The following is a 54,526-nucleotide window of genomic DNA, read 5'->3' on the forward strand; positions in this document are numbered from 1 at the left end:
CTCCCGCGGGTATTCGCTTTGCTTCCGCGGATATTCACCTCGCTTCCGCGGGTATTCACCTTGCTTCCGCGGGTATTCGCTTTGCTCCCGCGGATATTCACTGCTCCCGCGGATATTCACTGCTCCCGCGGGTATTCACCTTGCTTCCGCGGGTATTCACCTTGCTTCCGCGGGTATTCGCTTTGCTTCCGCGGGTATTCGCCTTGCTCCCGCGGGTATTCGCCTTGCTCCCGCGGGTATTCACTGCTCCCGCGGGTATTCGCTTTGCTTCCGCGGATATTCACCTCGCTTCCGCGGGTATTCACCTTGCTTCCGCGGGTATTCGCTTTGCTCCCGCGGATATTCACTGCTCCCGCGGGTATTCACCTTGCTTCCGCGGGTATTCACTGCTTCCGCGGGTATTCATCTCGCTCCCGCAGGTATTCACCTTTATTTATCCCTACGATGTTGGAAATTTACCTCTTTATCTACAACTGTTTCCTCTATTTTATATTTATCTCGATTAATCACGACTTCTTGATTTAGTTTATCTCCTCCATCGCTGATACTCGATAATTTGCGTTTCTCCCAATTAAATAAATTTTCTCTTGAAACGTCCTCATTCTGCGTTTCGGGAAAATCTAATTGAGCCAATTCCTGTGATGGATAAATGGTAACCGGCTGTTTATCGCCGTACAGTGCAATAACGATCATTGCCTTCGCAACTTGGGAAGCTTCTATAGCTCTTGAACGCTTCAATGGTCCCACTAATAGTGGTTTTGCTAACTTTAAAACCTTCTCTCCCGCCTTTTCACCTAAGCGAAACTCTTCTCTCTCTCCAACCAATAAAGATGGGCGGATAATAGAAAGTCTTTGTAAGCCTAGCTCCATAAGATCGTGTTCAAGCTTTCCTTTTACTCGATTATAGTAAAATGGAGATTTTTCATTTGCCCCCATTGCTGTAATAACTAGCATATGTGGGATTCCTCGTTTTTTGGCTAACGAGGCAATCGTTAGTGGATATTCAAAATCAACTTTCTCAAATTGCTCACGAGATCCTGCCTTTTTTTTTGTTGTTCCTAAACAACAATAAAGCTCATGTGCAAATTCGAGATCTTTTTCCTCTAAAGTATCTAAATTACGAATTTTCACTTCTAGCTTTGGATGCGTAAATGCCGGCGCTCTTCGTGCAATTACCATAACTGAAACATATTCATCATTTTCACATAATTGTTCTACAAGAGAGGTACCTGTTAATCCAGTAGCCCCTACAACAATTGCTGCGCGCATTCCCATTAGTTGTACCCCCTTCTAAGCTCAGTTGCTCCAGAAACCATATTGCCGGAACAAAGCTTCTATTTTTGCTAAAAAACTAAAACAATCCTATATGTATTTTCCCGCAAACTCTACTTTCTTTATCGGTCAAAAAAGGAGCTCTTACTCATTTAATTTGTAGAAGTTTGAAAAACTATTTAGAGCTATAATTTATCTAATCCTAATTTTTTACACATACTTGCCCATCATTCACCATAATTTAAATAGACGGATGAAAGGATGGGATACATTTGCAAAACGAAACTCAACCAATGGAACTAAAAAAGACGATTGTCTTCATTATTGAAAGCTGTATTGATAAAGGGCTGTATCCTTTTGAACGGGTTGCAACGCTGACAAAGCTACTTGCAAATGAACAAGTTTTCATATTTGTAAAGACCCCTTCAAATGATGGGATTCAGATTTTAATGAATGACAATCTCTCGCCTATCTTATTTGAACATTTTGATGAGCTACCCAAGCAAATGAAAGGTATTCAGCCTGATTTAATTGTAAGAGATGGCCGTAACTCTGAAAGCTGGCAAGTACAAAATTTACGACCGTTCTGCAAATCAATCATCCATTTTGATGATTTAGGTGAGGGTGGTCAAGCCTGTGACTGTGTATTGCTAGCACTCTATCAAGAAGTTAAAGATTATTTACCCTCTCATTATATTGGTGGAAGCTTCAATTTTGTATTACCAGAAGCTTATCAAAATTTTGAGGATCGACCAGACAATAAAATACCCGAAAATCCACCTCATATCGTTGTTGCTTTTGAGGATGGGGACGAGCATAACTTAACCTACCGTACTCTTCGACACTTAACGCAGCTACAAATCCCACTACAAATTACAGTGATGATAGATGATAGCTATCGACATGCAACAGATGATTTGCAAATGATGGTACTTAGTCGTCGTAACACTGCCATTCTTCGTGATAAAAACGCACTCCTAAAACTATTACCAAAAGCAGATGTTATTATTTGTAATGCTAACTATACACCTTATAAGATCGCCTCTTATGGAGTACCTTGTATTACACTTGCACAAACTGAGGCTGAATTATTACATGCCTTCCCTCGCGAACATAATGGCTTTATTCACCTTGGACTTGGTCGCAAAATGAAACAATCACAAATTCAAAACGCTGTCATGGAATTTTTATTACATGAGGCTCGAAGTGAACGGGCTGTTAAAAAACAACGACAGCTCAATCTTGCAAGTAACAATGAAGCACTACAGTCCTTACTTTTAGATTTCGCTTACGATCGACATAATATCGCTTCTACTTAGTGATTCTTTGAAGGTGGATATGATACAATATAGAAGAATTTTTCACTTTCGTTTTTCTTTCATTACAAGAAGTGGATTCAAGCATCATAAGTACCCGATTGATAGTAACTAATAAGCGGTGGGGGATAAAAAAACCTCCATCGCTTTAACTTCTTTCAGCGGGTGTTTGGACACCCAAGAAGTTAAAGCCTCCGGCGGATGTCACGGAATCGAAAAGGAGTTCTTAGGGGATGTTAGCCTAAAACCATCGCATCCATGCGATAACGGCTAACTGACCTGCATCGTGCAGGCCTAAGCATAAAGCCGATTCCGGACGCAATTATGCCGAGGCATAATTGATACGCATTCTCTATACAAAATATACACAAAAAGGAGCAATCATCATGCCATCAAAAAGTGATATTGAATATCAAATTAGAGAGCTAAAAATGGATTATATGAGTTTACAAGGTGACATTGAGAAGCTTGAATCTACAGGTCATAATGATCAAGTAGCAAAAGCAGAGCAACGCCTTGCAAATATGGAAGCAACACTTGCAGAGTTAAATAAACAATTAGCAGCACTTTAATATCTAGCGGTCATGAGCCGCTACCCTCGGAGGAACATATATGGCTATATTAACAGTTGAAAATTTAGGTCATTCATTCGGTGACCGCACGCTTTTTAAAGATGTCTCTTTTCGTCTAGTTGAAGGAGATCATATTGGTCTAGTAGGTGCAAACGGTGTTGGTAAGTCAACATTAATGGGCATCATTACGGGTCAAGCAATCCACGATACTGGTAAAGTTGAATGGCTTCCAGGAACACATTACGGCTATTTAGATCAGCACACTGTATTGACAGCTGGCCGCACTATGCGTGATGCATTACGTGACGCTTTCCTTCCTTTATACAAAAAAGAAGAAGAGCTTAATGAAATTACAGGGAAAATGGCTGAAGCAACACCTGAAGAATTGGAAGAATTACTAGAGCAAATGGCTGAGGTGCAAGATGCTCTGGATGCAGGTGATTTCTATTCTCTTGATATGAAGATTGATGAGGTTGCGCGTGGTCTTGGTCTTGACGCAATCGGCTTGGACCGTGATGTCGCTGCTCTTTCCGGTGGTCAACGTACAAAAGTTTTACTAGCTAAGCTGTTACTTGAAAAACCAAAAGTATTATTACTAGATGAGCCGACGAACTATCTTGATGAAGAGCATATTACATGGTTGAAAAACTATTTAAAGAACTATCCACACGCTTTCTTATTAATTTCGCATGATACAGAGTTTATGAATGAAACGGTGGATGTTATCTTCCAACTAGAATTTTCAAAATTAACTCGCTATACTGCGACTTATGAAAAGTTTTTAGAGCTTGCTGAAATCAATAAACGTCAGCATATCGATGCTTATGAAAAACAACAGGAATTCATTAAAAAACAAGAAGATTTTATTGCGAAAAACAAAGCTCGCTACTCAACTACTGGTCGTGCAAAATCTCGCTCCAAGCAGCTTGACCGCTTGGAGCGCATAGACCGTCCTGAAACAGCTGTAAAGCCTGAATTTGGTTTTAAAGAGGCACGTTCTTCTGGTCGTTATGTAGTAGAGGCTGAAAACTTAGTCATTGGATACGACAAGGACAAGCCGTTACTTCCTCCACTTACATTCGCTATTGAACGTGGGGAAAAAATCGCTCTAGTCGGTATGAATGGTGTCGGTAAATCAACATTATTAAAAACGATGTTAGGCAAAATAAATCCGCTCGATGGAAAAGTGTTTCGCGGTGACTATCTTTACCCATCTTACTTCGAACAAGAAGTAAAAGCTGAAAAAATTACACCTATTGATGATGTGTGGAATGCCTTCCCTTCTATGGAGCAGGCACAAGTACGTGCAGCATTAGCACGCGCAGGACTAAAAACGGATCATATTACTCGCCCACTTAATTCTTTATCTGGTGGTGAACAAGCAAAGGTACGTTTATGTAAGCTTATGATGGATGAAGCAAACTGGCTATTATTTGACGAACCGACAAACCACTTGGATGTCGATGCAAAAGACGAACTAAAGCGTGCCATGAAAGAGTTTAAAGGCACAATCGTATTAGTAAGCCATGAACCTGATTTCTATGAAGGTTTAGCGACAAAAGTTTGGAATGTCCAAGACTGGTTTACTTCAGGACAACAAAACTAAAAATATTATTAATGAGGGCCGCTTCCGGTATGATTTTTTTGATCATTCGGAGCTGCCTTCTTTTTTTGCTTGAAACTCATACTGGGCTTAGTGGATTATTTCACGTTGAATTTTAATAGAATATCTTTCTTCAGCCTTTCTTTGAACGCTTTCTCTTCTGTGTTTGTTGGAATGTCCTGTGCATCGCCGCCATCTAGGTTGAACTTACCGTTGTTCATATTGATAATGCTATAGCCGCCCATGCCGTTGTTCTTCAGGAACATGATATAGCGTCTGCCTTGCTTCATCTCACGATATCCACCTACCGTAACTTTTGTTTGTTGTTTGTCAGCTTCCGTGATAATACTAATCGGTTCAATCACTTCCATTTGTGAGCCAATGTTTATTCCTTCAGGTTGCTTAATTATACGCTCGATGTGTAATTTTGTTAGCGTATAGAAGTCTTGGAGCGTGCCGTCTTCGTACTTCGTCGATTGATGATCACGGTTAGTAAAATCATCTATAGGAGATGCGACGAGAATAATATCTGCACCTTGGCTGAGCTTATCCGCCGTTTCATACCCAATATAATTAGCTTGAATATCAACCGTATGCATACTGTCCGTTGCTGATTCGGTGACATCAACCGTATGTCGATCAGAATCAGGTGTTGTACTATTTTGAACAAAATCATGATTAACCAAAGATAATATTCCAATAGATACAAGTAAACCAGCAGCTACAACGATACCTTTTACATTTTTTCTTTTTCTTTGCCTTTCGTTTTTCGCTTTTAAAACGCCCATTGCACTCCTCTTTTGAAGTTCTTTTGGGATATCAATTTTTTCAACCTCTTGTTTTATTTTATTACTCATTACCTCTATCTCCTTCAAAGTATTTATTTCTAAGTTTCTTTATAGCTCTATATAAAACCGATTTTGCGGTTCCTAACGGCATATCTAACAACTCGGCAATTTCTTTAAAGGTATGATTTTGATAAAACCTTAAAAGTACGACACTTTTTTCTTCCACCTCCAAACCATCTATCAAGTCTTGTAATGATAAAGTAAGAGGAAGATCTTCTTCTTCGGCTTCAATATACTCCTCGTATTCTGGTCTTATTAAAACAACCTTACTATTTTTTTTAATTAAATTGATTGCACAGTTCATCGTAATTTTCATCAGCCAGGTTTTAAAATATTCTGGGTTGTTCAATGTATCTATCTTTTTAAATGATTGATATGCTACTTCTTGAACTACGTCTAAAGCATCTTCTTTGTTTTTGACATATACATAAGCCACTCGATAAATTTCTACCTCATATTGCTGAAAAAGCGTTAAAAAGGCTTCGTCATTCCCTTTTTGAGCTTTTTTCACTAATCGTATAATTGTAGTTTCCCCTCTCTCCTTTTTGTCCTATCTTTATAGACAATCGAAAGTTCAAATTGGCTTAAGCTTTTTTGATTTTTTTACAAAATAGCCTGAATCGCTTTTCGAGCTGTTACTACTTGAGCAATCCGCCCCTACCCAAAGAACAAAAAAATTTATTAATCTATGCATAAAAACCTGCATCCAATCATAATAATAATGAGTGGATAAACAATATATCTATTATCTATAAGTCTGACTATTTCTCTCTCTATTAAACTGCTCTCTTTATTCTATGAGCATCTATTATTAAGGCTTAGCAAAACTTACATCATTGTAAGCTTAATTTGCGAAACTTTTCGCTCTTTTGCGCGTATATTTTAGTGTAATAAAAAAAATGTTAGTTCTAGTTAAATTTTTAAAAATAAATATTGATTTATATATAGCTTACTAGTAAGATATATGTATAACCTATTTAACTTACTAATAAGATATATATTAAATATAATCCTAAAAAAGAAAGCGGGGAATGAAGAATGACAGTTACAATTTATACACAAGCGAGCTGTTCTTCATCCAGAAAAGCATTAAAATGGTTAAAAGATCACAACATCGAATATAAAGAAAAACGTATTACATCACATCCACTAACACTTGCTGAATTTAAAGAGATTTTAAGCATGACAGAAGATGGAACAGATGAAATTATTGCAACTAACTCAAATGATTTTAAAAATTTAAATATTGATATTGATCAGCTCTCTATCCAAGAGTTGTTTGCCATCATCCAAGCTCATCCAAGAATGTTACGAAGCCCTATCTTAATTGATGAAAAACGTATTCAAGTTGGGTACAATGAGATGGACATTCGCCGTTTTATTCCACGCAAAGTACGTGCCTATGAGTTAAACGCGATGACAAGATTAGCACAAGAAAGTTAAAACAGTTTTGGAGTTGACCTTATATGGATCAAGAAAAACAAATAGCCATTACCTCGTTGTTTGAAGTAGTATCTTCCATTGAGCGTAAGTGGGCAAACGAGTGGAATAATCATAATGTACTCGGCTTTTCAAAATCCCATATTTTAATTTTAGACTACTTATCGCAGGAGGGACCAAAGCGCCCTTCTGCCATTGCTGATCGGTTAAAAGTGACAACAGGTGGTGTCACTGTTTTAACAACTAAGCTTATTAATGCTGGATTTATTGAAAAAACACAGCATGCAACAGATCGACGAGCTTCTCAATTGAAAATTACAGCTGATGGCGAAGATATTTTAGAAGAATCCCGTCAGCAAGTTAACGAACTTATACACAATATGTTTGGTATGCTGTCAGCTGAGGAAGTCCAAACATTACGTAATATTTTTTCGAAATTACTCAACGCTGAACCTAATCGATATGAGTAAACACTTCATTTTCACACCGTAAAAAGTTAGACAAGCATCTAACTTTTTACGGTGTTTTTCTGTTAGCTCAATTTTTTGGTAACCTCCCCTTCCCCTCTGTTTGTACATCATTAAAAAGGATGAAGATTTCTCCTCACCCTAAAGTTTATATTCATTTATACCTCGGCATAATTGCGTCCAAAATCCGCATTCATCTCACTAAACTGGATTTGGCGCTTTTACTTCTTCTGGAATACCACATTCATACTGTTTCCCAGCTTTTAAATTTTCAAATTCCTCCTTCGCCTTTTTAAGTACATCAGGATTTAGTAAGGAATCAAGTGCAGCTCCTGCCATTGCTTTTGCCGCATAATGCATTCCTTTCATGCCGAGTGAAGATCCAAAAGCAGCGGTTGCTTGCCAAGTATGCACTTGGATCCCATACGGAGCACAAGTTGTAAATACCTGACCAAGGGGCGCTATCCACGAAACATCCCCTAAATCGCTAGAACCTTGCATGGATTGGCGAAAAGTTTGTGGCAAATGAAATACTTGCTCCACCAATACCTCCTTACTTATTTCATTTGATACAAATGATTGCTGGGCGGTACCTGCAAGAACAGAAGGATCCAATGAAGCCTGTAGCGCCTTTGCAAAAATAAGCTCAGCCTCTGTAAAGGATAATGGCGGTAGCTCGTTCCACTGCGCCAACATTTGCTCATTTAATGTGAGATTCGGTAATGTATCGTAACACCCTGCCTTCAGCTCCCAATGCACTTCTGTTTCTGTCATCATCGCTGCCCCTTTTGCCACCTTAATGAGTCTGCGTTCTAAATCTTTGATAGCATCACGATTTGCTCCGCGTAGGTAATAATAGACACTCGCTTTATCTGGAACAATATTCGGTGCTAAGCCACCATTTGTAATTTGATAATGAATCCGAGATCCGTCTGGCACATGTTCGCGTAAATAATTGGCTCCGACATTCGTGATTTCAACAGCATCAAGCGCACTTCTCCCTAAATGTGGCGCACCAGCAGCATGTGCTGTTCGACCTGAAAAATAAAATTCAATAGCAGTGAGTGCTTGCATAGAGAAGTTCGCTGTCACGTTAAACGTCCATGGATGCCACGTATAAACAACATCTAAATCATCAAAAACACCAGCACGTGCCATATACGATTTTCCAGATAACAATTCCTCTGCCGGACAACCATAATAGCGGATCGTTCCTTGTATATTGTGAAGCGTCATCACTTCTTTTAAGGCAACTACAGCTTCTACCCCAGCCGTTCCTAATAAATTGTGACCGCAGCCATGCCCAGGTGCCCCCTCCTCCACTGGAGAATATACCGAACTGACTTGCTGCGATAACCCTGGAAGTGCATCAAACTCTCCTAAAAATCCGATGATTGGACTCCCTGAACCCCACTGTGCATTAAAGGCAGTTTGTACATCGCCAATCGGCGTAACAATTTCAAACCCTTCTTTTTTTAGAACATCTTGTTGCAGTGAAGACGCAAATGTCTCTTCATAGCCTAACTGAGGATTTTCCCAAATTTGCTTTGCCATATGACTAAACGTTTCTTCATTTTCTTGCATCCACTCAAATAGTTGTTGTTTCACAGTTCGTATCCCTCCACAGATTTTATAGTTGTTTGTTGCTGATGGTTAACTGGTAAAGTAATAGCGATTATAGCCGCAATGACACACATGATGGCTAAAAATATAAACGATGTTTTAAAGGAACCACCCGATGCATTAATTAAATACCCCATAATTGTTGGCGAAATAATACCTGCTGCTTGTCCACCAAAATTGACGATGCCAAAAGCTGTCCCAACATTTTGCTGATTGACAACACGATGTGGCGTTGTAAATATGAAAGAGGCCATAAAAGCTACAAATATAAAGGCGATTGACTGATACGTAATAGCTATTGCTGCAGAGCCGGCTGTAGCCATGAGATATAAACAAACAGCCAGCACGGCTGCTCCGAAAATCACGCCATATTTCGAACGCCCTCCTAGCTTTGAGATGATACGCCCACTTACAATCATACCAACCATTCCAAAAATCGCTGGTATAGCCGCGATGAAGCCGACATTTTTTAAATCAAGACCATGCACTTTCATTAAATAGGTTGGCATCCAAGTATTTAAGCCCCAGTTTGCAATATTAATAAAGAAGAAAATAAGAAGTACACGCATTAAATATGTATTTTTTAATACTTTGCCAAAAGAGCCCTTCTCTTCTTTTTCCACTTTCTCCTCTGCCGTAAAAGTTTGTGCATTTTTAGTACTCCATAAAAGAGCGATCACAAAAATAAGTCCTAGACCAGAAATTAAGAAAAATACATTGCGCCAATCCATTACTAATAATAGAGGCGCACAAATAATAGGAGCGACAGCACCACCGATCATATTGGATGACATCATCGTCGTTTGAGCATTTGTACGTTGTTCTTTATGAAAATAAATAGAAATTGCTTTTGTACTTGCTGCAGGATATCCGCCTTCCCCAATACCAAATAAAAATCGAATGAAGAGTAGTGAAGTGAGTGACCAAGCTAATCCCGTAAATGCAGTAAAAACGGACCAAAAAATAACAGCGCCAATTAATAATTTAATCGTTCCGTATTTATCCGTTAACCACCCACCAGGAATTTGCATAGCAGCATAGCCAAAGAAGAAGGCACTTAAAACAAATCCTAGTTCCGTAGCTGTTAAAGATAGGTCATTTCCAATATTGATTAAAGCTAGGCTAATAGCAGTTCTGTCAATGTATGAAACCATCCATCCAAAGAATAAAACGCCTAAAATTAAATGACTGCGGTTTTTTAGTTCGACATTCACACCTCCACCTCCCTAATAATTATCTAAATATTAAGAAAAAAAAAGGACGAAATCATTAGAATATCTTACAATGTTTATAAAGTTCCATTAGAATAAATTCCGAAATTATAGGAAAGGAGTCGAAATAACAATGTTTCTAGAGGAGCATACAGAACTTATATTGAGCGACGACAATTGTAGCTTTTACATTTATGGTGCAACAAAGGAATGGTCTTTATTTTATGGGCGACCTTGTGAAATACAACCTGATTTAAAAGGAGTATATTGGGATAAAAAACAGCAACGCTTCAGTGCAAGGTTATACATACCGGAGCCAAATGAGTGTATTGTCCAAGGTATCATCTTTGGAGACTTTACAGATTATGATGAGAAATTTTTAGTTTGGCAGCTAGAAAAGACCTTTTATCAGAAAACCCTTATACGGCAACATGAGCAAAAATTAGCCATTTTACAGCTCATGGGCGCTATGAACTCAACGTTGAAAATAAAGACGCTGTTACAAACGATCATAGATTTTGCCATTTTAGCTATTCCAGTCATTGACCGAGGATTTTTAATGTTATTCAATCCTGAAATGAAGTGTTTATATACAGTAGCTAGTGCGGGTGTAACAGCGCGTATTTTTGATTATGCACCTCAATTGGGCGAGGGAATGGCAGGCTATACATTTCAAACAGGTGTATCGGGCATTTACAACTACCAAGAAACATTAGAGATTATGGGCAATGTCACAAAGCTGAATCTAGACGCATTAACGGAAGCAGCACATTTAGGAAGAATCGAGAATAATACATCGATGGCTGTTCCGATAACCTTTCATGAAAGAAAATTAGGTATTATGATTGTCCATCAATATACGAATAAACGTGCTTTTCAACAAAGTGATTTAAGACTCCTAGAAAGCTTCGCATCACAGGCTGCCGTTGCTATAAGAAATGCGGAAGCTTATGAAGAAATAGAACGGTTAAATGCTTACTTTATAAAGCAACATGACATTCATCAAATCTTTCTTAAACTTTCCTTGCAAAATGTGCAAGAAATGAAAATCATCCAAACGACGAAGGAATTATTACAATTAGATGTTCAATATATAAATTTAGCAGATCGTAAAACATTTTTACATCTAGCAGAAATGGACAAGCTCTCTGCCATTAAAAAGGACCAGTTAATTGATATCGGCTATGTCTTCCCTATTGGAAATGAAACAGAAACATTCGGGTATTTAATTATTCAGCAATTGGAGGAATTAACGAGTCAGCAACGTATGATTATAGAAAATGCGGCGATGAGCTTAACGTTAAAATCGTTACAAATACAGGCAGCTGGACAAACGATTTTTAAAGAACGTTTTGAGCTTTTCCAACAACTTATCTCTGAACGCGCCCCACTCGTTGATTCTCGTTTTGATGAATTAGGACTTGATATTAAGAAACCAACATTCGTCGTAAAATTTAAGCTAAAACAATTTTCCCATAAAAATAGTATGCAATTTATTCAACATGTGCAGCAGTATTTCAAAGATCAACATTTTATATTTACAAAACGTGAAACGGTCGTTTGGATACTACAAGGAGATACAGCTTTTCGCAAAAAAATAAAACAACAATTAACACAGGCCATCATTAGTTGGGTCCAGTTTTATCATCAACAGGTGGCAATAGGCATTGGCGATGTACATGATCATTTACTAAAGGTCGCTCAAAGTGCAGAAGAAAGTAAACAAGCACTCCGACAAGCTCTGCGCCACACACAAAAAGAAGAGGCAGTAACCATTTTTGGTTATGAAGATCTAGGTATTAATCGACTGTTCAGCAAGCAAAGCGAAGAAGAGATTGGACAATTTGTCCATGATATACTCGCTCCGTTATACAAGCTAAAGGATGAAACTTTACTGGCAACACTTCGTTGTTACACTCATCAAAATCGTTCCATTTCGAAAACGGCTTCCACCTTACACATTCACCAAAACACGCTATACCACCGACTCGAAAAAATCGAACAATTGTTAAATCGAGATTTACACAATCCAGCGCATTATTTAGAAATTCATGTAGCCTTGCATTTAAGTGAGTGACTTTAACTTCTTCCAGCGATCAAAATCCCCATCAAAAAAAGATGCATCGCAAAGTAATTTTGCAATGCATCTTTTTTGGGATTGGCCGAACGAATACTTCCGTCTAAGTAATACTGCTAGTGCGACCAATGCATTTCATCATGCTGGTAGCACTGACTCTACGATGGCTACATCGGCCATTAGCATTTCTTTCAAACGAGCTTTCGCACGGAATAAACGAGATTTCACAGTACCAATTGAAACTTTCATAATTGTAGAGATTTCTGCAAGTGAATATTGGTCTATGTAGAAATACCATAAAGTTTTACGATAGATTCCATCTAGTTGGCCCATTTTATCCTGTACTAATTGAGTAACAATATCTTTTTCAATTTTTTCTTCAGTTGAAATGTCATTATTGGGAACCAAATCTAATATCGGTACGTCTAATGTTTCAGGTTGGTTCATCATGTATTTACTACGTCGTGTTGTTTTACGATAGCGATCTCTAAATGTATTCATTGTAATTGTTGTAAGCCAAGCTTTAATATGCTCCACTTCGGCAACGCTATTCTCATAACGTACAACCTTTACCCATACTTCTTGCATTAAATCTTCAGCTTCTACAGTATTGCGAGTAAGTTTTAAACATAAGTGGTATATGTAACGATTAAATTCCTCATATACGCCTTCTAATTTTTCATTCATTTTGTATTCCTCCGCTTCTTGTTCTTGCTTCTATATACATTCTCGCAAAATAATGTATTACACTCTATCGTATTGGCTTTCAATTACATTACAATCGTGTAAGCTAAGATCCTTTCACTTGTAATATTCGTAAATAATGTTTTATTACAATACTTCCTTTGCGGAGGAAAGCTTCATAACACGTCCCTTCTACTTCGTTTTTATTGTACTCCCAATAGCATTCTCTTATATTTCCTAAAGCACAGTACTCCTTATTTAAGATCATCGCCAAAACGTGTGGATGATTGATCCCCAAGGAGTCGCTCAGCAGGAACGAAGATCAACGTATTTACAAAGTAGACATTTTAACAAAAGTCATTCATAACTTTTGGTGATGAGCCTTAAATAATTCAGAGTTAACTCAACAAACCTAATCGAAGGACAGAAGCGACAACCTGTGTACGATTTTTTGCTCTTAGCTCAGTCATTAAATTACTGGCATAACCCCTTACTGTATGTTCACTTAAAAACAGTAGGCTACCTATTTTTTTATTGTCATACCCTTCTGCTAATCCAAAATCATAGATTCCCTTTACGTTAAGTGGAGTTCAGAGGCGTTCTCCACTCTTTCCCCTTTTCTTGATAAAAATAAACCTAAGCGTTCCCCCATCTTGTTCAGTGAGCAGCCCCTTCATGCTCTGAACTTTTGAAAGCTCTGAAAAGAAGTTACAAGTTGTTTTCATAATACTTAGAATAGTATAGTATATTTAGACAGGATCAATCGATAAAACAGTTATCTGCTCAATTTCTTAGGTTTGAATAAATTTGTATAGCAAAAAAATATAAGTTAATCAGTTATGAAAGATACAGAGAGGTGATTCTGATGGAAGGTGATCTTCAAGTTATTCGCAAAGAATCGAGGCCAATAATCTTTACGCTTATATTAGTCATAGCTACTTTTGCAGTTTTCTTTATTAGTCGTTTCGTGAATGAACCATACCTAACTATTTTTTTAGGGCTCTTTGCATTAATAGATATTGGATTTATTGTTTCAATAGTGATGGGGATTAGAACAAAAAAAACAAATATTATTATTTTAAGTGTCATTGTCAATGGTCTATGTTTTGTACTTTTGACTATATTTTTATTACTAGTTGGCTTTGGGATAGGATTTTCTGAAGCATAATTAAAAAGCCGAATATCTCGGTTATTTAGAAATATATCTCAAATATTTTTTTGAAGATTGGTTTAAAATACGACTCTTTCACTCACTTTTTTAAGATGTAAACCAATAGAGGGTTTACGAATTCTTGAAAAAGGAGCGATTTGACTATGGTAAGAGGTCGGGTAGTAGAGAAAGAGCTTTCAACTCAAACTTTAGGGATTACGGAAAATCCTTTAGTAGAGCAAGCAATTAAACATTTAAAGGAACACAAATCTCGTGTAAATGATGATTTTGTTCAAACTGTTTTCAATGTAGAATATTTTGAAGACGAAAAGGAATCAGAGGAAATTTTAGTTGAACAAACGCAAACTTATGTACAACTAAGTGACGAAGCTCAACTTCGTATTATTGCTACAAAAACAAATGAAAAAGAATCACTTAATGTATCTGCTATTCGCTTAGGTGAAAAAGACGGTGTTCCTCGCGTTTTCGTAACAGCTTTTGAAAACGGCCAAATTATTTATGAAGTAGATCATTCGTATGACGAAAGTCAATTCAAAATCCCAGAAGATAAAGAGGCAGAGATTGAACCATATATTGCTTATCTTGATTGTGTATGGGGTAGTTCTTGTTGTACATTAGCTGGTAAGAAATATAACTGGTGTGGAGCTGGTTGTGGGTCAGGTACTCCAATAAATGACTTGGATACTTGCTGCAAATGGCACGATAATTGTTATGTAACTAATACAAGCTACCCTGGCCGTTGTGGATGTGACAAAGTTCTTAATGCTTGTGCTGATCAGACAAATGTAGATGGTGCAGGTGTTCTGATTTCTGCATTTATTGCGAAAATGGCTTGGTACGGTTGCTAAATTAAATAGTGAGAATTCCCTGGATTTCAGTCAGGGAATTTTCACTATTTATTTGTTATGTTTTATTATCAAAACTTATGTACTGCTTATACCAAAGAAGACATTCGTGTAAATACAGTATGCCCGAGATCCATCGACACACCCCTACTCTCTGAAGTAGATGCTCAAAAAAAAAGAATATTTAGCTGCCCTTCATCCACAAGGCCGACTTGGTAAACTAGCAAAAGCTGTGCTAGTTTTAGCAAGCGATGATGCAAGCTTTGTCAACGGCACTACCCCACTTGTTGATGGTAGGTATACAGCTCAATAGTGTTGTAGCATTTAAATATGGTCTGAATTTAGATCGTTTTTTCTCTCAAATTCAAAAAAATGTTATATGATAAATGAAATATAATAGAAGGAGTTGGCTAATGATGATCTTCTCACCATTATTTGAACATGATGTACCTGAAGTGATTCTCCCTTAACGGAGAATCTTCATATCTCCGTTAAGGACAAAAATTGTCTAGAGATAACGGAGGGGAAAACATGAAAAAAACCTTAGTAGGTTCCTTATATTTATCACTTGCTGCTAGTATTTGGGGCGGCATGTATGTAGTCGTTAAAGTAGTTGTCGATACTATACCACCTTTAGAATTAGTATGGCTACGCTATATGATTGCCATCATCGCGTTGTTCATCATCGGCACTATGACAAAACAATCTTGGCGAATCGAAAAACGGGACTGGCTGTTAATCTTTATGATTGGGCTCATCGGAAATACAATTTCTATCGTCGCCCAAGAAATAGGTACTATGCTATCTACTGCTCAAATGGGCGCCATCATTACAGCAACGACACCAGCATTTATGGTTGTATTTGCGAGATTCATTTTAAAAGAAAAAATTACGTTAAAAAAAGCTGTTTCTATTATTCTAGCGACATTCGGAGTCTACATGATCGTAGGTCGAGCACATATCGATTCCTCCTATCAATTAGGGGGTGTTGCTCTGCTAATCGCTGCCCTCACCTGGTCATTAATGTCCGTTCTTATTAAACGTATACCGGAGCATTATTCACAAATCGTTGTCACAAGCTACGGAACACTTGTCGCTATCATTGTTTTAACACCTTTAGCCATACCACGACTACTAAAGTTAGACTTCCATGCTATGGTAGAACCATCCATCTGGGGTGGCCTACTCTACTTAGGCGTCATCTCTACAGCGTGCGGCTTCTTACTGTGGAACCGTGGATTACAGATGCTCAATGCCGCAAGTGGCGGTCTATTTTTCTTCTTTCAACCAATCGTCGGCACCTTCCTAGGATGGCTATTACTAGGCGAACAAATCGGCGTATCCTTTTGGGTTGGCACTGTATTAATCTTTAGTGGCGTACTATTGGTTATTCGCGAATAAGCATACGGAAAGCTGAATGATTTCTATCATTCAGCTTTTTATTAGAATTTATTTACTTAATGAGGTTCAATTCAAACGATTGGGCGACTCCGTCGTGACCAACACACTTTGGCTCGCTTCGTTTTCGAACATAAAACATCTATTGCCCCAAGCCCCCCTATAAAAAAATTTAGCTACATTGATTGACCCTCCCCTTACAGGAAGCATTATAGTTAAAACAGGAGGTGATTATTATGCTTACAATTGGTGAGTTTTCGAAAATATCCCATCTCAAATTGAAGACTCTTCGCTACTATGATGAAATCGGACTTTTAAAACCTGCTTTCATAGACGCCAAAAACAACTATCGCTATTATAATATTTCTCAATTGGAAACAGCTTTATTGATTGCACGCTTAAAAGGCTATTTATTTTCATTGGAAGAAATTAAGGTTATTTTTGCTAATTTGGAGGATGCCGAACTTCTTAACTCTAAAATGAAAGCCAAACAAGAAAGTCTGACACAACAGATTACATTTTATTCTTCGTTGTCCAAAAAGTTAAAACATGATATTCAACTATTAGAGGAAGAGAAAAATATTATGGGTTATTTAGATCAGATTGAGATTAAACTTGTTGATCACTTAACCTATCCTATCTTTTCTCAACGAAAACAAATAAATACCGCTGATTTTCTAAAACACTTTAATGAGTTGTTTAGTAAAATTTTGTTTGAAAATCTATCACCTATTGCCAAGCCACTTGCTATTTTCCATAGTTCAGAATATGAACCTGAAAATTATGATGTAGAAATTGCGATTCCCCTTGCAATAGCCACCAATAATACGAAAGTGTTTAATCCTGGTCTTTGCGCAATGGCTACGCTTATTGGCTCTTACGATGAATTACCTTCTATTCATACAAAGCTGCATGTTTGGATTGATGAAAATAACTATAAACTGAACGGTGCTCCGTTTGAAATTTACAAAACGAACCCCTATAGCACACCAGAGGAGAATCATATTACAGAAGTATATTTCCCCATCAAATAAAAAATGAAGGAGGATCTTACATGTATGGTATTAACAAGTCAACGATAAAAGAAAAGATTTTAATTTTAGTTACTGAGATTATCTATTTAATCATTGCCTATTATTTACTTTTCATTACATATGACAAATCAGGCATTTCACTAGGGCTTTTTATTGCTTTAATTATTACAGCTTTACGATTAACAGCTATGATGTTTATATGGTTGCCTAGGGGTATTGCATGGCAAGAAGCCATCATGAATAGTCTAGCATTTGGGATTTATTATTTAGGTTTCCCCATTTTAATGATTACTAGTAACCAGGATCCAAACTTAACACTACTTATTATAGGCTGGATATTATTTTTAGGGGGCAGTATGTTAAACACAGTTTCAGAGTTACTTAGAAAACCGTTTAAAGACAATCCTAAAAACAAAGGTAAACTATATACAGGCGGTTTATTTAAATATGCGATTCATATTAATTATCTCGGAGATTGCCTTTGGGTACTAGGCTTAGCGCTAATCTCTAACAATATGTACAGTTTGCTAATTCCTCTAGGTTTATTCTTAGTATTTATTTTTGGCTATATCCCAAAATCTGATGATTACCTACAAAACAAGTACGGAGAACCATTTACATTATATAAACAGACAACTAAAAAACTAATCCCTTTCATTTGGTAAGTAGTAACAAGACCGTCTATTTATAGGTGGTCTTTTTTAACTTCTTTCAACACGTTTTCTTATCGATAAAAGAAAAAGCCTTCCCCTGCTAGGAGTAAGGCATATATGCCTTCATATTTGTTTATTGAAGTTCTTTTTAATTAATTTTTTATTGGTGTTAGCAACTTCTATTAAATAAATCATACATAATGCTAAAAATAATAGAGACCACTCGATTTTTCCATATAAGAAAAGCGAATAGATAACAGCAATTACACAGTAACATAATATAATGCTAGCAATAACTATTCCTTTTTTAATCACGTTATTATCATGAACTGGACGTTTTTTATGTGGGGTTTCTTCCATAATAAATCCTTCCTTCTTATGTTTTATGTATTCTTCAACTTTGCTGAAACACAACTTTCAATTTCTTCCTCAGACATAAAATAATACTTACCTTTATCTGTTAACGTTACCTTCACATACCCAAGTTTATCTTCATCTGAATAGTCTTCCCCATGTATCTACCCGAAGCTTTTCAACATAAATGTCCCTTGTATTTCTTCTTTCGATATATCTTTAGTTTTCTTAGGAAAAAGAATTTCTTTTCTTCCATTTTTAACTTCTTCCAAAATTTCCACTTCTACATCATTCATCTCAAAAATCATTAACACCTCCAAAATACCTATATATATAATAGTGCAACTGGAATGTATTGTCATTACCAATTCAGCACTCGAATACTATCATCACAATATATAATTCATTTGCTGTTTCTGTAGGTTGATGATAACTGAATACTATATTGTTAACTTCGTGACTTTTTGCATTTTTAATGGCATCATTCACTTTCTTTTCTAATCCCAAGAGATCATCTGATTCATAAAATTTAACCTCCAATAATCCACCTCATCTTTCAAGTTTACTAAAATGATATGTGCGGATGATTTACTAAATTCATGATCATGTTTTAAAAGAGTTAGAGGAAAAATCTGTTTCGGTATTCAACCAAACTTTACAGGCTAGTGGGGCTAATCATCAAAAACGTTAGAAACCATTGCTATAGCAAGATTCCCCAACCACATTATGCTATACTATTTCTATTATCGAAATATTTGAAAAGAGGGATGCTAAATGATAAATGTACAGCAGTTAGATGCGTATTTCACAGAACATCGCGAGGCACACTTAAATGAATTAAATGAATTTTTACGTATTCCAAGTATTAGTTCTTTATCTGAGCATAAGGGCGATATACAAAATGCCGCAGAGTGGCTAGCGAACGCTTTTAAAAAGCTAAATCTTGAGAATATCTCTATTACGCAAACTGCAGGTCACCCTGTTGTTTATGCTGATTGGTTACACGCCGAGGGTAAACCAACTATTCTATTTTATGGTCATTACGATGTACAGCCTGTTGACCCATTAAATTTATGGGAAACAGAGCCATTCAACCCTACGATTCGTGACAACAAATTGTTTGCTCGCGGTGCTAGTGACGATAAAGGACAAGTGTTTATGCACCTGAAAATGATTGAAGCATTATTTGCGACAACTGGCACTTTACCAGTGAACGTGAAGTTCATCTATGAAGGTGAAGAAGAGATTGGTAGCCCTAACCTTCCTGCCTATGTTGAAGAACATAAAGAGAAACTAGCTGCAGACTTAATTTTGATCTCTGATACAGGTTTATATGGTCCTGGTAAGCCTGCTGTATGCTATGGTTTACGTGGCTTAACAGGGGTTCAAATTGATGTTCGTGGTGCTAAAGGTGACCTTCACTCTGGTCTTTACGGTGGCGGTGTACAAAACGCTATTCATGCATTAGCTGACATTTTAGCCTCTTTCCGTGATGAGCATGGAACAATTCAAGTAGAGGGTTTCTACGACAACGTTTTACCATTAACGGAAGAAGAACGTGAAGCTTACCGTGCACTTGGTTTTGATGAAGAATCCGTGAAAGAAGAAGTTGGCGTGAAGGAATTATTCGGTGAAGCTGGTTATTCTTATTTAGAACGCACTTGGGCGCGCCCAACATTAGAGGTCAATGGTGTATTTGGAGGCTTCTCTGGCGAAGGCATTAAAACAGTGCTTCCTGCTGAGGCTAGCGCAAAAATCACATGCCGTCTTGTGCCAAATCAAGAGCCAGATGCAATTGTAGCACTTTTAAAAGCGCATATTGAAAAACATAAACCAACTGGCGTTGAAGTGACGATTTCTGAATTTGATAAAGGACGTCCATTCTTAACACCATTTGATCATCCATTTATCCAAGCTGCCGGTCGCTCATACGAAAAAGTATATAATGTACCAACTGCTTACACACGTGGCGGAGGATCCATCCCTATCGTCGCTGCCTTTGATGAAATTTTAGAATTACCAGTAGTGCTAATGGGCTTCGGCTTATCAAGTGAAAACTTCCATGCACCAAATGAGCACTTCCATTTAGAAAACTTCGATAAAGGCTTACGTGTTTTAAGTGATTATTTATTTGAGGTTGCTGAATTACAAAAATAAAGCAAAGAAATCCCCTCGTCTATTTTAACGAGGGGATTTTGCTATGTTATTCTCCAAAAACCGTAACGATTTCTGCTGATTTTTTACGTTCTTTCCCTTTTGGTGCTTCATCAAAATAACCAACTTGTAGCATCGCAATCACACGCTCACCCGGCTGAACCTTTAGGGCTTCACGGAATTTCGGATTATCAAGGAAACCAGGAGTTTTCCAGCATGAACCGATTCCTTTATCCCAAGCTAGCAATTGAATATTTTGAATAAAAATACTTGCCGCTCCGTAATCTTCTAATCGCTCTTTTTGTCGTGCATCCTCTGGAACGATTACAAATGCATAACCGCCTGGTAATGTGAATTTCGTCATTTGCTTCGCTAAATCTTCACTTGAAAGTTCCTGCCATTTTGGTATCGCTATATCACGCAATAAATTATGAAGAGCCGATAACTCCTCACCACAAGCAACGACTAAACGCCAAGGCTCACGATTACCGTGATTCGGTGCCCATACCGCATCGTCAATAATAGCCATTAAATCTTCACGCTCTACTGGCTGGCCATTAAATTTTTTAATAGAACGACGCTCAATAATCGCATCCCTTACAGATAAAACTTGTTCACTCATATACTCATATCTCCTTCTATAACACTGCTAGTATTAAATTTATATATCCTCCTTCACATTATCATAAAATGATGGGCTTTAAAACTACTATCACTTTAAGCAAAACTATCATCAATATGAATATAATAATAAGTCATGCTTGGCGTATAGGCTGTGGAATCTTCATAAAAATAAGATCGATTAATACTATCTGAAGTGTGTGCATTAACATAAGGAATACCATTTTGAATACTAGTCACAATGACAGAATGGTCAACTCTCCCATCCCCTTGAAAATCATAAAAAATAATATCTCCAAGCTCTAATTCTTCGGCAGACTGAACCCGCCTTCCCTTTAACCCAGTCGTTGAGCCTTCCAAATACCATCTAAGGGAATGTGCCACCGACCAGCTAAAGCTCCAATTCCCATGCTGAAGCCACCAACCTTTCCCTCTGTTTGGAGCCCCCCGCATAGGCGCTCCCCCCGCAAGTAAACATTGAGATATATAGTTCGTACAATCAACAGTAAAATTCGGAAACGCTGGATTACGCCTGTTCCACCACAAGTTCGCATACTGCACAGCGGCCTGTCTGTTATACATTTTTGCCACACTCACCCTCCTTATGTTCAACATATGTATAAAGGGATCTTTCTATTAGCTAGGTCCTTATTCATAAAAATGTCGAAAGTGGTCTTATTTGGCACTATCTTTGCTAGTTTTTGCTACAATAAGGGTAAGGAATTATAGATATTTATTTTATGATCAGAAGGGATGTTGAATGTGAAGCAGCATGCTGAGAAAGAAATTATACAACCTACTCTTTTATGCGATAAAAAAGGCAATTTAAATCCAGCTGCCATCGGATTTGCACGCAAACCTCTTATAAACAGCAATTTAAGTGGCCATATCATGCGCAAAAAGAAATGGAATTATTGGTGTGTCTACGGTGATGAGATTATCTTCTCTGCTACTATTAGCCATCTAGACTACGCAGCGGTCTGCTTCGTCTATTTCCTCGAATATGAAACACAGCGCTACTTTGAAAAAACAATTATAGTTCCATTGGGCGGAAAATTAAAAATGCCAACACAGGTGCTAGATTCAGTAACCTTCAAAAATAGTGAAATGATGATCGATATGACATATGTACAAAATGAAACCCAGCTATCCGTTTCGATCCCAGACTTTGATGGAGATACTTTATGTGCAAAGCTTATCATTCAACATCCGCCTACAGACGAGTCATTGAATGTAGTCATCCCTTGGAACCGTAAAACATTCCAATTTACAGGGAAGCATCACACACTTCCTACTTCTGGTTTTGTGTCAATTGGTGCTCGCCGCTTTACATTTTCTCCTGAGGAAAACTTCTCTGTACTAGAATACAGTCGTGGCGTTTGGCCGCGTCAATCCACATGGACTTGGGGAATGGCCTCACAGCGAGTTCGAGGCAGACGAATCGGACTCAACTTAGGAGGTAAATGGACAGACGGCACTGGAATGACCGAAAATGCTGTTTTCGTTGAAGGCAAAATGACAAAAATACATGAAGATGTACTGTTCAATTATAATCAAGAGGATTTAATGCAACGGTGGAAAATTAAAACTAAATTCACGAACCAAGTTTCATTAACATTCTCCCCATTCTACGAGCGTGTTGCCGTCACAAAAGCTGGCCTCGTAAAATCTGAAGTACACCAAATGTTTGGCTACTACGACGGCACCGTATTACTAGACAATGGCGAAACACTTGTCATCAAGCAAATGCTAGGCAGTATCGAAGAGAATCGCGTTAAGTGGTAATAACTTAATTGCTTACTATACTCTTTTCATACTGGGATTTAACGCACTGAATTGCGCACCCTCAGCGCGTTAAATCCGAAAAGTCTATGAATAACGGCTTTCTGCGGATTTTCGTGGGGCTATCCGTTGATTTTGTGGTCCTATCCACGATTCGGGCGGGGCTTTCCACGTCTTTGATGGTTCTATCCACGATTTCGGCGAGTCTATCCACGATTTTGATGGTTCTATCCACGATTTCGGCAAGTCTATCCACGATTTTGATGGTTCTATCCACGATTTCGGCGGGGCTATCCACGACTTTGATGGTTCTATCCACGATTTCAGAGAGTCTATCCACGACTTGATGGTTCCATTCACGATTTGGGCACAGCTATCCATATCTTTTGATTCTCTATCCGCCGATTCGCTTCTTCCTTCCGTCGCTCTGATTTCTATACGTCACCTTGGCTCTTCTTTCCATCGCTCTGATTTCTATACGTCGCTCTGGCTCTTCTTTCCGTCGCTCTCGTCTTTTTATCCGTCGATTCGCTTCTTCTTTCCGTCGCTCTGATTTCTATCCGTCACCTTGGCTTTTCTTTCCGTCGCTCTCGTCTTTTTATCCGTCGATTCGGCTCTTCTTTCCGTCGCTCTGATTTCTACCAATCGCCTTGGCTCTTCATTCCGTCGCTCTCGTCTTTTTATCCGTCGATTCGGCTCTTCCCTCCGTCGCTCTGATTTCTATCCGTCGATTCGCTTCTTCTTTCCGTCGCTCTGACGACTCTATCCACGATTTGGGCGGTTCTATCCACGACTTCGACGACTCTATCCACGTTTTGAGCGGTTCTATCCACGACTTCGACGACTCTATCCACGTTTTGAGCGGTTCTATCCACGACTTCGACGGTTCTATCCATCACTTTGCCGGTTCTAATACTTTAGCTTCTCTATCCATCACTTCGCCGATTCTTTCCTTCACCTTAGCTCTTCATTTCGCCACTCCACTCCAGCCACGTTCCAGCCATTCTACCCTATCAACGTAGCTAAGATCTTCTCCGGGTCATCTGTAAATATCCCCTGTACGCCGAGCTGCTGTAATTGTTTTGCGTTATCGACGTCATTTACTGTATATACACGGACATTCGTTCCTTCATTTAGTGCTTCTTGGACAGATCTTCGAAGCGCTGTAGGTAGGTTGACGTGTATAGCGTTTGCTGGGATTTGGGCTGTATAGCCGGTAAAGTCTACTAAGATTTCTGCAAATAGGGCCGCTTTTTCGATATATGGCGCTCTTTGCGAGATGATTTGAATTGATTCATGATTGAAGGAGGATATAATCACTCTTTCTGTCATTTGATAGGCAGCAATCTCTCTAATCACAAGGGCTTCTATCCCGTCATATGGGAATACATCGGTTTTGAGCTCGATGTTAATGCGATGATTTGTGCCTGCAAACAGTTCTAATACGTCTCCTAGAGTTGGAATGCTTTCATCTTCAAATTCAGCTGAAAACCATGAGCCAAAATCAAATGCACGCAGCTCTTGTAGCGTGTAGTCTTTTACGTAGCCAGAGCCGTTTGATGTGCGGTCGATTTTTTCGTCATGAATAACGACTAACTCCCTATCTGCTGTTAAATGAACATCTAGCTCAATGCCTGTAATCGGAAGCTTTGATGCGGCTGTAAAAGCAGCCATTGTATTTTCAGGGTAATGTGCCGAAACGCCTCTATGAGCAAAAATTTCCAATCTAATAACCTCCTAGTTCGCTCACCTTTAGTTGATGGAGCGATTTTCTATCATTCAAGTTCTCTTGTTCTTCCTTAAATAAGCCTATTACAATTTCACTTGCTGGTAAATATTATATATAGTAGTATGAGAATCTACATTAATTATACCTAGGCGTCATTGTGTCCGGATTCGGCTTTGAGCTAGGGTCTACTTTTCTCTTCAAAAAGTTTTATTAAAACATCGTAAGTAATTAGGAGGTGCTAAAAAATGACTGCACAACATCCAGATTTTCAGGCTGAAGTGGAGCGGCTTGCTTACACTAAAAATTACATGCAGCAAATTTTAAATGAATCGCAAAGAGGTTTGCAATCTGCTCAGGAGAATATTCGTAAGTCGATGGCGGATCTTGATTATTTAGATTCAAGTTTGGGCTACAATAATATTTTGGCAAATGCTCGTTTTTTTGAAATGGCTCGGAACCAAAAGGAAGGCTTAGAGGCTATTCAAAAAAAGCCATACTTTGCCCGAATTCATTTTCAAAAGACTGGAGATCCTGAAGAGTTTCTTTATATCGGAAAAACGTCTTTGTTTCATCGAGAAACGCATGAGCCGATTATCGTCGATTGGCGTTCACCGGTAGCAAACGTTTATTATGATGGTCGCCTCGGGGATATGGAATATGATGTTCGTGGAGAAATCCATAAGGGACACCTATTTGCCAAACGACAATATAAAATCCAAGATGGTGAATTGCTTGATATTCGGGATATTGATTTAACAACAAACGATGAATTACTGCAGGAAGCGTTAGCTGGAAAAGCCGATGTGCGTTTGACAGAAATCGTCTCCACTATTCAAAAAGAACAAAATGAAATTATACGAGCACATCTTCGTCAGCCGATTATCGTACAGGGTGCTGCTGGTAGTGGAAAAACAACCATCGCTCTACACCGAATATCGTACTTCCTCTATACAATGGGCGAGCATTTTAACCCTGAGCAGCTCATGATTTTAGCACCGAATAAGTTATTTATCGATTATATTGGAGATGTTTTGCCAGAGCTTGGTGTCGATAAAATTTGTCAAACAACCTTTAGCGATTACGTTCTAGCTGCGACTAAGCTAAAACTGAAACTCCAAAACCCTAACGAGCAGTTAGAATCGCTTGTTGCAGGTGAACCCCAACAGGTAGCTTCTTGGATATCTGAAATGAAGGGCTCTCTTTATTATCGTGATGTCATCGAGCGCTACGTTCAAAAGATTGAGCAGGAAATTGCCAATCAATTTGAGGATGTGTTCATTGAAAAATATTGCATTATGCGCGCCTCCCATTTAAAGAAGCTATTTTTATATGAATTTTCTTATATGCCGATTGAAAAACGACTGGCACATATTAAAAAAGTGCTAGCAAGCCATGCGCGTCAAAAGAAACACGCTATTTTAATTACGCTCCATAAAAAATATGATGAAGCACTTGGCAGAGCACTTGATGGATTCCGTGATGATGAAAAACGTCGTCGGGTTGTCACGAAGTTTATTGATGAGCGTGATGAGCGCATTCCTGCCATTGAAAAAGAGGCAAAGTCAACAGCAACTGTTTATATGCGACGCTTTTCTAAATATAACATCAAGACTCTCTATCGCTCCCTTCTAACAAATGCTGAGCTGTTAGCAGAGCTTGCACCGGAATGGCATTATCTTGAGCAACAGCAATTTTTACAGGCACACGCTAAAGAGCGATGGGCGCTTGAAGATTTAGCTGCCCTTTATTATTTACAAGCTCGCTTAAAGGGCATTCCTGATGAATGGAAAATGCGAGTCGTCTTTATAGATGAAGTACAGGACTATAGTTTATTTCAGCTTGCTGCTTTAAAAGCTGGGCTGGAGACAGATATGTTTACGATGGTCGGTGATTTAGCGCAAGGGATTCACAGCTATCGTTCCCTTACTGCCTGGGAACCTGTCCAAGATCTATTTCCTAGAGCAAGCTTTAGAACACTTCAAAAAAGCTATCGAACAACCATTGAAATTATGGAGGTAGCGAACAAGGTTTTAGCGCAAATGGATGAACAGCTTCCATTAGTAGAGCCGGTAGTTCGGCATGGCAATGTCCCTACCTATATAGAGGCTCCATCATTTGATGCCCTGCAAATTAAAGAGATTTTTGATGCCATTCGAGCTAATGGACATCATTCCATTGCTTTAATTTGTAAAACGACTGCAGAGGCGATTTCAATGCAGCAAGCCTTAAAAGACAAGAAAATTGCTTCTCAGCTTTTAACTGAAAATGAATCCATTAATCAGGAATTATTGCTCGTTGTTCCGAGTCATTTAGCAAAGGGGCTTGAATTTGATGCTGTCATCGTAGCTGCCTTCGATACACCTTTCTACGATACGAAGGTTGATCGAAAACTACTGTATGTGGCACTCACTCGAGCTATGCATGAGCTGTATTTAATTGGTCCAACAAAAAATACTTTTCTATTAGAAAATGAACAGATCTAACTCAATTTCGCCTTGGCGTAATTGCCGCTGACGCGCAGATAAACAATGCGTCCGGATTTTGAATTGTGCTCAGGCCTGCACGATGCAGGTCAGTTAGCCGTTTTTGCAGGATGCAAAGGTTTTAGGCTAACATCCTTTTTTCATTCCTTTGAAAATCCGTGACATCCGCCGGAGGCTTAGGCCAACAAATGTTTTCTGTGCGAAAGCGCAGTGCTAACGTAGCATCAGCAATATGAAGTTGGTCACTCAGTCGTTGCCACAGGACGTGGCATTCTTAGACTGGGTTCCTCTAATTCAGTAGGTGTTTGGACACCCACTAAAAGGAAACACATCTATATTCATCTCACACTGTCAGAGGTGGGAGTCTTCTAACTGAATGAAGATAAAAAAAGTCGCTATGAAGGCGACTTTTTTTGCATCGAACATTCAATGCCCATCTATCATTTCCGAGGCGGTATGCGGTAAAACCTTCCTCTGGATAAATACGCTTTTACAACTTTCCACCATGACCTTGGTGCTTCCCTTGGAGGAGACTTCTTTTTAGGTAGTGCCGGCATGCGCATCATAACGACTCCTTTCATAGGCTTGCTGTTACTATATGAAGATAGTTACAAATTTATGATAAAAGGTTTCTTAATAATAGCTTACACAATTAAGTCTGGGACTTCCAGTATTATTTACCAATAAATAGCATATAAGCCATTTTCTTTACACTAAAAGAGAGATGTACCAAGCATACGATACATCTCTCTTGAAATTAACATTTCCATCACCTAGCACAATGTCATGGCCTGCTGGTGCGACGGAACGGCATCTTCGCCTCATGGCGCTAAGTCAAAAGTAAGGACCTTCATTTGAGTAGTCGCGTAGCTTTTCGGTACATCCTAAAATGATGCATCTTCTGTTAGTTGTAATACACAATCAATCATAAGCGCTAGCTGCTGACGTTGAAGGAAATCATATACGCCTTGAGAAGTTACAAAATCTAATGGGTTCAAATCAAACATACGCCATCCTATTGTTGTCACGCTTGAGAGAATTTCTATACTTGCTAATTGATTATTGGCAAACGCATAGCTTCCTATCTTTGTCTCACTTGAAGGTATTTTTATACTTGTTAATTGATTATCGGAAAATGCATAGCTTCCTATCGCTGTAACGCTTGAGGGTATATGTAAGCTTGTTAAGTGATTACTCCGAAATGCAGACAAGCCTATTGTTGTCACGCTTGAAGGTATTTCTACACTTGTTAATTGATTATCGGAAAATGCATAGTTTCCTATTGTTGTCACAGTTGAGGGTATTGCTATATTCCTTAATTGATTCGTTGAAAATACATACGATTCTATTGTTGTCACGCTTGGGGGTATTTCTATATTTGTTAATTGATTATTAGAAAATGCACCCATTTCTATTGTAGTCACACTTGAGGGTATTGCTATACTGGTTAATTGATTGTTGGAAAATGCATGTCCTCCTATGGTTGTCACGCTTGACGGAATCGTTACACTTGTAAGCTGTTTGTCAGAAAATGCTTCATAGCCTATTTCTATAACTGGTTTACCATTGATTTCACTTGGAATAACAACATCCTTTGTTTGATCATCATCATATCCTATAATGATCACACCAAGGCCAATATCTCTAATGTCAAAATCATTATCACTATTGTTCAGTGATCCACTATCCACCTCATCATCATTCAAAGAAATCTTTTCATTGTCCAGATTCATCCGTTTAGCTTCCGTGTTGGCATGACTTCTGCTTTCACTATTGCTTATCGCATGAACAGATTGAAAGCTTAAAGATAATTGAGAAAAGGCTAAGAAGAAGATCGTTAACAGTAAGCTTATTTTTTTCATTTAGTAACTCCCTTTCTATTCCTCAACAGATAGGTTCCCATAAAATAGATACCCTTTATTGAGAAGTTTAAACGTTGTTAACATCCATCTTTACTTGTGATCGAGTTAGGTCAACCCGAGGTTATTCTTTAGACATCGTAAGACCTTTAATAGAAGGATGCAAATCAACTTTTGCACACTTTCATGAAAATTTTGATAATCGATAAATCGATGCGTTTTCAGCACATGCTCTGATAGCGAAAGCGTCATTTCCTAAATAGCAACTCATTTCTCAATTTCAGCAATTATTATTTCGAAATAAATAGATACCCATTAATTGGATACCCTTTTTTGTGCGTTATAAACTAGTAAAATCAATTTCTACTTGTTTTAGAGCATTTATTGACAATAGGATTTACCTGATTTCCCTACATAAATCCCCGTTAAATAGAAAAAGAGATGTATCAGATTAACGATACATCCCCTCTTTCAATACGGCCTACATTTTCACAAATTTTGGTCACGGACCTGTTTGATTAGTAGCTCATACAAATCTTTTAATTTTCTAAAATCTGAGTGGCTTTTACTTTCTTTTTCTGTCCTTTTAAGAAAAATGATACTACGAGGGCAACAATTATAAAGACTAACCCAAGCGTAAATGCACCCTGGAAACCGGTTGTTAAACCATTTACCTTTTCAACTGGGTCCATTGGATTTGCCGAGCTTTCCATATATTTAGTTGTGCCGGTCGTCATTTTAGATATAAATATAGCCGTTCCTATTGCACCAGCTACTTGCGATAACGTATTAAAGATCGCTGTACCGTGTGGATAAAACTCTGGTGTCAATTGATTTAATCCATATGTTTGTACTGTCATGACAAACATGAGGCCAACCATTAATAGGCTGTGCATCAAAATAATTTGCGTTAATGTTGTTTCTGGGTTAATGCCACTGAACAACCAAATCGCAAAGGCTACTAACCCAATACCTGGGATGATAATAATCTTTGGACTTAATTTATCAAATAGCATACCTGCAACCGGTCCCATGATGCCGCTAATAATACTTCCTGGTAGCATGATGAGCCCTGATTTAAAGGCTGTCACAAGTAACACCATTTGTAAAAACATCGGTAATAATGTCATCGTTGAGAACATGGACATCATAACGATGAATATTAACCCAACTGATAAAGTAAACATTGGAAATTTAAAGGCGCGTAGTTCTAAAATTGGATGATCTATTTTTAATTGACGGACAACAAAAATGACTAACGCTATAACCCCAATCATTAAAGTGACATAAACTTTCGGATCTGACCATCCTAAATCTCCTGAAGAACTAAAGCTATACACAAAACCACCGAAACCTAATGTTGATAAAAGAATCGATACATAATCCACTTTTGGTCGTGTTATCTCAGAGACATTTTGAAGATACTTCATTCCAATTAAAGTCGAAATGATGGCTATCGGTATAACAAGGTAGAATAACCAGCGCCAGCCAAGAGAATCAACGATGATTCCCGATAATGTCGGGCCAATTGCTGGAGCAGACATCATAACAAGTGCCATTAAGCCCATTGTGGCACCACGTTTTTCAGGTGGACAAATTATTAAAATTGTATTCATTAGTAATGGCGAAATTAATCCAGTGGCGATTGCTTGGACAATACGGCCGATTAATAAAATAGCAAACGTCGGTGCACCCCCGGCAATCAATGTACCGACTAAAAATGTAATCATGGCGGTTAAGAACATTTGTCTTGTTGTGAACCATTGTTGAAGTAATGCTGTAATCGGTACTAAAACGCCCACAACTAACATGTAGGCTGTAGAAAGCCATTGAATGGTTGGAGCTGTTACATCAAACTCTCTCATTAGTACAGTTAAAGCATTACCAAGTAATGTTTCGTTTAAAAGCGCGACCATTGCACCTAACATTAATGCGATGATTATTGGCTTATGTCTAATAGTAGAATGATCAACTTTGCTACTTGTAGAACTCGTAGTCGTCATATTCATTTACTAACTTTCCTCCTGTCGTCTTGACTATTAATACATGTGTATACAAAAGTTCACACGTAATATAATATACATTTGTAGAATAAATAGGCAGAATCAATTTTCAACAGTTGTATAAATAAACTACAGAATAGGAGAAGTGTAGATGAAAAGTAATGAGAGGCAGCTAGATTTACGTATTAGACGTACACATAAATTATTGTGGGAAGCGTTATTTGAATTAATGACCCAACCAAAACAAAAATATAGTGCCATTACTATTAATCAAATTTGTGATCGCGCAATGGTACACCGTACAACATTTTATCAACATTTTGAGGATAAAAATGCATTATTGGAATTTGGTCTTAAACAAACTCTAGAAGAAGCATTGACCATACCACTTTTAGATCGATTAACGAAGCCATTTCAAGCAACAGAACAATTCTTACGTCATAAAGAGATTGGTAAAATAATAGAGTCGCAAATGGATGATGAACAATTTATTAACTTTATGGCTTATCAAGCTCGTGAAATGAAGAAACAAGAAAATGAAGAATTACAACGCATTTGTAAAAATCATACGATACCATCTGAGTTGATTATTGAATTCCACTCAGGTGTCCTTACAACGTTAAGTGCATGGTGGTTACAAAATAGAAAAGAAGTTTCAGCAAAAGAAATGGATCAATACTTTCACGCAATGATCAATCAAGATATTTTTCAATTTGAAAAGGAATAAATCGTTAGTAAGGAATGATAACACATCACTCCTCATCCCCCATTGGCCATTCCGATATTTTTATTAGTTTTAACATTATTTATAATCGTGCTAATAATACTAGCTGTAAGAAACCCAAATAAAAGGAAAAATAATTACTGCAAGGACTGTCAAAATTCATTGATTAAAGCTTCTAGGACGCCATGAGGTTAGTTGTTTTTGTTTCGTTTTTCAAATCCCACCCTATTAAATTCCATCAACACATATCCTTCAAGTATTTTCACAAATCAATTACGTTCCATTGTCTCCACCAGTTCATCCTAAAACACAAAAACATGGGACTGTTAAAAGTACAATCCCATGCTTTTGAATTATTTAATTTTCTTTTTGATATAGCTTAAATTATCAAAATATGACTGGTTTATTCTTCATTTATAGGTACATTCTGCAGTACCCACTTTATCGATCCTGTATAAGCATCAGCCCTCGCGGTTCCTGCTGCTACTTCTAAATAAAGTCCGTCCCCGTCTGGTTGCCATGTTTCAGAAATATTGACTACTTCACGGTTTTCTGTTTTCTTTTTATAAATTTGTACGGAAGCATCCTCAGTAAGAATCGAAATATTTCCATCATAGCTGTAACGCAAGCTATCTAATTTAGAGCCTGTCGTACTCCCTGTTAACGGCGTATCTAATTTTGCTGTCATTGTCCAAGACGGGTTGCTCGTCAGTGGACGATTATCTTTTACTGCTAAAGGCGTGTCAGGATTGATGGGATGATACGTTTTATTTTTAGGTGAAATCGCCAGTTTTTTGCCAAAGTCAATCACTTGAGGCGCAGAAACGAATTCCAATACGCCAATGCTACCAATAATGGTGATTCTCACTTCATTTGATGTCTTATTGACTTCATCGCCAGTACTGTATTTCCCTGATACTGTTGCTTGACCTACAATAAACTCTCCTTCTGCCGCATCGTCTTTTACTTCAGCTTTAAACGTAACGTTTACTTTCTTAGAGCGTGGCGTACCAGCATCTAGTTTTGCTTCAATCACTTTTGTAGAAGCATTATAGGTGGCCGTGCCAATTTTTTGACCATTTTCATCGATTACGTTAAGGTCTGTTGGTGGTTTTAAATGTGTATCATATGTTTGTGTAATCGTAACTTGTCCATATGTGCCTTTATCTTTCGCGATATAACCGGAATCTACTAAAATCTCATAGTTTAATGTTTCATTCGGTGCGATTTCTGTAGGCACTTGACCATCTTTACCAAAAACTCTTTCTGTAATGGTTAATGTTGGGCGGATTTTCATCGATTCAAAATTAGACAGGTTGGAATCATCATCCACCGCATATACCATAATCTCGTGATCTAGCCCCTTTTCTACCTGCTTAATTGGAACTGTGTACTCCCACGGAACATCAGTATTTAGATTCGAATTTTTAAATTCTCCGATTTGATGATAACTACTGCCACTAATTATATAAAATAGACTGACATACTCACTATCTGGATCTTTCCATGTCCCTGTCATACGATAACCATTATCTGTATATTCACCATCTTTGTCTAATTGAATCACTGGCGGACCTTTCTCTGGTGCAACACCCGATCCGTCAGTTACCGCAAGCTCTAGATTTACTTCTCTAACATCGCCAGGCTTTTGATTTATATGATCCCACCTTACTGCCCATCCTGGATCAGGTTTAAGATCGTACATAGCATCCTTACCAGGATCATACACAGGTCTGTTTGAAGAACTCAATGTCTGAAAATACATATGGAATGGTTTGTTACTCGGGCTTCTTTGAATTGTACTAAATGCCGTTGGATGATTCGTATAACCATCACGGAAGAAAGTAAGACGATAGTTGTCACCGTCTCCCATGTTCTCCTCATTAAAGTAGAATCCCTCATGATTCCCTAGAGAATATAGCTTAGTATTCTCATGCCGCATGCCAACATCCATATGCACTGAATAAGCAAGAGTTGTAAGGGGATACGTATCGCTTTTTTTCAAATATTTCATACTAACATTAATACGCCCTTCTGTACCTCTCACCGGACTCATTTTAATTTTTACATAGCCATCTACGTCCATACCATTCATTACAACTGTATAGCCAATCAATTCATGTGTCTTTTCATTTTTATATAGTTTTAAAAGTGGCATGGCTCCAGATTGAAACGTTGCTATATGGCTTTTAGTACTTGCGTGAGCAATCACAAGTCCATTACCATTAGGGTGTTTACTAGCTATCCCATTTCCAAAATAATATGATACGATACCATTTGGTAAAGTTGGATTTTGGGCTAGAGCTGTCGCTACTGAAAAATTTTGTGCTTGTACATAATAAGTATTTCCTATACTGTTAAGTGCTTGATCCATGGCAGGCAATGGACGTGACCAGTCATCATCATAATCACGATAAGTTTCACCTACCAATGAGTTCACCGGCCGCTTATTGTTAAGATCCCCAAAGTACATGTAATAAGTTCTGCCGTTTTTCTCACCTGATGGAAATTCAAGCCCCGTATTTGTAAATACTTGTGTAAATTCATCTAATTCATTCTTAGAATCATCCAAAGCTGAAAAATCAATATCGCGGATTTTAGTAGACCATATTCTTGGTCTTTTACAATTAGGTGCCAGCTTTTCTTTGCTGTTAAACTTTGGCTGTTCCTCATCTTCAGTTACTAGTTTTTCTTCGCTGTCTAACCCTAGCGGTTCTTCACTTTCAGTTACTAGGCCTTCTCCACTGTAAAACTCTTCCGTACATTCAATTTCTAAATTTTCTTCACTTTCAGGCTCTTCTTGTTCCTCACAATCTATTTCTGGATTGTCTTCACTGCCAAACTCTAGCTGCTCCTCTCCTTCAATTGCCAGATTTTCCTTACTTTCAGACTCTGGCTGGCTCTCACATGCATTTGCTAGATTTTCTTCACTCTCGGATTCTTCCTGTTCCTCTCCTTCAGTTGTTAGATCTTTCCCACTTTCAGACTCTGGCTGTTTCTCCTCTTCAGTTGTTAGATCTGCCTCACTTTCAGACTCTGGCTGTTCCTCTTCTTCAGTTGTTAGATCTGCCTCACTTTCAGGCTCTGGCTGTTTCTCTTCTTCAGTTGCTAGATCTGCCTCACTTTCAGACTCTGGCTGTTTCTCTTCTTCAGTTGCTGAATTCCCCTCACATTGAGTTGCTAGATTTTCTTCGCTGTCAGACTCTAGCTGTTCCTCACATTCGGTTCCCCGCTCCGTCGAATTAGCGACAGGCATTTCCGCTACTGATACAGTCAGCCCTGAAAAGATTAAGATAAAGGTCATCACCCAAACCACTGTTTTCTTCACTTTCGCACCTTCCTTTTTTTTCTTTTTTATATCTATTTTTGCTTTTCTTCTTTTACAGTTACCAACTGTAACGCATTTTACAAAATAATAAAAATCAATCTTTGTTAATTTCTCGGAATAATTTGATAATGAGGGTTTTGAAACAAAGAGTTCAAAATTACCATTTTATGTAAATGGTTTTCAACAAGTATTATTGAAAACTATTTGAATCTTGTAATGATATGACCCCGGAATTAGTGAAGGTATCACTTCTGTATTACTTGCAACAGCCCTATTACCAAGGATGATTTCTCGACTATTTATCCAAAATAATTCCATCCAAAAAGGGGTTTTTTCATCCGCGCTGATTGATGTTATTAAGGGGGAATCCTTCTGGTGAAGATGCAAATCAATCTTTGTTCACTTTTGAGCATATTTTGAAAAAAGCTTCTTATTCATTTGCCTAGTCACCCTTTAAAACAAAAAACATGGGATTGTCACTATCACCAATCCCATGTTTTTGAATTTTTTAGTTGATAGCACATAAGCACTTGTCCGGAATGTCTGTTGAGTAAAGAACTGTCATTTTTCGCATCGCTTATGACCTCTGTTCAGTATAGAGTTGCTCTCTCTCGACAAAGCCTAGCTTAAATCAAAGAGATTTATTCATTCAGCGGTACATCGTGAAGTGCCCACGTTATCGATCCTGTATAAACATCAGCCCTCGCGGTTCCTGCTGGTACCTCTAAATAAAGCCCGTCCCCTTCTGGTTGCCATTTTTCAGAAATATTGACTACTTCTCTGTTTTTTGTTTTCTCTTTATAAATTTGTACAGAAGCATCCTCAGTAAGGTTTGAAACATTTTCACCATAGCGGTAACGGAATCCTTTTAATGTGGAATCCTTATAGTCCTTCCCTGTTAGCGGCTCCTTTATTTTTGCTGTCATTGTCCACGAAGGGTTTCTCGACAGTGGACGATTATCTTTTACTGTTAAAGGCGTATCAACTTTGATTGGACGATACGTTTTAGTTCTTGGCGAAATTGTCAGTTTTTCACCGAAGTCGATTATTTCAGGTGCAGAATTAAATTTCAACACACCAATAATAGAAACTTTCACTTCATTTGATGTTTGATTGACTGTATCACCCGTACTATAATTCCCAGCTACTGTCGCTTGAGCTATAACATAGGCTCCTTCTGCCGCTTCTTCTTTTACTTTAGCCTTATAAGTGACTTTTAATTTCGTAGAACGCGGCAAGTTAGTACCGGGCGTTATTACAATCTTATTTTCGGAAGCGTTGTATGTGTATGTTGCTTCATCGATTTCTTTATCATTTTGATCGGTTATTTTAAGGTCTGTTGGTGGTTCTATATGTGGATCATATTTTTGTGTAATCGCAACTTGACCATATGTGCCTTTATCTCCCGAGATATAGCCAGAATTTACCGAGATATTATAGCTTAACGTTTCACCCGGCGCGATATCTACTGGCTCTTTGCCACCTTTATCAAATACTTGTTCTGTTATGGCTAATGTTGGGCGGAGTTTTATCGTTTCAATATTAGATAGCCTAGCATATTCATCTTTTGCATATATAGTAATATCGTGATCTAACCCTTCAACAATTGGAATCGTGAATTCCCATGAAACATCTTTACCTGGATTCTATTTTTGAAATCTTTGATTTTTACGGGCAAACCACCGTCTATCGTATAATAAAGACTAATATTCTCACTGTCCGGAGCTCTCCATGTTACCCCAGTGCGATAACCATCATCTGTGTATTCGCCATCATTATTCAATTGAACCTCTGGCAAAACATCCATTTTTTCTGTTACCGCTATCTCAAGATTCACTTCTCTAACTTCGTTTTGCCCTTGAGGTTGCGCCTCCCACCTTAGTGCCCAACCTGGGTGAGTTGTAAAGTTATAAATTTTACCCTTACCAGGATCATCAGTACCTGCCGAATTCAATTTAGGATAAAGGGCCGAGCTAAATGGGTTATTTATCGGTTCATTAGTTCCCTTTAATTCAGCTGGATGATTTGCATAACCATCACGGAAAAAATAAAGAATGTAATATCTGTAATCACGCATATACTCTTTAAAATAGTGCCCTTTATCACTTCCTAACGAATAGAAATACATCTTACTATTATTATGATTCCCAGCTATATCCATATGGACAGATAAAGCCAAGTTTGTATACTCATATTCATTGCTTATTTTCAAATATTTCATGCTTACATTAATACGCCCTTTAGCACTCACAGGACGCATTTTAATTCTTACATAGCCATCTAAGTAGTCACCATTAATGACAGCTGCATAAGCAATTAATTCTTGTTTCGTTTCATTTTTATATAGCTTTAAAAGGGGCATATCTTGAGATTGAAAGCTCGGAATATCGTCTTCTTTATTTCCGTGAGCAATCACTAGACCACTCCCTTTTGGAAGATCCTTAGCCCGCCCATGGTCAAAAAAGTACGTCACGACACCGTCTGCAGACTGCTTTTCGATCCCAAGAGTTACCATCACTTGGTAAACTTGTGCGTTTATATATTTTTTTCCGCTTACTAAACTTTCAAGTGTTGTTTCCTTACTAGGTAATGGACGAGTCCAATCGTCTCTATAAAAACCATCATAAGAACTCTCTCTTTCCAACGATGCTTCACTCCGACCATTATAAACGTCTCCGAAATACATGTAATGCTTTCTCCTGTTCTCGCCTTTTACCTGGAATTCAACCCCCCTGTTTTTTGTCATTTCTGTAAATTCATTTAGTTCACCTTTATAATCATCCAATTTCGAAAAATCAATATCGCCAATTTTACCAACATCTTTTATTGGAATTCCTGCACTACGAGGAGTAGCCATTAGACATTTAGGTGCTGTTCTTTCTTCACTGTCTAACGCTAGATCTTCCTCACCTTCAATTAGCGGTTCTTCTTCACTATTAGGTTCTAACTGTTCTTCGCCTTCCGTTCCTACTTCTTCTTCACTGTTAGACCCTGGCTGTGCCTCTTCTTCAGTTACTAGTTCTTCTTCAATGTAAAAATTTTTTTCGCATTCGATGTCCAAATTTTCTTCAGGCTCTTCCTCTTCCTCACAGTAAATTGCTGGATTTTCTTCACTGTCAGACTCTAGCTGCTTCTTAGCCTCTGTTGCCAGATTTTCTTCACTTTCAGACTCTGATTCCCTCTCACATGCATTTGCTAGATTTTCTTCACTCTCGGATTCTTCTTGTTCCTCTCCTTCAGTTGTTAGATCTTTCCCACTTTCAGACTCTGGCTGTTTCTCCTCTTCAGTTGTTAGATCTGCCTCACTTTCAGACTCTGGCTGTTCCTCTTCTTCAGTTGTTAGATCTGCCTCACTTTCAGGCTCTGGCTGTTTCTCTTCTTCAGTTGCTGAATTCCCCTCACTCTCAGGCTCTAACTGTTCTTCACATTGAGTTGGTAGATTTTCTTCGCTGTCAGTCTCTAGTTGTTCCTCACATTCGATTTCCGACTCTGTAGGATCAATAATAGACATTTCCGCCACTGATACATTCAGTTCAGAGAAGACTAGAAGGATGACCAACATCGAAATTATTATTTTCCTCATTTTTCCTTCACCTACTTTTTTTACGTTTCAGGTAGTTTCGTTCCATCGTTCACCATAATGCTACGAGAAATAATAAGTAAAACAATGAAGTTAATTACATACTGATAACTTTGCGTACCTTCTCATTTCGTCAAATTAACGTTTTCTTTTTAATTTTTAACAAGTGATTCATCTGATTTTTTATTGATTCACTTGTTAAAAAACCAATCGCAATAAAACATTTTCTATAAGTCATCAGCGTCAAGCGATAATCGCCTTTATCCTGCATCTTAGAAACTTAAATTGGTGTGTAATTTTCCAAAACGAAAGGAGCAAAGTAAAATGATAGAAAACAGGAGATAATCATAAGCTACTTCCAGTACAAAGGCGTATTTTTTCAATTAATTATTCATTTTTTATTGTTTTTTCTGTTTTTTCCTACTATAAAATATAAATATCAGTAATCCTACTACTATCAAAGTTAGCAACCCTACCATATAAGCTAGATAATTCGGGCCTTCAATCGATACATCTGTTGCATTGAATTGCTGTGCTTCTTCTCCTTTAATGGTAAAGTCCTTTTCGAATTCCCAAGACTCTTTGCTAGACTTCGCCTTTAAATGTAACGTATATTCTCCAGTTTTGAATTTTTCCCCATTCAATTCAATTGGATAATCAAAGTTGGAATTCGGCGCCACTTGCATGTCTTGATTTTTCGATTCATAAAGCACTTCTGTTTGACCTTTTTTCGTCACTTCTGCATCGACTTCAAAACGGTTTAAATACGTTGCCGTTGGATTTTGAAGCGTAGCATTAATGACATTGCGTGCATTCAATTGTCCTGCTTTCACATCATGTAGTTTTAAATCTTGTGTCACTTGTTCAATCGTTTCTTGTAAAGTAATTCCTACTACATAAGCATATTTATTCTCAATACTTAAGCCTTTATTGGCTTCCTCCGTATTTGTTGACGATGCCTCCTTCTCTTCTATCGTAATACCACCCGCTAAAATGCCATCAAATTCCTCTTCAGGCATCTTTACATGTAAAAATAAATCTTTACTCCCTTTAGCTGGAATCGTAATCTCTTTTTCTGTTGTAATTAAATCCCCTAACTCATACCGCAATGTAGGATCCGGTTCAGCGTTTGTAGGGCCATACTCTACAACACCATTAAGGTTTGTTGTAGCTGAATGGATTTTAGGCTCAATGATGACATCCTCTCCCGTATCATTTTTTAATTGAATCGTTAATGTCTGCTCTTGATTCGGCTTCATCATTAAATTGAAATAAGATTTTTGTTTATCAATTTGGTTATCCGGAATAACGGTATATACACCAAAGTTAAATTCAGATGCTAAAGCAAATGGTGTAAACGATACTAGACTTACAATTAATAGTCCAATTAAGGTCCATAAAGTATTTTTTCTCATAATCTGTACCATCCTTACATTAAAGAGTCTTTCTAAAAAATCTTCTAAGTTATTAATGTTGGTAAAAAACCCGCTATACTTTCCTCTAGCAATGGAGCAACAGGTGTCACGAAGACGTGGCACTCCTGTTGCTTTATTGCCGATAGAATTAGTATGATTTAATGCGGGTTTTCACCCTGTATATCAACATATTGACTGAAATGATAGGTTCCTATTTTTGTTTTTATGATAGTCCCCCATCATGATTATGGTTATTCTCCTGTTCCTTCTCCTACATCTTGTCCAGGTGCTTCTGTTAACGTCCAAGTTAATGTTGTAGAATATTGTTTGGCATATTTTGTAGATGAACCTGGGACTTCAAGTTGAATACTCTTTGCCGCTGTATTGTTATCACCAAATGCTAAAACGAACGTACCAGCACCTGCTCCTTTTACAGCAGTCATAACAGTTTCAGCAACAGGATTTCCATCTGTATCAAATTTCAAATCAAATGAGTCAGGACTTGTCGCGTGTGTTGATTGAGCAGCTGAATTCACCCCAACATTACTAAAAATAATTTTAGCCCCCTGTAGTTCTTCCTTTTCCGCAGTTTCGAATTGACCACTTTGCTTCACTTGCAGAATCCAACCTGCTTGTGTCCCACGACTATCAGTAACTTGGACATAGTTCGGACCTTCAGCAGGGGTACGGTTGCCAAATTTTTGTGGATTTACATCGTATCTTTTAGTGAAAGAAGAAATTTCCGGATCACCAAAGCTTAAGCTAGAAGCATAGTCAATACTTAATGGACCATTTGTTCCTCCCTCTGGTGTACTACCATCTGGATTTTCTGGTTCTGGGTTAATTTCGTTACCTGGGTCAGTTGGATCTACCGGTGGTGTTACGGAACCTTCGCCTCCAGATGGTTTAAATTTGATAGTTGTAGTAGATGTATATGCGCCGCCATGTCCTTTGTTTTCTTCACCTTCTGCAAACGCAGTTGCACTTCCTCCTAATACGAAACCTGTTAACATTGTTGCTGCAACGCCTAGCGCTTTTAAATTAGTATTAATTTTCATTTTTTATCATCCTTTATTATTTTTATTATTTGTCAATTGGAACATCCGATAATTTCCATGTTAATTTTGTCCTGTATTGCACAGCATCCTTTGCCGTACCCCCTGGAATAGTAAGGGTAATCGCTTTGTTTTTTTGAACTTTATTACCTTTGCCATCCGTCATTTCTTCTACTGTCCCCCAAAGATTCACCCAAAGGCCAGCCCCTTCAGTTGGTTTTGCTGACATGACAAGTGACTCGGCTCCCTGTGGTTCTAATTTAATTTCTTTAGCTGTTGGCGGTGTCACTTGTGTTTTACCTGAGACAATTGGATTTTTAAATTCGATTACCGCGCCTTCTAATGTTTTATTTTGTGTGGTAGCATCCTCATTAGAAAACTGCCCTTCTTGTTTAACGGTTAATGTCCATCCGGCATTTTTTCCGCGATTATCTGAGATTTGGGCATAGTTTGGTACATATTTACTTTCCCCACCAATACGTAACTCCTGTGCATTCGCATAGTAAGTAACCTTACCGCTCTTGATTTCATTAACACCAAAATCGAGACTTGATACAAAATCAATACCTAGTGGACCGCCAGTTCCTGGCCCTGGACCCGATGGATCTGTCGGATCTACTGGATCTACTGGCTTCTCTGGATCTGGATCAGTTGGATCTACCGGACCTGTTGAACCTGAATTCTCAACAAATTTCACTATTCCATTTGTTTGATACGTTTTTGCTCCTTTTTCTTTTTCTTCCTCTGTTCCATTTGCTAAAGCAAATAATGGCGAAATGGCCATACTACTTAATACCGTAGCGATCGCTGCAACTTGCATTGTCTTTTTCTTCAATGGTTAAATCTCCTTTCATCTTGTATTTTTTTATATTTACGTACCAGTTCAAATGCTAATACGGTAAATAACACTACTAAAATTTTTCATTTCTACATAAGGTTCTTCCACCGTTTTGTGGAGTACTTACAAATAAGCAATAATACAATTTCTTTATTTTATGTAATAAAATTACAATCATTAAGCAGAAAAAGACTTTTCGAGGTTCAACCATCCTCTCACTTCATTTGTTTTGCATTTTATTTATACTTACGATCGAATAAAATCCGATACGGTAATTGACTCTCTTTAAATTATGATTTTTCATAACTCTCATCTGTAAGCTTTCTCTATGCATTTAAATTATTGGTATCCCTTATTTCGCAAAAACCTAACTTCCTCTTAATTTGATAATTTTGTGATTTAGAATTATAGATGAAAAAGAAATACTAAGAAACTTTCTCTACTTTTCACACTAAACCTACGCCTTATCCTGAACTCCTTTAAACATCTTTTTTCTTTTTTTATGTTTGTTTTTACTTTTTCAATCTTTTACAGTTACCTACTGTAACGCATTTTGCAAGAAAATAAAAATCAACTTTTGTTGCTTTTCCGGAAAAACTTGATAACGGGGAATTTGGAATCTTAAAAACATCATTTCCATTACCCAAATACAAGTTTGTTTACTTTTTACACTTAACTTATACCTCTAATTGACTTTCTTTAAACATATTTTTTCTTTTATTACGTTTGTTTTTTTCTTCCATTTTTACAGTTGCCAACTGTAACGCATTTTTCAATATAATAAAGATCAACTTTCGTTGCTTTTCCAAAAAAATTTTGATAATAAGAAATCTGGAATCTTAGTAACATCATTTCTATTACTACAAACACAAGATTTGTTTACTTTTACACGTAGCCTATACCTCTAGTTGACTCTCTTTAAACATATTTTTTCTTTTTTATGTTTAATTTTCCTTTCCACCTTTTACAGTTACCCGCTGTAGCGCATTTTTCAATATAATATAAATCAATTTTGTTGCTTTCCCAAAAAAACTTGATAATAAGGAAGTCGGAATCAATGAGTTAAAACTTAAAGGTTATTTTCGGAATAGCGTGAAAATAACTGCGTTATTTGGACCTCGTGTAATGACATGGCCTCAGGTTCACAAATAGCCATTATTCAACTTTATTTATAAAATTATCCCATTTATAAAACGAATAAAGGAATTCTTTTATCTTTAATGCTCTGACTCATTCAGCGTATATCCTTCCTTGAAAAGATGCAAATCAACTTTTGTTGATTTTTGAACATATTTTGATAAACTGATTACTTGCCATCATTATAAGTATTCTTTTCACCCTTATATCCCAGATTCGAATGATGTTTCCTTTGAAAGAAAGACTTATCTATCCTTTTATGTAGTTCGGTCTATCTCATTTGGAGACTCCGTGGACACAAAAAAAAGTGAGAAGCGATGCATAAAGCATACTCCTCACTCTTTATATTTACTGTTTTACAAAATAGTCTATTTGCTGAGCCTTCATAAAACCGGCCCTCTCATAAACTGAAAGTGCCTTTCGATTGTCGATTTCTACATCGAGCATGACGAATTTCACGCCAATTTTGCTCGCATAATCTTTGGAAAATGAAAGCATTGCCGTACCAATCCCTTGCCCCTCGCAAGTTGGATGAACTGCTAACGCCGTGACCCATTGAATTTCATTTTCTTGGGCAGTCGTCACGGTTCCAACAACTTTTCCGTCTTTACGTGCTACCCATAGTTTTCTTCCAGTCGTTGACGTATTAAAAGCGATTAGCTCCTCAGACTCTTCAGGTAGATCTCCAAACGCTGCACTATAAATAGCAATCAGCTCTGCCTGTTCATCTGTATAAGGATTAATTTCGATATCATTCTTTAATTCTACTGCCTCTGCTTTTGTTTCTAAAGTGGCTTCTGAAAAGCTATATGCAAAGCCCATCTTTTCAATAAATGTGTGTCCGAAAGGCGCCCCATCGATCAATACCGCCAATTGACCTTCTGCTCCACGCTCTTCGAGGCCTGCCTGTAAAACTTCTACTAAAGCAGTTCCAATTCCTTTTTGACGGTACGTAGGTGTTACAACTAAAGACCATTCATATGTATGCAGCCCCATTAGATCGATTGCACTAGCCGCACCCACTAAGACATCTTTGTCATCTTCGTAAGCAAGTACCATAAAGCCCTTCGATTCAAAGGAACTCGCCATAGGCAAACCCATAGCTGTTTCATAAACACGATAGTCATGTGTAGTCGCTTCTTCACACAATAATTTTAATTCATTTAATGTTTCCCCATCTAACGGAAAAGACACTGTCATCACTGAAATATTCATCATTTACTCCGTTCCTGTATCAAACTATTGCCCTATTGTAGCAAGAAAGAAAATAAGCTGGCAACAAATAATGTTTGACACTTCTAATTATTAACAATTCTTTTCAAATTTAGTGAAATTAAAAAGTTACTATGATTATTGACGGTTATAATGACTGAAAGTTACTATAATCACGTGTGCACTTATACACGCCCCATTTATCTGAAAGTCCGATTTCCACTGCGAATGGATGTCTAGTCGCTCCCTTACCTAAGTAAAATATCATTAATAAATCCTCTATCGTTCAATAATAAAACTCTATTTTTCATTTTATTATTATCCATAATTATACTATTTTTATAGATGAATTACAGTTAAAATTTGAATTGATATACTATACCCCAACTAAAAAAGAGCAACCCAAAAAATTTCGGAATTACTCTTTCTTATGCTTAAGGAATGAGATTTATACCTACATCGTTTCGTTCACCCTACTCATCAAGATGATGGGATGAAGATTGTAGCATTTGCGCATAAATGCCACCGGATTCCATTAACGCTTGTTGAGAGCCCGCTTCTACTAACTCACCTTTGTGCAGAACAAGCACCATATCGGCATTATGCACAGTATTCAAACGGTGAGCAATAACAAAGCTTGTGCGTCCCTGCATTAACAGATCAAGAGCTTCTTGAATCGCAAGCTCCGTAACGGTATCAATACTACTTGTCGCCTCATCCAATAATAAAACTTTCGGGTCGGCAATCAATGCTCGTGCAATGGACAATAACTGTTTTTGGCCTTGCGAAATGCCACTGCCATCTGCGACAAGTACTGTGTCATAGCCATCCTTTAGCGACTTGATAAAGTCATGTGCATTTGCACGCTTTGCCGCTTCCTCTATCTCCTCATCACTAGCATCTAATCGACCATAACGAATATTTTCACGTACAGTTGCTTCAAATAAAAACGGATCCTGCAACACAAAGGCCATTTGTGAGCGCAATGCCTGTCGTTCGATTTGCTGAACATTGACACCATCAAATAAAACCTCACCTTTGGATACTTCATAAAATCTTGCAATTAGCTGCAAAATCGTTGTTTTGCCTGCTCCAGTTGCGCCCACAAGAGCTACCGTTTGCCCAGGCTCCACGTTAAAATGAATGTCCTTTAATGTGTAAGCTTCTTCTTTTTGCTCATATTTAAAGTACACATGTTGAAAACTTACCTGTCCTTCTAGTTTATGCTTTTGCGCTGAAGCTGCTTCCTCTTCAGGCTGTTCATCCAGTAGTGCAAATACACGCTCAGCACCAGCAATTGCTGACAGCACGGTATTAAATTGATTGGCCAAATCATTTAACGGTCGTGTAAATTGCCTTGCGTATTCTGTAAAAATAACAATGACGCCGATGGATACATGCCCATAAAGAGCAAGTACACCGCCAATACCAGCTACAATTGTAAAGCTCATATTGTTTAAAAAGTTCATGACCTTTGGAATATAGCCAGAGTATGTCTGTGCCCAAAAGCCCGTTCTTTTTAATCGTATACTTTTTTCGCGAAACTCCTCTTTCATTCGTTCTTCTTGCGAGAAAGCTTTCACAATTCTCTGGCCCGAAATCGTTTCTTCAATCATGCCATTTAGAGCTCCTATGGCTGCTTGCTGTTCCTTAAATAATGGTGCAGTTCTCCGTGTAATCCAACGCATCGCCCAAAACATAATCGGTATAATCGTCATTGTTAATACCGTTAGTAAAGGGCTTAAACTTAGCATGATGATGACTGTTCCCGTCAGTGTTAATACACTCGAAAACACTTGAATAAAGGAGCTATTTAATGTGGAGCTAACAGCTTCAATATCATTCGTCATCCGACTCATTATTTCTCCATGCTGACGACGATCAAAAAAAGCAATCGGCAGTCTTTGGAAATGCTCAAATACACTCGTTCGTAATCTATAAATGGTTTGCTGGGCAATACCAATCATCCAATAGTTTTGTAAAAATAACGATACGGCTAATAAAGCATATATGCCGATTAACAGCATAATCCCCTTCTCTAATCCTGCCAGCTCCCCGTGCGTTACGTACATGTCAATCATTTTACCAATTACATATGGCCCAAGAAGAGCCAACACGGAACTCACCAAAACAAGTAACAGTACGGTCAGTAGTAGTACACGTTGTTCATCAACTATTTTCCATAAACGTAGCAGTGTACTTTTCCAATTTGTCGCACGAGGTCCCTTCTTTTTCTTAACCGTTTGCTTCACATCATCCTTCGTCAAAATCGGCTCATAGCCAAAAGGTTTTTGGAAAAATCCCATTATTCCTCCACCTCCTGTTGGGAGATTGCGATTTTTTTATAGAGCGCTGACGTTTGCAGAAGCTCTTCATGCGTCCCATATGCGACTACTTTTCCGGCATCGATGAGTAAAATACGATGTGCGCCTTTCGCTGTGCGAATTTTTTGAGTGACGACTAACATTGTTGCTTGTTCTTCACTCAACGCCTCCCATAATGCCTGCTCCGTTTTCACATCAAGCGCACTCGTACTATCATCAAGCATCAATATATGTCCTTTTCTTAATAACGCTCTTGCAATCGACAATCTTTGTTTTTGACCACCCGAAAGATTGACACCCTTCTGACCGACTCTTGTTTCGTAACCATTTGGGAAATCTTCCACAGAAGCATGGATTTGTGCTTGCATGGTAGCGTGTAACACTGCATCCATGTCAGCCTCTGCATCGCCCCAACGAACATTATCAGCAATGCTTCCTGTAAATAATAAAGACTGTTGCGGAACATAGCCGATCGTTTCGCGCAGCTCTTGTAAATCCCATTGCTGCACATCTTTCCCCTCTACTACGATTTTACCTTCTGTCACATCGTAGAAACGTGGGATAAGCTGTAATAGCGTTGATTTCCCTGCACCTGTTACCCCCATAATGGCCAGCTTTTCACCCGATTTCACTCGGAAGCTTACATCGGAAAGTACAGGCGTGTCTCCCCCAGGATACGTAAAGCTTACATGCTCAAAAGCTAATTCTCCGAAGTTTAAATCATTCGATGTTTTCTCTGAAAATGATGGTAGTTCAATCTCATTTTCAGTCGAAAGGACTTCTGCCATTCGCTCTGCTGAAGCCTTTGCACGCGCATAAAAAATAATAATAAAGGCAAACATCGAAAACGCGCCTGTCATACGCATTGCATAATTGACAATGGCCGCTACATCTCCAAGTGGTGTTGTACCGGACCCTATTTGTTTTGTCCCAAACCACAGCACTGCAAGTAGACTCATATTCATAATGAATAACAATACAGGCATAATATATTCCATTGTGCGTAGAGCTTTTACTGTATCTATTTTTAAGCGTGAGGCCACTTCATCAAAACGCGAGGCTTCATAGGCACCTCGTAAATAAGCTTTCACCAATCGAATAGCCTGTAAATTTTCCTGTAGTACTCGATTCAAACGATCGACTCTCTTTTGCACACGTCCAAAATAAGACACACCTTTTGCCACCATAACAATAAGAAAAATAAAAATAATCGGTGCGCCAATAACTAAAAACAGCGCTAGTTTAGCGTTTACAACAAAAGCCATAATGATGCTACCAATAACAGCAAGTGGTGCACGAAGCATAATACGCAAACTCATAAATAGCACAGTCTGAACTTGCGTTACATCATTCGTTAATCTTGTAATAAGAGACGCCGTTGAGAATTTTTGATAAGTAGCTAATGTAAAGGATTGTATTTTTTCAAACAACGCATTACGTAAATCATAAGAGAAACTCTGTGCTGTATGTGATGAAAAATATGAATTAACGACACCAGCTATAAAAGCTACGAAAGATAAGGTCAGTAACACCATTCCCCATTGCCAAATCATCCCTTGATTTTGAGCACGTACTCCATCATCTATAATTTTCGCCATAATCAGTGGCTGCGCGAGCTCCACAAACAATTCCAACAGCATTAAACTAAATGCGATTAATGCTGTCCATTTATAAGGCTTTACATAGGAAAAAACTTCTTTCATATTCTTCCCCCTCGTTCTTTATAAAGGCGTTCCATAAATTTAACTATAACAAGGAACCCCATACTGTATTTTTTACTTTTCCTTCACCTATAGAAAGCCATGTTGCACAAGCAAGTTAACGATGGACTAAACACAATAACTGCAATCACCATCGCTGTTAGCCGGTGCAATAATAGATAGGATGCGTATTAACTAAAGCATATTAAAGCGGTCATAAAGCATGTAACCTTAAAATCTATGAAAACGAGCCACAAGTTATATAAGCTTCCCCAACTGATAACAAGTAGAAGCGCCCTGAATACAATGTGTAGTAGGAAAACCGCTACTCCCCATAATAAGACTTTGCTACTAACCCTGAAAGCATCAAATGAAGCATTCGTTAGTAGGAGAAAAAAACCTATTCGTGTATCCATAATCCCTATTACTTGATATTTTGGTAACCCTTTCTTTAAACTAAAAGAGACATAAGCAATATAAGTACCAAAAATTGTAACGAGATAACGAATACAGCAATACTTCAGTTGGTTGCTGGCAAATGACGAAATACCTTTTTTAGTAAAATATCAATATGTAAATAATATAATACCTGCAACCGATAAAACATTAAAAAGGTCCATCGCTACCTATAACATGAACCAGAGCTAATAAATACCATTTCTTTTAAATGTCACATATACTACTCACTTCCTATATATATACTAAAAAATGTTATTTTTCTTCAAATCTTTCCATGTTTTTCGTTAAAAAAGTCCTTATATTTTTTATTATCAAATATTTACAATCATATTCATAATGACTAATTCCTGATAATTAACTATAATAATAGTATATATAGATTACTCAAGGAGATCGAATAATCATGAGTCATATGCATAAATTATTTACCATTGATGAACATTATTTAAATTCACTTCCTTTTCCTGCAATTGTCATGAATCAAGATGGACAAGTTATACATTTGGGAAAGCTTGCTGAACAGCTATTTGGTTTTTCAGCTACTACTATTAAAGAACATACCGCTTCATTCATTCACGAAAATTTACTACGTCAGCTTTCATTAGAAAAATTTCAAACCATTTTACAAAATGATGACAGTACGTATATCAATCAAATCCAACTGAAAACGTATACAAACGAAGAAATTAACTCAGCGCTGCTAGCTAAACCATTTACTGAACAAGGAGAGCGTTTCATCCTTATGATGTTTATGCTACCAGAATTAATGATTAATTCTGTCTCAAACTGCGGTACTCTCGCAAAATTAAAACAAGGTTTAGACTCAACATTTATGACCGTAGCACTAGATCATGATGGGTTCATTTTAGAATGTAATGCTGAATTTCTAAAAACGAGTCAGTGGACACCAAAACGTGTGATTGGTAAAACGTTCTGGCAGCTATTCCCTGATAATAAAGAAAGTGAAAAGATTACAACTACCATTTGGCGTAATTTAAACAATGGCCAAACGTGGCAAGGCGAAATCGAAAAAGTTACAAAAACAGGTCAATCTTATTGGGTACTACTCACGGCTATCCCAACATTTGATATCGAAATAAATGAGCAACAATTTTTATTGATTGAAAAGGATATCACGAAGTCTAAGTCCATACAGCATCAGCTTGAGAAAATCGCTTATATCGATACAGAAACAGGTCTTATGAATGCACATCGTCTCGAAAAAGTGATTTCCAACATGATTGAGGATGAAAGACACTTCTCTTTCGTCTATTTAAGTATTGATAAATTTTATACATTAAAAGAATTACATGATCAGCAAATTGACCAAAGTCTTATTGTAGAGTTTACAAATCGTATAAAAATGTACTTCCAAGATAGCACGATGGCACGTATTAACGAAAATGATTTTGTCGTAATTACACCATTAAGTGAATGGTTTATTCAAGGCTTCCTGTCTTACTTACAACAACATCCAATTTATAACAGTAATGTAGCTGTCCCTATTTCTATTAGCGGCGGAATTACACGTTATCCAGAGGATCAAACTACATTCTCCCAACTAATGAAGGCATCTATTGCTACTATTACAACTGTCCGTGAGGCCGGTGGCGATAAAATCGTCTCCCTATCCAAAGCAACACATAAAGCATTAAATCGTAAAGCTTTAATTGAAAAACGTTTACTTCAGGCTCTTGACCAAAAAAATCTAAAAGTCCTTTATCAGCCGCAAATTGATGTTACTTCAGGTAAAATCACAGCTGTAGAAGCACTAGTTCGTTGGGAAGATGAAGTAATAGGCGTTGTCTCACCAGATGAGCTCATTCCAATTGCGGAGGAAACGGGTCTTATTAATAATATCGGTTCCTTTATGATAGAAAAAGCTTGTGAACAGGCTCTCATCTGGAAAAAAGCTGGTCTAAATTTAAAAGTATCTATTAACTCTTCTGTACGCGAATTCCGTGATAAAAACATGGCGCAGTCCATTCTTGAAACATTAGCGAAAACGGGCTGTCCCGCAAATCTTATTCAAATCGAAATTACAGAGAAGTTTGCTCTTGAAGCAGAGGCTGCTACCTCTATTACAAAGCAAATGCGTAAGCTTGAAAATGAGGGAGTCTCCTTTATACTAGATGATTTCGGTACCGGATATGGCTCATTCAGATATATGCAAATTCTACCGATAGATACATTGAAAATCGATAAAACATTTACAAGTTCTCTATTAAAATCTGAGAAAACCCAAAAGCTTATGAACGGTATGGTACAACTCGGAAAATCTATGGAACTTAAAGTTGTCGCTGAAGGTGTCGAAACGGCTGAACAAGCAGATCTTTTAATGGCTTATGGCTGTGATGCGATTCAAGGTTACTATATTAGTAAGCCAATTCATGCTGAGGAAATTGAAGCATTACTTGTTAAATAGTTAATTTTAAAAAGGAGGTTACGTTTAAAAATGTAGCCTCCTTTTTGTTGTTGAGAAACTATTATGTTATGAAGGTAAATAACTCTTTGACAAAGTGAAGGGTTGATTTCCGTTCCGACTGAGCGCTTTCCTGGGGGCGTTTGATGAGCCGCTTCGCTTGCGCTCCAAGGTAACTTATAAACATGACATACTTTTTAAAAATACCTCTCCTAATATTTGGGGCTTTTCAGAAAAAGAGATGTATCAAATTATGATACATCTCCCTTTATGGTAAGACTTATAAACCAAGTGCCCGATACATAATCGCTGTAAATTGTGCTCGAGTTAAGTTGTCATTTGGTCTGAAATTACCGTTTTCATCACCTAGTGCAATGTTATGATCCGCTAGAGCGGCAATATATTCACTCGCCCAGTGTGATGAGTCGACATCCTTGAATGTACTATTGCCTTCTGGCGTTAAGCCAAATGCAATCACGATCACTTTCGCCATTTCAGCACGTGTTATAGAAGCGTTTGGTCGGAATGCTCCATTTGAACCGTCCACGATACCCGCTCTTTGTAGTCGTGTAATTTGTTCATAATTTACATGACTTTTAGGGACATCTAAAAAGGATACAGCGTCTCGAATTGATGCTGGTTGTAATGCACGATCAATCATAAGCACCACATGTTGACGTTGAATTATATCATTCGGTCGAAAAGTGCCATCTGGGTAACCTATAATAATGCATCGCTTGGCAACTTCTTTAATCATATCCTGCGCCCAGTTATGATCAATATCCTTGAAAGTAATGTCACAGCGCTTACTATCCTTCATCCATCGCGCATATAACGTTAGATTTTTTGATACGACATCTTTTGCAAAATCCCATGCCTTTGTGAATTTTTCATCTTTATACCAGCCGATAAATAGATAGCCCTCCTTCGTTGGATTAGAGGGAGCTTTCACTAAAGCTTTATACGCTACTGTTTGGGATAGAATTTTACTGCCTCCGTTTGAATCAAAAGTAACAATATAATCAACTTCTGACACATCATCCTTTTTCCACTTCGCATACAAAGTTATGTCTGCCGTTACTTTATCTTTCGTAAAGTCCCATGTATTTTTAAGTTCCGCATCCTTATGCCAGCCAATAAATTCATAACCGTCTTTCACTGGAGTAGTTGGGACTTTCAGGAGGTCGTTATAGCCTACTGTTTGGGATGGTACTTTATTTCCACCATTAGAGTCAAAAATGGCTTGATAGTTGGATGAACCTCCGCCAGAGCCACCTGAGCCCCCACCCGAAGTGTTATTCTTTGTCCATTTCGCATATAAAGTAACGTTTTTTGTCACGACGTCTTTTGCAAAATCCCATGGTATTGTCAATTCTTTATCTTTATGCCAGCCGCCAAATGTATAGCCTTTCTTATTAGGAGCGCTTGGTGCTTTCACTAATTCGTTATATTCCACTACTTGAGATGAGACTGTGCTTCCGCCATTCGTATCAAACGTAACGATATAGCTTACTTTCGACCATTTAGCGTATAACGTAATATCTTTTTTCACTACATTTTGATCGAAATTCCATACTTCTGTTAGATCTTCATCTTTATGCCAACCTTCAAATGTGTAGCCTTCTTTTACTGGAGTGGTAGGAGCTTCTGTTAATTCTCCATACACTACCGGTTGAGTTGGTACTTCGCTTCCTCCATTGGTATCAAACTTGACAAACATCCTCCACTTAGCATAAATAGTCATTGGTTTAGTGACAGAGTAATTCCACTTTCTCGTAGAATCTTTATCTTCAAACCACCCGAGGAAATATTTCTCACCCTCCTTATACGGAGCAAAAGGATACTCCTCTTTATCCCATTGGAAATTATGATCTCCATTAAAGTTTACAACCTCTAATGGATTAGAACGAAATGCTCTCTTTCCTATTGTTGTCACGCTTGACGGGATATCTACGTTTGTTAATTGATTCTTTATAAATGCATAGTCTCCTATTGATGTCACGTTTGATGGGATTTTTACACTTGTTAATTTATTATCATAAAATGAAAATTCTTCTATCTTTGTTACATTTGGTGGGATTACTACACTTTCTAAATGATTGAACATAAATGCATAAGATCCTATTCTTGTCACACTTGGTGGGATATATATACTTTTTAATTTATTATTATAAAACGCAGCTTTTCCTATCATTGTCACGTTTTCGTGGATGGCTACATTTTCTAATTCATTACCACTAAACGTCTCATCTGCTATTGTTGTCACATTTGGTGGGATGGTTACATTTGTTAATTCATTAGCAGCAAATGCGCTCTCTTCTATTGTTGTTACGTTTTCATGGATGGCTATACTTTCTAATTTATTCCAAGAAAATACATCCTTTTCTATCGTTGTCACATTTGGGGGGATATTTACACTCGTTAATTGATTAAACATAAATGCTCTAGATCCTATCATTGTCACGCTTGATGGAATTTCTATACTTTCTAATTTATTTTCATAAAATGCACCCTCTCTTATCGTTGACACGTTTGGGGAAATTTCTACTCTTTTTAATAGATTAAAAGCAAATACTCCCTTTTCTATCGTAGTCACACTTGAGGGGATTTCTACACTTTCTAATTTATTTATCTTAAATGCTTGCTCTCCTATCGTTGTCACATTTGGGGGGATATTCACACTTTTTAATTCATTGTGATAAAACGCCATCTCTCCTATCGTTGTCACACTTGAGGGGATTTCTACATTTGTTAATAGATTAGAAGCAAATACAGAGTTTCCTATCATTGTCATGCTTGAGGGGATTTCCACTCTTTTTAATAGATTAGAAGCAAATGCTGAATCTCCTATCGTTGTCACATTTGAGGGGATTTCCACTCTTTTCAATAAATTAGAAGCAAATGCTGAATCTCCTATCGTTGTCACGCTTGATGGAATTGTTACACTTGTGATGTATTTTTTATAAAATGCTTTGTTTCCTATTTCTACAACTGATTCACCATTGATTTCATCGGGAATGACAACATCCTTTTTTTCACCGTAATATTCTTCAATAGCAACACCATTACCACGATCTACAATACCAAAATCATCGGCAATTTTGGGTACATTAGTCATCCCTTCATCGTTCAA

Annotated in this window: 40 protein-coding genes and 1 pseudogene; 17 read left to right on the plus strand and 24 right to left on the minus strand. The window is 37.8% G+C overall.

Annotated features, from left to right (window positions below; translation table 11 throughout):
• Positions 1-429: 429 nt before the first annotated feature.
• Positions 430-1,275, minus strand: coding sequence for an NAD(P)H-binding protein (locus tag AC3WSK_RS22615; RefSeq protein WP_427484811.1), 846 nt, complete (start codon positions 1,273-1,275; stop codon positions 430-432).
• A gap of 269 nt (positions 1,276-1,544) precedes the next feature.
• Between AC3WSK_RS22615 and AC3WSK_RS22620 the strand changes: the two genes are divergently transcribed.
• The 3 genes from AC3WSK_RS22620 (at position 1,545) to AC3WSK_RS22630 (ending at position 4,766) form a co-directional block, all read left to right on the plus strand.
• Complete coding sequence (locus AC3WSK_RS22620; RefSeq protein WP_079563722.1) at positions 1,545-2,591, plus strand: PseG/SpsG family protein; 1,047 nt, start codon at positions 1,545-1,547, stop codon at positions 2,589-2,591.
• 383 nt (positions 2,592-2,974) lie between these two features.
• Positions 2,975-3,160, plus strand: coding sequence for an SE1832 family protein (locus tag AC3WSK_RS22625; RefSeq protein ID WP_492414611.1), 186 nt, complete (start codon positions 2,975-2,977; stop codon positions 3,158-3,160).
• A 40-nt stretch (positions 3,161-3,200) separates the two neighbouring features.
• Positions 3,201-4,766 carry an ABC-F family ATP-binding cassette domain-containing protein gene (locus tag AC3WSK_RS22630; protein WP_079563724.1) on the plus strand — a complete coding sequence of 522 codons (1,566 nt, stop codon included), beginning with the start codon at positions 3,201-3,203 and terminating at the stop codon, positions 4,764-4,766.
• A gap of 95 nt (positions 4,767-4,861) precedes the next feature.
• Here AC3WSK_RS22630 and AC3WSK_RS22635 read toward each other — a convergent pair whose 3' ends face one another.
• Positions 4,862-5,620 (minus strand): hypothetical protein, encoded by a 759-nt coding sequence (locus AC3WSK_RS22635; protein ID WP_427484812.1) that lies wholly within the window; start codon positions 5,618-5,620, stop codon positions 4,862-4,864.
• Positions 5,613-6,122 carry a sigma-70 family RNA polymerase sigma factor gene (locus AC3WSK_RS22640; protein WP_427484813.1) on the minus strand — a complete coding sequence of 170 codons (510 nt, stop codon included), beginning with the start codon at positions 6,120-6,122 and terminating at the stop codon, positions 5,613-5,615. The genes AC3WSK_RS22635 and AC3WSK_RS22640 overlap by 8 nt, the downstream gene beginning before the upstream one ends.
• Positions 6,123-6,649: 527 nt before the next feature.
• Here AC3WSK_RS22640 and spx point away from each other — a divergent pair.
• Positions 6,650-7,054: a transcriptional regulator Spx gene (gene spx / locus AC3WSK_RS22645; protein ID WP_079563727.1), complete on the plus strand. Its 405-nt coding sequence runs from the start codon at positions 6,650-6,652 to the stop codon at positions 7,052-7,054.
• A gap of 23 nt (positions 7,055-7,077) precedes the next feature.
• On the plus strand, positions 7,078-7,521 hold the full coding sequence (locus tag AC3WSK_RS22650; protein WP_079563728.1) for a MarR family winged helix-turn-helix transcriptional regulator: 444 nt from the start codon (positions 7,078-7,080) through the stop codon (positions 7,519-7,521).
• A gap of 198 nt (positions 7,522-7,719) precedes the next feature.
• On the opposite strand, the gene AC3WSK_RS22655 is transcribed toward AC3WSK_RS22650, so the two are convergent.
• Both AC3WSK_RS22655 and AC3WSK_RS22660 read right to left on the minus strand, forming a co-directional pair.
• Positions 7,720-9,126, minus strand: coding sequence for an amidohydrolase (locus AC3WSK_RS22655; RefSeq protein WP_492414612.1), 1,407 nt, complete (start codon positions 9,124-9,126; stop codon positions 7,720-7,722).
• Entirely contained in the window at positions 9,123-10,355 is a 1,233-nt protein-coding gene (locus tag AC3WSK_RS22660) for an MFS transporter (protein WP_492414613.1), read from the minus strand. Before AC3WSK_RS22660 ends, AC3WSK_RS22655 begins: the two co-directional genes overlap by 4 nt.
• A 130-nt stretch (positions 10,356-10,485) precedes the next feature.
• Here AC3WSK_RS22660 and AC3WSK_RS22665 point away from each other — a divergent pair, with 130 nt between their 5' ends.
• On the plus strand, positions 10,486-12,429 hold the full coding sequence (locus tag AC3WSK_RS22665; RefSeq protein WP_079563730.1) for a helix-turn-helix domain-containing protein: 1,944 nt from the start codon (positions 10,486-10,488) through the stop codon (positions 12,427-12,429).
• Between the two features lie 138 nt (positions 12,430-12,567).
• On the opposite strand, the gene AC3WSK_RS22670 is transcribed toward AC3WSK_RS22665, so the two are convergent.
• Positions 12,568-13,116: an RNA polymerase sigma factor gene (locus tag AC3WSK_RS22670; RefSeq protein WP_079563731.1), complete on the minus strand. Its 549-nt coding sequence runs from the start codon at positions 13,114-13,116 to the stop codon at positions 12,568-12,570.
• Between the two features lie 395 nt (positions 13,117-13,511).
• Entirely contained in the window at positions 13,512-13,682 is a 171-nt protein-coding gene (locus AC3WSK_RS22675; RefSeq protein ID WP_346427009.1) for a response regulator transcription factor, read from the minus strand.
• Positions 13,683-13,978: 296 nt separating this feature from the next.
• On the opposite strand from AC3WSK_RS22675, the gene AC3WSK_RS22680 reads away from it, so the two are divergent.
• The 6 genes and pseudogenes from AC3WSK_RS22680 to AC3WSK_RS22705 all read left to right on the plus strand — a co-directional run bounded on the left by AC3WSK_RS22680 (position 13,979) and on the right by AC3WSK_RS22705 (position 18,226).
• On the plus strand, positions 13,979-14,281 hold the full coding sequence (locus AC3WSK_RS22680) for a hypothetical protein (protein WP_079563732.1): 303 nt from the start codon (positions 13,979-13,981) through the stop codon (positions 14,279-14,281).
• A gap of 146 nt (positions 14,282-14,427) precedes the next feature.
• Positions 14,428-15,132 carry a phospholipase A2 family protein gene (locus AC3WSK_RS22685; RefSeq protein ID WP_079563733.1) on the plus strand — a complete coding sequence of 235 codons (705 nt, stop codon included), beginning with the start codon at positions 14,428-14,430 and terminating at the stop codon, positions 15,130-15,132.
• 69 nt (positions 15,133-15,201) lie between these two features.
• Positions 15,202-15,442 (plus strand): annotated as a pseudogene (locus AC3WSK_RS22690) (SDR family oxidoreductase); the annotation flags it as partial.
• Between the two features lie 218 nt (positions 15,443-15,660).
• Positions 15,661-16,530 carry a DMT family transporter gene (locus AC3WSK_RS22695; protein WP_079563734.1) on the plus strand — a complete coding sequence of 290 codons (870 nt, stop codon included), beginning with the start codon at positions 15,661-15,663 and terminating at the stop codon, positions 16,528-16,530.
• 233 nt (positions 16,531-16,763) lie between these two features.
• Positions 16,764-17,561, plus strand: coding sequence for a MerR family transcriptional regulator (locus AC3WSK_RS22700; protein ID WP_427484816.1), 798 nt, complete (start codon positions 16,764-16,766; stop codon positions 17,559-17,561).
• A gap of 20 nt (positions 17,562-17,581) precedes the next feature.
• Positions 17,582-18,226: a methyltransferase family protein gene (locus AC3WSK_RS22705; protein WP_492414614.1), complete on the plus strand. Its 645-nt coding sequence runs from the start codon at positions 17,582-17,584 to the stop codon at positions 18,224-18,226.
• A 111-nt stretch (positions 18,227-18,337) separates the two neighbouring features.
• Here the strand turns inward: AC3WSK_RS22705 and AC3WSK_RS22710 are convergent, their stop codons facing one another.
• Together AC3WSK_RS22710 and AC3WSK_RS22715 are read right to left on the minus strand one after the other, a co-directional pair.
• A complete protein-coding gene (locus AC3WSK_RS22710; RefSeq protein ID WP_079563757.1) occupies positions 18,338-18,574 on the minus strand; it encodes a hypothetical protein in 237 nt (78 codons plus the stop codon).
• A 158-nt stretch (positions 18,575-18,732) separates the two neighbouring features.
• On the minus strand, positions 18,733-18,876 hold the full coding sequence (locus AC3WSK_RS22715; protein ID WP_492414615.1) for a hypothetical protein: 144 nt from the start codon (positions 18,874-18,876) through the stop codon (positions 18,733-18,735).
• A 466-nt stretch (positions 18,877-19,342) separates the two neighbouring features.
• On the opposite strand from AC3WSK_RS22715, the gene AC3WSK_RS22720 reads away from it, so the two are divergent.
• Positions 19,343-20,725 (plus strand): dipeptidase, encoded by a 1,383-nt coding sequence (locus AC3WSK_RS22720; RefSeq protein ID WP_492414616.1) that lies wholly within the window; start codon positions 19,343-19,345, stop codon positions 20,723-20,725.
• A gap of 46 nt (positions 20,726-20,771) precedes the next feature.
• Here the strand turns inward: AC3WSK_RS22720 and AC3WSK_RS22725 are convergent, their stop codons facing one another.
• Positions 20,772-21,344 carry a nitroreductase family protein gene (locus tag AC3WSK_RS22725; protein ID WP_427484822.1) on the minus strand — a complete coding sequence of 191 codons (573 nt, stop codon included), beginning with the start codon at positions 21,342-21,344 and terminating at the stop codon, positions 20,772-20,774.
• A gap of 95 nt (positions 21,345-21,439) precedes the next feature.
• Entirely contained in the window at positions 21,440-21,934 is a 495-nt protein-coding gene (locus AC3WSK_RS22730; protein ID WP_427484823.1) for an amidase domain-containing protein, read from the minus strand.
• Between the two features lie 171 nt (positions 21,935-22,105).
• Between AC3WSK_RS22730 and AC3WSK_RS22735 the strand changes: the two genes are divergently transcribed.
• Complete coding sequence (locus AC3WSK_RS22735) at positions 22,106-23,128, plus strand: DUF2804 domain-containing protein (protein WP_079563740.1); 1,023 nt, start codon at positions 22,106-22,108, stop codon at positions 23,126-23,128.
• A gap of 1,002 nt (positions 23,129-24,130) precedes the next feature.
• Here the strand turns inward: AC3WSK_RS22735 and AC3WSK_RS22740 are convergent.
• Positions 24,131-24,850, minus strand: a complete 720-nt coding sequence (locus AC3WSK_RS22740) for a glycerophosphodiester phosphodiesterase (protein WP_492414617.1) — start codon at positions 24,848-24,850, stop codon at positions 24,131-24,133.
• A 249-nt stretch (positions 24,851-25,099) separates the two neighbouring features.
• On the opposite strand from AC3WSK_RS22740, the gene helD reads away from it, so the two are divergent.
• A complete protein-coding gene (gene helD / locus AC3WSK_RS22745) occupies positions 25,100-27,337 on the plus strand; it encodes an RNA polymerase recycling motor HelD (RefSeq protein WP_492414618.1) in 2,238 nt (745 codons plus the stop codon).
• Positions 27,338-28,221: 884 nt separating this feature from the next.
• Here the strand turns inward: helD and AC3WSK_RS22750 are convergent.
• On the minus strand, positions 28,222-29,199 hold the full coding sequence (locus AC3WSK_RS22750) for a leucine-rich repeat domain-containing protein (RefSeq protein ID WP_492414619.1): 978 nt from the start codon (positions 29,197-29,199) through the stop codon (positions 28,222-28,224).
• Between the two features lie 536 nt (positions 29,200-29,735).
• Entirely contained in the window at positions 29,736-31,205 is a 1,470-nt protein-coding gene (locus AC3WSK_RS22755) for an MDR family MFS transporter (protein WP_079563744.1), read from the minus strand.
• Between the two features lie 145 nt (positions 31,206-31,350).
• On the opposite strand from AC3WSK_RS22755, the gene AC3WSK_RS22760 reads away from it, so the two are divergent.
• The gene (locus AC3WSK_RS22760) at positions 31,351-31,926 is read left to right on the plus strand and encodes a TetR/AcrR family transcriptional regulator (protein ID WP_079563745.1); all 576 of its coding nucleotides are present in this window, start codon (positions 31,351-31,353) and stop codon (positions 31,924-31,926) included.
• A gap of 400 nt (positions 31,927-32,326) precedes the next feature.
• On the opposite strand, the gene AC3WSK_RS22765 is transcribed toward AC3WSK_RS22760, so the two are convergent.
• The 9 genes from AC3WSK_RS22765 to AC3WSK_RS22805 form a co-directional block, all read right to left on the minus strand.
• Positions 32,327-35,251 (minus strand): hypothetical protein, encoded by a 2,925-nt coding sequence (locus tag AC3WSK_RS22765; protein WP_492414620.1) that lies wholly within the window; start codon positions 35,249-35,251, stop codon positions 32,327-32,329.
• Between the two features lie 641 nt (positions 35,252-35,892).
• Entirely contained in the window at positions 35,893-36,489 is a 597-nt protein-coding gene (locus AC3WSK_RS22770; protein WP_492414621.1) for a hypothetical protein, read from the minus strand.
• A gap of 353 nt (positions 36,490-36,842) precedes the next feature.
• Positions 36,843-38,834 (minus strand): hypothetical protein, encoded by a 1,992-nt coding sequence (locus AC3WSK_RS22775; protein ID WP_492414622.1) that lies wholly within the window; start codon positions 38,832-38,834, stop codon positions 36,843-36,845.
• Positions 38,835-39,229: 395 nt separating this feature from the next.
• Positions 39,230-40,246 carry a WxLIP family cell surface protein gene (locus AC3WSK_RS22780; RefSeq protein WP_492414623.1) on the minus strand — a complete coding sequence of 339 codons (1,017 nt, stop codon included), beginning with the start codon at positions 40,244-40,246 and terminating at the stop codon, positions 39,230-39,232.
• Positions 40,247-40,497: 251 nt separating this feature from the next.
• Complete coding sequence (locus AC3WSK_RS22785) at positions 40,498-41,304, minus strand: WxL domain-containing protein (protein ID WP_427484828.1); 807 nt, start codon at positions 41,302-41,304, stop codon at positions 40,498-40,500.
• Between the two features lie 25 nt (positions 41,305-41,329).
• Entirely contained in the window at positions 41,330-42,136 is an 807-nt protein-coding gene (locus tag AC3WSK_RS22790; RefSeq protein ID WP_492414624.1) for a WxL domain-containing protein, read from the minus strand.
• Positions 42,137-43,624: 1,488 nt separating this feature from the next.
• Positions 43,625-44,494, minus strand: coding sequence for a GNAT family N-acetyltransferase (locus AC3WSK_RS22795; protein ID WP_240518377.1), 870 nt, complete (start codon positions 44,492-44,494; stop codon positions 43,625-43,627).
• A gap of 467 nt (positions 44,495-44,961) precedes the next feature.
• A complete protein-coding gene (locus AC3WSK_RS22800; protein ID WP_079563752.1) occupies positions 44,962-46,794 on the minus strand; it encodes an ABC transporter ATP-binding protein in 1,833 nt (610 codons plus the stop codon).
• Positions 46,794-48,515 carry an ABC transporter ATP-binding protein gene (locus AC3WSK_RS22805; protein ID WP_492414625.1) on the minus strand — a complete coding sequence of 574 codons (1,722 nt, stop codon included), beginning with the start codon at positions 48,513-48,515 and terminating at the stop codon, positions 46,794-46,796. The genes AC3WSK_RS22800 and AC3WSK_RS22805 overlap by 1 nt, the downstream gene beginning before the upstream one ends.
• Before the next feature lie 859 nt (positions 48,516-49,374).
• Here AC3WSK_RS22805 and AC3WSK_RS22810 point away from each other — a divergent pair.
• Positions 49,375-51,396 (plus strand): EAL domain-containing protein, encoded by a 2,022-nt coding sequence (locus AC3WSK_RS22810; protein ID WP_079563754.1) that lies wholly within the window; start codon positions 49,375-49,377, stop codon positions 51,394-51,396.
• 277 nt (positions 51,397-51,673) lie between these two features.
• On the opposite strand, the gene AC3WSK_RS22815 is transcribed toward AC3WSK_RS22810, so the two are convergent.
• The coding region (locus tag AC3WSK_RS22815; protein WP_492414626.1) for a leucine-rich repeat protein at positions 51,674-54,526 on the minus strand (2,853 nt) is incomplete at its 5' end.

This window comes from Lysinibacillus sp. EB271-A1-10B, assembly GCF_058791335.1.

What these genes read in the sequence shown, in the direction of transcription:
- AC3WSK_RS22615 (WP_427484811.1), bottom strand. Translation starts at nt 1,275, where the DNA reads ATGGGAATGCGCGCAGCAATTGTTGTAGGGGCTACTGGATTAACAGGT.
- AC3WSK_RS22625 (WP_492414611.1), top strand. Translation starts at nt 2,975, where the DNA reads ATGCCATCAAAAAGTGATATTGAATATCAAATTAGAGAGCTAAAAATG.
- AC3WSK_RS22630 (WP_079563724.1), top strand. Translation starts at nt 3,201, where the DNA reads ATGGCTATATTAACAGTTGAAAATTTAGGTCATTCATTCGGTGACCGC.
- AC3WSK_RS22635 (WP_427484812.1), bottom strand. Translation starts at nt 5,620, where the DNA reads ATGAGTAATAAAATAAAACAAGAGGTTGAAAAAATTGATATCCCAAAA.
- spx (WP_079563727.1), top strand. Translation starts at nt 6,650, where the DNA reads ATGACAGTTACAATTTATACACAAGCGAGCTGTTCTTCATCCAGAAAA.
- AC3WSK_RS22650 (WP_079563728.1), top strand. Translation starts at nt 7,078, where the DNA reads ATGGATCAAGAAAAACAAATAGCCATTACCTCGTTGTTTGAAGTAGTA.
- AC3WSK_RS22665 (WP_079563730.1), top strand. Translation starts at nt 10,486, where the DNA reads ATGTTTCTAGAGGAGCATACAGAACTTATATTGAGCGACGACAATTGT.
- AC3WSK_RS22670 (WP_079563731.1), bottom strand. Translation starts at nt 13,116, where the DNA reads ATGAATGAAAAATTAGAAGGCGTATATGAGGAATTTAATCGTTACATA.
- AC3WSK_RS22680 (WP_079563732.1), top strand. Translation starts at nt 13,979, where the DNA reads ATGGAAGGTGATCTTCAAGTTATTCGCAAAGAATCGAGGCCAATAATC.
- AC3WSK_RS22685 (WP_079563733.1), top strand. Translation starts at nt 14,428, where the DNA reads ATGGTAAGAGGTCGGGTAGTAGAGAAAGAGCTTTCAACTCAAACTTTA.
- AC3WSK_RS22695 (WP_079563734.1), top strand. Translation starts at nt 15,661, where the DNA reads ATGAAAAAAACCTTAGTAGGTTCCTTATATTTATCACTTGCTGCTAGT.
- AC3WSK_RS22700 (WP_427484816.1), top strand. Translation starts at nt 16,764, where the DNA reads ATGCTTACAATTGGTGAGTTTTCGAAAATATCCCATCTCAAATTGAAG.
- AC3WSK_RS22705 (WP_492414614.1), top strand. Translation starts at nt 17,582, where the DNA reads ATGTATGGTATTAACAAGTCAACGATAAAAGAAAAGATTTTAATTTTA.
- AC3WSK_RS22710 (WP_079563757.1), bottom strand. Translation starts at nt 18,574, where the DNA reads ATGGAAGAAACCCCACATAAAAAACGTCCAGTTCATGATAATAACGTG.
- AC3WSK_RS22715 (WP_492414615.1), bottom strand. Translation starts at nt 18,876, where the DNA reads ATGATTTTTGAGATGAATGATGTAGAAGTGGAAATTTTGGAAGAAGTT.
- AC3WSK_RS22720 (WP_492414616.1), top strand. Translation starts at nt 19,343, where the DNA reads ATGATAAATGTACAGCAGTTAGATGCGTATTTCACAGAACATCGCGAG.
- AC3WSK_RS22725 (WP_427484822.1), bottom strand. Translation starts at nt 21,344, where the DNA reads ATGAGTGAACAAGTTTTATCTGTAAGGGATGCGATTATTGAGCGTCGT.
- helD (WP_492414618.1), top strand. Translation starts at nt 25,100, where the DNA reads ATGACTGCACAACATCCAGATTTTCAGGCTGAAGTGGAGCGGCTTGCT.
- AC3WSK_RS22750 (WP_492414619.1), bottom strand. Translation starts at nt 29,199, where the DNA reads ATGAAAAAAATAAGCTTACTGTTAACGATCTTCTTCTTAGCCTTTTCT.
- AC3WSK_RS22755 (WP_079563744.1), bottom strand. Translation starts at nt 31,205, where the DNA reads ATGAATATGACGACTACGAGTTCTACAAGTAGCAAAGTTGATCATTCT.
- AC3WSK_RS22760 (WP_079563745.1), top strand. Translation starts at nt 31,351, where the DNA reads ATGAAAAGTAATGAGAGGCAGCTAGATTTACGTATTAGACGTACACAT.
- AC3WSK_RS22775 (WP_492414622.1), bottom strand. Translation starts at nt 38,834, where the DNA reads ATGAGGAAAATAATAATTTCGATGTTGGTCATCCTTCTAGTCTTCTCT.
- AC3WSK_RS22780 (WP_492414623.1), bottom strand. Translation starts at nt 40,246, where the DNA reads ATGAGAAAAAATACTTTATGGACCTTAATTGGACTATTAATTGTAAGT.
- AC3WSK_RS22785 (WP_427484828.1), bottom strand. Translation starts at nt 41,304, where the DNA reads ATGAAAATTAATACTAATTTAAAAGCGCTAGGCGTTGCAGCAACAATG.
- AC3WSK_RS22795 (WP_240518377.1), bottom strand. Translation starts at nt 44,494, where the DNA reads ATGATGAATATTTCAGTGATGACAGTGTCTTTTCCGTTAGATGGGGAA.
- AC3WSK_RS22800 (WP_079563752.1), bottom strand. Translation starts at nt 46,794, where the DNA reads ATGGGATTTTTCCAAAAACCTTTTGGCTATGAGCCGATTTTGACGAAG.
- AC3WSK_RS22805 (WP_492414625.1), bottom strand. Translation starts at nt 48,515, where the DNA reads ATGAAAGAAGTTTTTTCCTATGTAAAGCCTTATAAATGGACAGCATTA.
- AC3WSK_RS22810 (WP_079563754.1), top strand. Translation starts at nt 49,375, where the DNA reads ATGAGTCATATGCATAAATTATTTACCATTGATGAACATTATTTAAAT.